The following is a 57671-nucleotide window of genomic DNA, read 5'->3' on the forward strand; positions in this document are numbered from 1 at the left end:
GGTCGCCCGCCGTCGCGGGGAACGTGCTGCTCAGCCTCTCGTCGGCTCAGCTCTTCTCGGCCAGCAGCGCCCGCAGCTCGCGGCGCTCGCGCTGCTTCTCCGGGTTCGGCAGCGGGACCGCGGCGATCAGGCGCTGCGTGTACGGGTCCTGCGGGTTGCGCAGGATCGCGTCGCGCGTGCCCTGCTCGACGATCCGGCCGCGCTGCATCACGACGATCCGGTCCGCCAGCAGGTCGACGACCGCCAGGTCGTGCGTGACGAACAGGCACGCGAACTTCAGCCGCTCCTGGAGCTCCTGGAGCAGCTCGAGGACGTGCGCCTGCACCGAGACGTCGAGCGCCGAGGTGGGCTCGTCGGCCACCAGCAGCTCGGGCGAGAGCGCGAGCGCCCGGGCGATGCCCACACGCTGCTTCTGCCCGCCCGAGAGCTCGTGCGGGTACCGGTTGCGGTACTCGCGCGGCAGCTCGACCTGGTCCAGCAGCTCCTCGATGCGGCGCTGCAGCTCGGCGCCCTTGGCGATCTTGGCCAGGAACAGCGGCTCACCGATCGACTCACCGATCGGCAGTCGCGGGTTCAGGCTCGAGGACGGGTCCTGGAACACCATGCCGACCTTGCGGCGCAGGCGGGCCACGACCTTGCGGTCCGCCGACGACACGTCGATGTCCCCGACCGTGAGCTTGCCCTCCGCGACGGGCAGGAGCCCGACGGCGGCCCGTCCGATCGTCGTCTTGCCCGAGCCGGACTCGCCGACGAGGCCCACGACCTCGCCCGGCCGCACGACGAGGTTGGCACCCTCGACCGCGCGGAACGCCGGGATCCGGCCCTGCTTGGGGTACTCGATCGCGACGTCCACCAGTTCGAGGATCGGCGCGATCGCGTCGTGCGCCGCGGCGCGTTCGACGCGCCGGGCGTCGTCGAGGCGGCGGGCGTTCTCCTCCTCGCGGCGCTTGAGCTCCTCGGGCGACACGTCCAGGACGAGGTCCTCGGCACCCGTCGCGCTCGCCAGCGCGGCCGTCAGGTCGATCTCCGAACCGCCGAGGTGCGGCACCGCGGCCAGCAGCTCCTGCGTGTACTGGTGCTGCGGGTTCGAGAAGATCTGCTCGGACGTGCCCATCTCGACGATGAGCCCGCGGCGCATGACCGCGATCCGGTCGGCGAGGTCGGCCACCACGCCCATGTCGTGCGTGATGAGGATGACGGCGGAGTCGAGCTGGTCACGCAGGTTGCGCATGAGGTCGAGGATCTCGGCCTGGACCGTGACGTCGAGCGCGGTCGTCGGCTCGTCCGCGATCAGCAGCGCCGGGTCGCACGAGAGCGACTGCGCGATCATCGCGCGCTGGCGCTGACCGCCCGAGAGCTGGTGCGGGTAGGACCGGAACGCCTTCTCCGGGTCCGGCAGCTCGACCATGGACAACAGCTCCAGGGCCCGCTCCTTGGCCTGCGCCGGCGAGATCGCGTTGTGCAGGCGCAGCGTCTCGATGATCTGCGACCCGACCGTGTAGGCCGGGTTCAGCGCCGTCATCGGCTCCTGGAAGATCATCGCCACGTCGTTGCCGCGGATGCGGCGCATGGTCTTTCCGCCGAGCTCGCGCAGCTCCTGGCCACGCAGCTTGATCGACCCGGAGATCCGCGCGTTGCGCGGCAGCAGGTCGAGGATCGCCATCGAGCTCACCGACTTGCCCGAACCGGACTCGCCGACGATCGCGAGGACCTCGCCCGCTGCGACCTGGTAGTTCAGCCTGATGGCGGCAGGGACCCACTTGCGGTCCACCGCGAAGTCGACCGACAGGTCCGTGACCTCGAGCACCGGCTCGCGGGTCGTCGTCTCCGGCGTGGTCATGAGTGTGCTCCTGGGATCATGTTCTCGTGCCGACGGACGACGAGACCTGGACGTACCGACCCCGCAGCGCGGTGCCGATCACGATCGGTGGCTGGCTGGTGGTCGCGGGCTTCACCGCGGCGCAGGCCTACGGCGGGGGCGTCGCCGCGCTCGGCCGCGCACTGCCGCTCGCCCTCGCGGCGTGCCTCACCCTCTGGCTGGTGTTCTACCGGCCCACGGTCGCGCTCGACGAGGCGGGCGTGCACGTGGTGAACCCGTTCACGACCAGCGACATCCCGTGGGCCGCGCTCGTCGAGATCCGCACGCGCTACGCATGCACGTTCGTGACACCGCACCGGGTGGTCGAGGCCTTCGCGGCGCCCGGCCCGGGCCGGCACGTCGCGGGCCGCGCATCGGTCGTCGACCTGCGTGCCGTGCGGGACAGCGCCTTCGACGGCATGCGGTCCGTGAGCATCGGCGAGATCGGCAGCTCGTCGTCCGCGATCGTGGCGACCGAGACCCGCCGCCGCTGGGAGCACCTCGTCGAGTCGGGCGAGCTCGAGCTCGGCGTCGCGGACGAGATGCCCGTCGCGCACGGGCTCGAGCTGGCGGCGATCGCCGCGGTCGTCGCGCTCGGCTCCCTCGGCATCGTGCTCCTGCTGCTCACCTGAGCCGCGAGCGCACCGCTCGACGCTCGGAGTCGACCCGGTCCTCACCGGTGCTCCTCGTTCGGGGTCTCGCCCAGCGGGCCGCCGGGTGCGTCGTCCTCCCAGCCGCTGCGGACCGCGCCCGGAGAGACGACCGCCGCGGCCAGCAGGGCACCTTCGACGTCGTCGTGCGGCGTCTCCGACATCCGGCGCAGGCGGATCTTGCGCTGGCGCGGGTCGAACGCGTCACGCAGGCCGTCGCCGACGAAGTTGATGCACAGGCAGATGAGGACGATGAACAGGCCCGGCCACCAGAACAGCCACGGCCGCGTCGAGAACGCCGCCTGGTTCTGGCTGATCAGCAGGCCGAGCGAGGTGTCCGGCGCCTTCACGCCCATGCCGAGGTAGGACAGCGACGTCTCCAGCAGGATCGCCGACGACATCAGCAGCGTGGTGTTCACGGTGATGACGCCGACCGCGTTCGGCAGGATGTGCTTGAAGATGATCCGCCGGTCCGAGGCGCCCGCGAGGCGCGCCGCGTCGACGAACTCGCGCTCGCGCAGGCTGAGGAAGTCGCCGCGCACGAGGCGCGCCATCCCGGTCCAGGTCGTCAGGCCGAGCAGGAACCCGAGCACGAGGATGCCGCTGTTCGTGTTGTACCCGATCACCGCGCCGATGAGCAGCACGGGGATGATGATGACCATGTCCGTGAGGCGCATGAGCACCGTCTCGACCCCGCCGCGGAAGTAGCCGGACAGCGAGCCGAACACGACGCCGACGACCGCGGAGATGATGCCGACGGTCAGCGTGATGAGCAGCGAGATCTGCGTGCCGCGCATCGTCATCGCGAAGTAGTCGCGTCCGACCGTGTCCTGGCCGAACGGGTGCTCACCCGCGGACAGCGGGAACAGGCTCAGCGTCGGCTTGCCGCCGTTCTGCAGCGGGGGCGTGTCGAGCCAGGAGTACTTCCACCAGCCGTGCCACGGCCCGATGCCCACGGACGTGACCGCGAGCAGCACGACGCAGCCGAGCACGACGAGCGAGACGATCGCGCCGGTGTGGCCGAGGAAGCGCTTGCGGACGAGCGCGGCCTGGCTCTTGCCCTTGAGGTCGGCGGCGACCTCGAGGGAGTCCAGCTCGTCGGTCAACCGCTGCCGCGTCTGGATGGTGTCGTTCGGCTGGTCGCTCATGCCTTCACCCTCACGCGCGGGTCGAGTGCGGAGTACGTCAGGTCCGCGATGAGGTTGAACGTCACGGCGGTGATGCCGACCACGAGGAACACGCCCATCACGGGGTTCGGGTCCTGGTGGGACAGCCCCTGGATGAACAGCTGACCCATGCCCTTGAACGAGAACACGTTCTCGGTGATGACGGCACCTCCGAGCAGGCCGCCGATGTCGAACGCGACGATCGTCGCGATCGGGATCAGCGCGTTGCGGAACGCGTGCCGCACGACGACCGTGCGCTCGGGCAGGCCCTTCGCGCGCGCGGTGCGGACGTAGTCCTGGCCCATCACCTCGAGCATCGACGCCCGCGAGTAGCGGGTGTACGACGCGAGCGAGATGAGGATGAGCGCCATCGTCGGGAGCAGCAGGTGCGCGTACTTGTCGATGCCCGTGATCCACAGGTCGCCGTCGAGGCCCGGCGTCTCGGAGCCGATCGTCGCGATCGGGCGGCCGCGCGTCGCCTTGAAGTACTCCGGCCAGGACTGCATGAACCGGTCGAGCAGCACGAGCCCGGCGACGAGGAACGACGTCAGCGCTGCGATCTTCATCGACTGGCCGCGGTCGTAGCCGCCCATCAGCCAGCCGACGAGGAGGCCCGCGCCGATCGCCGCGAGCCCGAGCAGCACGATGAGCCAGAACCCGGCGTCGTCGAGCTGCGGCACGAGCACGAGCTCCATCACCACCGCGAGCGCCACCATGATGAATGCCGAGTACAGCGCCTTGCGGTTGCGCAGCCCCGCGAGCAGCGCGGTCGCGCCCATCGCGATCCCGGCGCCGGTCACCGCGATCACGGCGGGACCCAGGCCCGGGTAGCTGAACCACTGCGACCAGCCGAGGTACCAGATGATGCCGGCCGTCACGACGGTGGCTGTGGCGAACACGACGAGTCGGCGGCGCATCGTCCCGCCGAGCAGGAGCGCCCAGATGAGGCCGGCGACGATGCCGATCCCCAGGGCTACCCCGACGCTCACGGTCGGATCGGCGAGGAAGTCGTTGAACCGGATCGCGCCGAACTGCTTGAGCAGGACGGCGACCCAGAAGACCGGCAGCGAGAAGAACAGGAACGTCATGAACGTGACGGAGTAGTCGAGCGCGGAGTACTGCCGCAGCGCGGTGACGATGCCGATCGTGATGCCGATGACGATCGCGAGGATCGTCGCGGAGGCGACGAGCTGCAGCGTGGAAGGGATCGCCGCAGAGAGCGCGTCGGTGACCTCCTGGCCCTGCAGCGTCTTGCCGAGGTCGCACTTGCCGGGGATCACGCACTTGAGCGCGCCGCCGAGCCACATGAAGTAGCGGACCGGAGCCGGCACGTCGAGGTTGAGCAGGTTGATGCGCGCCTGCATCAGCTGCTCCTTGTTCGGCCTGTTCGACTCGCGGTACTCCTGCAGCGGGTCGCCGGAGATGGCGACGAGCTGGTAGACGAGGAACGACGCACCGAGCAGGACCAGCAGCGACACGCCCAGGCGTCGCAGGACGAAGGAAGCCATGAACTCTCGCTTCTCGCATGAAGACCGCACGTCGGGGTGCGACGCCTGCGGTCTCGGCAGCGTCCCCGGAGGGACGCGGGGTGGTCAGGAACGCCGCACGTGGTGCGCGCGACGCGTCGGGCGGTCGAGGTCGGGATCGCCGACCTCGATAGGCACAGGACTCTAGCGCCGACGCGGAAGCGGGCAGCGTCGGAGCCGGACGCGACGGTGCCGGGACCCGAGGGTTCGGGTCCCGGCACCGTCGTCACCATGCCGGGGAGCTCAGGGGATCAGCCGTCGTTGACGGTCCAGTCCCACACGTTCCACCAGACACCCGACTGGCTCGGGTTGTAGTCCGCGATGCCACCGACACGGTCGCTGACCGCGTCGACGCCGACCGACTGGAACAGCGGCAGGCCGTAGGCGTCCGCGAACAGCAGCGGGTCGATCTGCTTCTGCAGGTTGACCTGCTCGTCGGGGTCGAGCGTCTTGACCAGCGTGTTGGCCAGCTCGTCGACCTGGGCGTTCGCGAAGCCGTTGTAGTTGCCACCGCCGGTGCTGCCGAAGATCTGCGGCACGCCGGAGACACCCACACCGGAGTTGATCCAGCCGAACACGACCGCGTCGTACGAGCCGTCGGAGAGGCGGCTGCCCCACTCGGCGTCACCCTGGTCGTCGACCTTGAAGCCGGCCGCGGTGGCCTGCGCCGCGATCAGCGTGTAGGCGTTCACGCGGTTCGGGTTGTTGACGTTGTACAGGAAGCGCACCGTCGGGTTCGGCACGCCGGCCTCGGCGAGCAGAGCCTTGGCACCCTCGATGTCCGGCTCGCCCGGGAACTGGTCCGACCCGTTGTTCGCGACCGAGTCGGCGTACGCCGCCTGGGCCGGGACGAACAGCTGCGAGTTCAGGATCGAGGCGTCCGCCTTCTGCGGGATGATGATCGCGTCGAGGATCGCCTGGCGCGGGATGACCTTGAGGAACGCCTGGCGCACCTTGAGGGCCTTGGCCTCGTCGCCACCGTACGTCGCCGGGTCGAACGGGCCGCCGTTGTTGAACGTCAGGTCGACGTGGTCGTAGGCGAGCTGGTCACCCTTGTGCACCGTGACACCGCTGAGGGCGTCGAGCGCGGTGAGCGTGTCGGCCGAGGACTGGGGCGAGATGACGTCGACCTCACCGTTCTGCAGCGCCTGCACGGCCGCCGTGGCGTCCGGGATGGTGCGCATCACGATGGAGTCGAGCTTCGCCGTGAGGTCGCCCGCGTACTTCTCGTTCGGGACGAGCGTGACCGACTGGTTCTCGACGACGTCCGAGATGATGTACGGGCCCGAGGACAGGTACAGCGACGGGTCCGACGGCAGGATCGTGGAGTCGAAGCCCGTGTTCCAGAAGTCGGCGACCTTCTGCAGGTCCGGGTCCGCCGCGGTGGCGGTCGGCGCGGTGTCGGCGAGCTTGGTGAACAGGTCGATCAGCGCCTGGCCGTCCGCGAGGCCGGCGCCCTTGGCGACGACGTGCGCGGGGACCTCGGCGGCCAGGGCGTACTCCCAGTCGGCCGCCGGCGAGGAGTACGTGACCGTCATCGAGCGGCCGTCGTCGCCGAACTCCGGGAAGTCCGTGAGCCCCAGCGTGCCCGTGTCGCCCGCGTAGTCGAAGTACGAGACGGAGCCGTCGGTCGAGTTGTAGTGACCCGAGTCGACCGCCCACGACAGGAGCAGGTCGTCCTCGTCGACGGGCTCGCCGTCGGACCAGACGACGCCCTCGTTGATCGTGTACTTGACCGTCAGCGGGTCCTCGGAGACGACCTCGTACGTGCCGAAGGACTCGTCCTTGGCCACGCCCGGGTTGCCGGCCGCGAAGCTGGAGCCGTCGACGTAGTTGAACCACGCACGCGTCGGGTACTGGGTGACCTTCGCGTTGATGTCGACGTTGCCGTTGCTCGTGTTCGAGTTGAACGAGAAGAACTGGTTCGTCTCAGCAACCGTGAGGGTGCCGCCCGTGGCGGCCTCCGTGGGCTCGGCCGTGGGAGCGGTCGTCTCGTCGGAGTCCTCCGGTGCGTTCGAGCACGCGGTGAGGATGAGTGCGGCGGACGCGACGAACGCGACACCGGCAATGGATCGCCTGATCTTCAATGTTCCTCCTGGGAAGGTGGTGGACCGTCGTCCGCCCCGTCCTGAGGACGGCGCAAGCAGACGGACCCGCCAGGGTTTGGAGCAACGCTAGTCAAGCAGAAGACGACAAATCGGACAGGTGGTGCCACGGACGGCGATCGTTACGTGATTGATACTGACTGGTACGTATCGGATCCTGAGAAATCAGCTTGGCGGATTGCCATATCCGCAGGCCAGAGGCGGCGCCGCGCGACCACCTCCTTGTCGGGAAGCGCCGGTCGCCACGGGTCGCAACGATTCGTGTCCGTTACCTGGAGGACTTACTGACTCGTAAGTAAGTCTGTGGCACCATGGTCCCCGAACGCCGCCGTTCGCCTGAGAGGACTTCTCCGTGACCGCTGCCCCGACCAAGGCGCTGCCCTACCTCGATCCCGCCCTGCCGGTCGCGGATCGCGTCGCCGACCTCGTCGGACGCATGACGCTCGCGGAGAAGGTCGGGCAGATGCTGCAGCTCGACGCGCGCGACGGTGTCGAGGGCCTCGTCGAGGACATGTTCGCCGGTTCCCTGCTGCACGCGAAGCCTGCTGCGGTCCTCGCGGCGCACGAGAGCACCGCGCGCACGCGGCTGCAGATCCCGCTCCTGGTGGCCGAGGACTGCATCCACGGGCACTCGTTCTGGGTCGGCGCGACGATCTTCCCCACGCAGCTCGGGATGGCGGCGTCCTGGGACCCGGACCTGCTCGAGCGCGCGGCCCGCGCGACCGCGGTCGAGGTCGCCGCGACCGGCGTGCACTGGACCTTCTCCCCCGTGCTGTGCATCGCGCGTGACCTGCGCTGGGGCCGGGTCGACGAGACGTTCGGCGAGGACCCGGTGCTCATCGGCGAGCTCGCGGCCGCGATGGTCCGTGGCTACCAGGGCGAGGGCCTGCACGACGAGACCGCGGTCCTCGCGACCGCCAAGCACTTCGCCGGCTACTCCGAGACGCAGGGCGGACGCGACGCCAGCGAGTCCGACATCTCACGGCGCAAGCTGCGCTCGTGGTTCCTGCCGCCGTTCGAGCGCGTCGCGCGCGAGGGCTGCCGCACCTTCATGCTCGGCTACCAGTCGATGGACGGCGTCCCCGTGACCGTCAACGACTGGTTGCTCACCGAGGTGCTGCGCGGCGAGTGGGGCTACACCGGCACGCTCGTCACCGACTGGGACAACGTCGGCCGGATGGTCTGGGAGCAGCGCACCCAGCCCGACCACACGCATGCCGCCGCAGCCGCGATCCGGGCGGGCAACGACATGGTGATGACGACGCCCGAGTTCTTCGAGGGTGCACAGAACGCCGTGCGCCGGGGCCTGGTCGAGGAGGCCGCGCTCGACGCCGCCGTGTCGCGCATCCTCACGCTCAAGATGGAGCTCGGCCTGTTCGAGAACCCGCGGCGCCCCGATGCCGCGCGGCAGGCCGCCGTGATCGGTTGCGACGAGCACACCGCGCTCAACCTCGAGGTCGCCCGCCGCTCGCTCGTGCTGCTGCGCAACGACGGCGTGCTGCCGCTCGCGGGTGGCTGCACCGCCGGACCCTCCCAGCGGGCGGTGGCGCCGGAGGCCGCGCAGTCGCGCCGCGTGCTCGTCGTCGGGCCCAACGCGCACGACGACCACACCCAGCTCGGTGACTGGGCCGGCGCGTCCGGGCAGGCCGACTGGCTGCCCGAGGGCCACCCGCGGCACATGACCGAGACCGTGCTCGACGGGCTGCGCGCGCGTGTGCCCGCCGGCTGGTCGGTCGTGCACGAGCCGGGTGCGCAGGTGCTCACGCTCGAGGCCGACCCGGAGGGCGCGTTCTTCCCCGACGGGCAGCCGCGTCCCCAGGTCGTCGTGCCCGCCGAGCCCGACGAGACGCAGATCGCCGCCGCCGTCGCCGCGGCACGCGACGCGGACTACGTCGTCGCCGTCGTGGGCGACCGCATCGAGCTCGTCGGCGAGGGCAAGTCGACCGCCACGCTCGAGCTCGTCGGCGGGCAGGTCGCCCTGCTCGACGCGCTCGCCGCGACCGGGACGCCGCTGGTCGTCGTCGTGATCGCCTCCAAGCCGCTCGTGCTGCCGGACTCGGCGCTGGGCGCCGCCGCGATCGTCTGGGCGGCCAACCCCGGCATGCGCGGCGGGCAGGCGATCACGGAGCTGCTGCTCGGGCTCGTCGAGCCGACCGGGCGCCTGCCGATCTCGTTCGCGCGGCACGCCGGTCAGCAGCCCACCTACTACAACCAGGTGCGCGGCCAGCACGGCTCGCGGTACGCGGACCTCACGCAGCGACCGACGTTCGCGTTCGGCGAGGGCCTGTCCTACACCACCGTCGAGTACGACGACCTGCGCATCCTCGAGCCGCGCGTCGAGACGGCCGACGTGCTGCGTGCCCGGGTCACCGTCCGCAACACCGGGTCACGGCCCGCGGTCGAGACCGTGCAGGCCTACATCCGCGACCTCGTCACGTCCGTGACCTGGGCGGACATCGAGCTCAAGGCCTACCGGCAGGTCACGCTCGCGCCCGGCGAGTCCCGTGTCGTCGAGATCGACCTGCCTGCGGCCGAGTGCTCGATCGTCGACGCCGTCGGGCGGCGCGTGGTCGAGGCCGGCGACTTCGAGCTGCGGGTCGGGCCGTCGTCCGTGCCGGAGTCGCAGCTCGTCGCGCCGTTCACCATCACCGCCTGACCGAGGCGCTGACGCCCTGGCAGGGGCCGGCTCAGCCCCGGTCCTGCCAGGTGCACAGGCATGCCCGGTTGCCCTCGGGGTCGGCCAGCACCCAGAAGCTCGGCGCCTGCTCGGCGTCGACCAGCGTGCCGCCCGCGGCCAGCGCCGCGTCGATGCGCGGCTGCACCTGGGTCGGATCGATCCACACGTCCGGGTGCCAGCGCTGCCGCGGCTCCTCGCTGCCCGACTCCTGGAACCAGACCGGCGGGAGCGCGCCGGCGGGGTCGCGGACCTCGTCGTCGGACCCGGGCTGGCCCTGGTACCCGAGCAACGCCCGCCAGAACGGCAGCACCGCCGCCCGGTCCGGCGTGTCGAGGGCCAGCTCCAGGCGCGAGACGGCACCGGGGTCGAGCTCGAGGCCCGACCCTGCCGCGAGCGCCGTCACCGTGCGCGCGAGCCGCACGTCCCGCTCCGTGAGGCCACCCGCGTCGTGGCTGGTCAGCGTGATGTCGACGTGCGGGTAGCGCAGGTCGACATCGGGATGGTGGCCCTGCTCCTCGGCGGCCGCGCCGACCGCGTCGACGAGCGCGAGGCCCGCCACGAACGACCCCGTGCGCACCCGTGTGCGCAGCGAGCCGCCCAGGTTCGCCCAACCCGTCAGGCCCTCGTTCTCGATCTGGTCTCCGGTGAGTGTCATCCCGCCATGCTCACCCCGACCACCCACACCCGCACGTCCGGGTGCGGGTGTGGGTGTCAGCTCACGCCGAGGAACTCCCGCAGCCGATCCACGCCCTCGAGCGTGACCGGCGCACGCTGCTCGTCGGACCGGGCGCTCCACGTCGCGCGGTCGAGGACGTAGCGGCGCGAGACGACGGACGCGTCGTCCCGGACGGCGACGTCGGTGCCGTTGTCGCGGTAGCCCAGGCGGCGGGTCACGCCGTTCGACGGGGCGTTGTCCGCGAACGCCGTCGTCGTGGCGCGCTCGGCGCCGAGGCCGTCGAAGATCAGGTGCAGCACCGCGAGGCGCATCGCCGTGCCGACGCCCTGCCCCTGGAACCGCCGGCCGAGCCACGAGCCCGTCTCGGCCGTCCGGGTCACGGCGAACCGCTCGGTGTACAGGCCCTGCACGCCCAGCAGCTCGCCGTCGCGCAGCACGCCGAGCTCGAGCCCGCACCTGGCCGAGCTCGCCTCCGCGCGCAGCTTCCACTGGTACTGCAGCACGCTGCGGCGCACCTCGTCGGGCGTCCCCCGCGTCCACGGCACCACGAAAGGCATCGCGTCGGGGTCGTGCACGCCCTGCGCAGCGAGGTCCGCGAGCGCCGCCAACAGCCCGTCGTCGAGGAAGCGTAGTTCGAGGTCGCCGCAGGTCACACGAACACCGGCCGGCGGCCACAGGTCGACGAGATGGCTGGTCATGGCGCGACCCTGGCGTACCCGTCGTCGTCCCGCAAGGACATACCGCCGGCGACGGACCCGTCAGGAATCGAGAAGCACGGGTGCCGCCGCGTTCCTACGATCAGGGGACGAGACAGAGGAGGGCCGACGATGGCCAGGACCACCCCGACCGGCGGCTTCACCGAGGACGAGCGCGCCGCGATGAAGGAGCGCGCCCAGGAGCTGCGCGCGACGAAGAAGGGCGCGGACGGCGAGGCCGACGTGCTCGCCAAGATCGCCGAGATGCCCGATGACGACCGTGCGCTCGCCGGGCGCATCCACGCGATCGTCCAGGCGCAGGCGCCGCACCTCGCCGCGCGGACCTGGTACGGCATGCCCGCCTACACCAAGGACGGCAAGGTCGTCGTGTTCTTCAAGGCGGCCTCGAAGTTCAAGTCGCGCTACGCGACGCTCGGCTTCGAGGAGGCGGCGGCGCTCGACGAGGGCGCGATGTGGCCCACGTCCTACGCGCTGACCACGCTCACTGCGGCCGACGAGGCCCGCATCGCGACCCTGATCGAGCAGGCGGCGTCCTGACGTCCGGGCAGCGGCGGTGCGCGTGTGCGCGTCCGCCGCTGCCCGGTGTCGCGGGACCTACTTCAGCACGTACCGGGTGTAGCTGATCTTCCAGTAGTCGATGATCCCGTAGTCGTAGTTCTCGGACGCGTTGCCGGCGATCCACTCCACCCAGCCGTCCAGCACGTAGGCGGCCGGGAAGCTGACGCCCGCGCAGCCGCTGTCGCCCATCGCGAAGCCCTCGGCGAGGTCGCCGTACTCGTCGAACAGGATCGCGGCGACCTGGTTGTCCGAGACCGGGCTGTCCAGGCAGCCGTACAGCGTGAGGCCCGAGTACTTGTTCTGGAACGACGCGTCGAGCTTCGCCGCGAACGCGGCGATGTCGCTCTCGTAGGGCGACGAGTAGAACCACGCGCTGCCGTCGACGTCGTACGGGTTGCCCGACAGGACGGCCGTCGCGGCGTCGGCCGCGTCGATCCTGTACGTCGACGCCGTCGCGGTGATCTTCTTGGCCGAGACGACGATGTCGCGGGTCGTGGTGCGCGCCGGGCCGTCGCCACCCTTCACGACGATCGTCGCGCGGTAGGTGCCGGCCGGGGCGGGCGTGCTGCCCACCAGCCCGGTCCACCGGTAGTTCCAGGACTGGGCGCGAGCGAGCGTGGCCGAGGCGACAGCCTTCGTCGAGCCCACCTTCGTGATCGTGATCTGCGCGGTCGCCGGAAGCGAGCTGGACACCGTGAGCTGCGCGGTGTCCACGTACCCGTCGCGAACCGGGTACAGGGTCGTCACCGACCAGGCGGCCGACGTCGGCTTCGCATCGGTCGCGAGAGCCTTGAGCTGCTTGTCGGCGACGGCGACGCCATCCAGGTACAGGCGCACCTTGTAGGTCCCCGGCGTGAGCGCGCGGCCGCTCGACGTGCGGCCGTCGAACTTGACCGACCACGACTTCGCCGAGGCGAGCTTCAGCGTCCGGACAGTTGCGCCCTTGGAGTCGACGACGTTGATCGCACCCGCCTGGGCGTACGTCGAGCTGGCCTTGAAGGTGACCGAGTCGCGGTAGCCGTCCGGGAACGGGTAGAAGCTCCACGCGCTGAACGTCAGCGTCTGGGTCAGCTTGCGCACCGTGACGCCTGCGGACCTGACGGGGCCCTCACCGCCGGGGCCGACCGCCCGGACGACCAGCGTGTACGTCCCCGCCGGCGCGGTCAGGGTGATCGACGTCCCCTTGATCGACTTCGTCGTGACCACGGTCGACGAGCGCTTGAGGGTGACGGAGTACGTGCTGACCGGACCGCCGTCGGCGGGTGCCTTCCAGCTCGCGGTGATCGTGGTCGGCTTCGGGTTCGTCACCTGCAGCGAGGACACCGCCTTCGGCGCGAGCTGGCTGCTGGTGACGGCGACCACCTGCGACGCGACCTGCCCGATCATGTTCGTCGCGACCGCGCGGTACCACCGCGTGACCTTCGGCGACGTGCTCACGGAGCCCGAGAAGGTCGTGCCGGTCGTCTCCGTGACGGTCCACGGTCCGCTCGACCCGTCGGCCACCTGCCACACGACCGTCGCCGCCGGACGGGCCTGCACGGCGACCGTCAGCTTGAACGCCCCGCCGGGTGCGACGGTCGCACCCACCGGCTGCGTCACGAACACCGGCGCGTACTGCACGCTCAGCACCGCCGGGGTGGTCGCGATCGTGCCGCCGAGCCCGTCGTCGAACACCGCGCGGTACGACGAGCCGTCGACCGTGGCCGTGACGTCCTCGACGAGGAGCGTCGCGTCCCCCTCGCTCTGCGACACCGGGGCCCACGAGCCGCCCTCCGGCTGGACGTCCCACCTCAGCACCGGGACGTCCGCGTCCGCCACGTCCAGCGCCTGCGCCTCGAAGGAGACGTCCGCGCCGGCCGTGACCGTCTGCGACGACGGCTCCGTCACGATCCGCACGGGCGGTTGGGGCGACTCCGCGGCGGCCGCGGGCAGTGCGCCGAGAACGACGACTACCGCGACGGCTCCAGCCACCGCGCCGGACCTCCACGACGACGAACTCACGGTCTCCCCCTTGAGGTGTGGGCGGTCGCCGGAAGGGCCCGCCGTGGGCTCTTCCTCGGCTCGTCCGCGCGCGGAGTTGAGGGACCTAGGTCCGGACCGCCCACCCGTGGGACATCACCGGACCTGGCGTTTCACCCACCACGGGAGCACCCGGACATCCCGAGGACCTACGAGCGCCCGGCGTAGCGATCGGTCGGCTCGCGGACGTGGTGATCGTCGCCGACGCGGGCATGATCTCGGACGCGAACAAGCGCGCGACAGCGAAGGCAACCCGACTCCGCTCGGGTGAGATGACATCCGTCCACACGACACAGCTCTGCCACTGGTCGGCACATGACGCGATGCGTGATGAGCGCTAGACGTTGAACCTGAACTCGACCACGTCGCCGTCTGCCATGACGTAGTCCTTGCCCTCGATGCGGGCCTTGCCGGCCGCGCGGGCGGCGGGCACCGAGCCGGCCTCGACGAGGTCGTCGAAGCTGATCACCTCGGCCTTGATGAAGCCCTTCTGGAAGTCCGTGTGGATCACGCCCGCGGCCTGCGGGGCGGTCCAGCCGCGGCGGATCGTCCAGGCGCGGGCCTCCTTGGGGCCGGCCGTCAGGTAGGACTGCAGGCCGAGCGTGTGGTAGCCGGCGCGGGCGAGCTGGTCGAGGCCCGCCTCGGTCTGGCCGTTGGCCTCGAGCATCTCCGCTGCCTCGTCGGGCTCGAGCTCGACGAGCTCGGACTCGAACTTGGCGTCCAGGAAGATCGCGTCCGCGGGCGCGACGAGCGCGCGCAGCTCGTCCTGCATCGCGGTGTCGGCCAGGCCCGCGTCGTCGGTGTTGAAGACGTAGATGAACGGCTTGGCGGTCATGAGCTGCAGCGCGCGGACGTGCTCGTCGTCGGCCAGGCCGGCGACGTACAGGGTCCGGCCGGTCTCGAGGACCGCGAGCGCGCGCTGGGCCGCGTCGAGGACCTCGGGCGGGGTCTTCTTGCCGCGGACCTCCTTCTCGAGGCGCGGGATCGCGTTCTCGAGGGTCTGCAGGTCGGCCAGCACCAGTTCGGTGCTGATGATCTCGATGTCGTCCTTCGGGTTGACCGCGCCCGAGACGTGCACGACGTCGGGGTCGGCGAACGTGCGCGTGACCTGGCAGATCGCGTCCGCCTCGCGGATGTTCGCGAGGAACTTGTTGCCGAGGCCCTCGCCGACGGACGCACCCTTGACGATGCCCGCGATGTCCACGAAGGACACCGTCGCGGGCAGGATCCGCTCGGAGCCGAACAGGTCGGCGAGCACCTGCAGCCGCGGGTCGGGCAGCGGGACCACACCGACGTTGGGCTCGATCGTCGCGAACGGGTAGTTCGCGGCGAGCACCTGCGCGCGGGTCAGTGCGTTGAAGAGGGTGGACTTGCCGACGTTGGGCAGGCCGACGATGCCGATGGTGAGTGCCACGACGGGCAAGTCTACGGGCGTGCCCGCGCGCGGCCGGCTACGAGAACGAGACCAGGCGGTGCAGCAGCAGCGGCGCGCGCCGGTCCAGCACACGTCCGCCCGTCCGCACGCCCACGACGAGCACGATCGCGCCCAGCACGAGCCCGACGAGCGCGGCCGCCACACCGAGCGCCGCCGGGCCGCCGCGCACCGCGAGCCATGCCAGCACGATCTCGGGCAACGCGAGCACGATCACGGCCATCCAGCCGACGGTCTGCGAGAGGAACGCCGCGAGCGAGGTCCCCTGCCTCGTCGCGAACGGGTTCTCCCCCGGCTGCTGCACGGGCATGACGACGAGCGCCGAGACCACGCTCGCGCCGCCGTACGCGGTGAGCAGGACGCCGAGGCTGGCGCCGAGCAGCGCGGGCAGGTCGTCGCTCGCGCCGACGACCGCGGCGGTCGACACGACGATCGCGGCGACGACGGGCACGCCGATCGTCGCGGAGGCGAGCACGCGCCCGAGCCGGTCGGTCACCCCGCGCAGGGGTGCCGCGACGTGCGTCCAGAACGCGGTCCCGTCGTAGCTGAGGTCCGCCGAGATCCCCCAGCCGACGAAGAACGCGGCGATCGGACCCGAGATCAGCACCAGCGCGGACCCGCGCCCGACGACCCACAGCAGCACGGGGGTCAGCGGCACCATCACGAGCGCCAGCGCGTAGCGCGGGTCGCGCACCCAGTAGGTCAGGCAGCGCGCGGTGACGGCCCCGAGCGGCGTGGCCGGCAGCCGGCCGAACCAACCGAGCCCCTTGCGCGGGCCCGCCGCCTCCTGGTGCGGCGGGTTGACCAGCACGTGCGCGGTCGCCCGGCCCCACACCCACCACGCGAGCACGAGCCCGGCCGCGGCGATCACGAGGCGCACGACGACGAGACCCCACCGACCCGCCGCGGCGTCGCCGGCTGCCGCCCACGGTGCACCGGCCGGCGTCCAGGCGAGCACCTGCGCGGGGCGGTCGAACGTGTGCTCGTCGACCGACACGACCGCGGCACCGGACAGCGACCCGAGCGCCGGCCCGATCGACGCGAGCAGCAGCACGACGAGCACGGCGAGCAGCTCGCGCACCCGTCGGCGCGCGACCAGCGGCGCGGCGACGGTCGAGATCGCGCGGCCGCCGACGACCGCGAGCGCGAGGCCGGCGGCCGCACCGAGGAGCGCCACCGGGACGGTCAGCGGGTCGCGCCACCAGGTCAACCCGATCGCGAGCGACGTGACGGTGCTCATCGCGCCCGGGATCCCGACGAGCCCGGCGATCGCGAGCCCGGTCAGGAGGCTGCGCCGCGGGATCGCGAACGTCACGAAGCGCGCGGGGTCGAGCGTCGCGTCGACACCGAACGCGACGAGCGGCACGAACCACCAGCCCAGGACGAGCACCGACCCGACGACCACGGTGACGGTCTGCCGCAGCGCGGTGTCCTGCGTGCTGAGGGCGGCCAGGCCCGCCACGACGAGCCCGAGGACGAGCAGCCCGTAGACCAGTCCGAGCACGAGCCCGACGACCTGCCACGCGCTGCGGCGCAGCCCGTTGCCCAGCAGCGCGAGCTTCAGTCGGACGAGGTGCGCAACCACGCGAAGCCCTCCGCCGCGACCCGCCCGCCGACCAGCTCGACGAAGCGGTCCTCGAGACTGCCGTCGCCGCGCACCTGCTCGACCGGCCCGGCGGCGAGCACCTGGCCGCGCGCAACGACCGCGACGTGGTCGCACATGCGCTGCACCAGGTCCATGACGTGCGAGGACACGACGACAGTGCCCCCGCCGCGCACGTAGGACGCGAGGATGTCGCGGATGTTCGCGGCCGAGACCGGGTCGACGGCCTCGAACGGCTCGTCGAGCACGAGCAGGTTCGGCGCGTGCACGAGCGCGCACGCGAGCGCGACCTTCTTCGTCATGCCCGCCGAGTAGTCGACGACGAGCGTGCGCGCGTCGTCGACGAGGTCGAACGCCGTCAGCAGCTCGCGCGAGCGCCCGGCGACGGTGTCCCGGTCGAGCCCGTGCAGCAGGCCGGCGTAGGTGATGAGCTGCTCGCCCGTCAGCCGGTCGAACAGCTTGACGCCGTCGGGCAGCACGCCGAGCGTGCGCTTGACGGCGACAGGGTCGGCCCACAGGTCGCGGCCGTGCACGAGCACCTGACCCGCGTCGGGCTGCAGCAGGCCCGTGGACATCGAGATCGTCGTCGTCTTGCCCGCGCCGTTCGGCCCGACGAGACCGTAGAACGAGCCCGCCGGCACCGTCAGGTCGATGCCCGCGACCGCGATCTTGGGCCCGAACCGGCGCCACAGACCGCGCAGCGCGAGCGCCGGCGTCGGGGTGGCGGGCGTGACGTCGTCGGGCACCTGGACAGCATAGGGACCGCCGTCCGGGGCGCGGGGCGGCGGCCTTGTCAGTGGCTCGTGGGACGGTGCGGGCATGGGTGGACAGGTGCTGGCGGGGCTGGTCGTGGGAGTGCTGCTCGGCGTCGTGCTGGGCTTCGCGGTGGCGTGGGCGGTCGCGACGAGGCGCGCGGACGCCTCGGTGCGTGCCGCGCAGGTCGAGGCTGCTCGGGCCGGCGCGCGGCTGGACGCGGAGCGGGCCTCGTCCGCCGAGCGGGTCGCGGCCGCGCAGTCGGACGACCAGCGCATCGCCGAACAGTTCCGCGCCCTGGCGGCGGACGCGCTCACCCAGAGCTCGGAGCAGTTCCTCGCGCTCGCGTCGCAGCGACTCGCGGCCGACCGGCAGTCGCAGGTCGGCGAGCTCGCGCAGCGCGAGCAGGCCGTGCGCGAGCTGGTCGAGCCGCTCGGCCGCACGCTCGACGAGGTGCGCACGCAGCTCACCACCGCGCAGCGCGAGCGGGCCGCAGCCGAGGCCGCGTTGCGCTCGGAGGTCGACTCGATGCGCACCGCGACGCAGGCCGTGCGAGCCGAGACCGCACAGCTCGTCACCGCGCTGCGTTCCTCGCAGGTGCGGGGCCGCTGGGGCGAGCTCCAGCTGCGGCGCGTGGTCGAGGCGGCCGGCATGCTCGCGCAGGTCGACTTCGTCGAACAGGAGCAGGTGCGTACCGACGACGGCCTGCAGCGGCCGGACCTCGTCGTGCGCCTCGCGGGCGGCAAGCAGGTCGTGGTCGACGCCAAGGTGGCGTTCCTCGGCTTCCTCGAGGCCGCGCAGACCTCCGACGAGACGGTGCGCACCGAGCGACTGGCCGCGCACACCCGGCACGTGCGCGCGCACGTCGACGCGCTCGCGGCGAAGCGCTACTGGGAGCAGTTCACCCCGGCCCCCGAGTTCGTCGTGATGTTCGTTCCCGCCGAGTCCTTCCTGCAGGCCGCGCTCGAGCAGGACGCCGGCCTGATCGAGTACGCGGCGGCGCGCAACGTCATCCTCGCGACGCCGACGACGCTGCTCGCGCTCCTGCGCACCGTGGCCTACGCCTGGCGGCAGGACGCGCTCGCGTCGAACGCGCAGTCGGTGCTCGACCTCGGCAAGCAGCTCCACGGCCGGCTCGCGACGATGGGCGGTCACCTCGCGCGGCTCGGTCGCTCGCTCGGGTCCGCCGCGGACGCCTACAACTCCACGGTCTCCTCGCTCGAGACGCGCGTGCTGGTCACGGCACGCCGGTTCGCGGCGCTGGAGGTGGTCGACGAGGCGCTGCCGACGCCCGCACCGGTCAACCCGCAGCTGTCCGCGGTGACGGCACCCGAGCTGGTGGCCTCGGTCGAGGAGCAGATCGTCACGCTCGACGGGTTCGACTCGCGCGCCCGGCGTGACGAGGAGTCGTTCGCGGCCGAGGCGGTCACGAACGAGCCGGTCGAGCGCGCGGATGGCCGAGCCGGCGCCTGACCTGCAGCGGCGCGACCGGGCGCGGCGTGCGGATCAGGTGGGGGTGACCTGCAGCGACGTGCGGCCGTCACGGCGCGGACGGGGAACGGGCGTGCCGGCCGCCTTGAGGTCGGCACGCAGCTCGCGCGGCAGCGAGAACATCAGGTCCTCGGTGGCCGTGCGGACCTCCTCGACCTCGCCGAAGCCGTGGGCCGCGAGCGTGTCGAGCACGTCTCGGACCAGGATCTCCGGCACCGAGGCCCCTGACGTCACGCCGACCGTCGTCGCGCCGACGAGCCAGGCAGGGTCGATCTCGGCCGCCTTGTCGATGCGGTACGACGAGCCTGCACCGGCCTCGAGCGCGACCTCGACGAGCCGCACGGAGTTCGACGAGTTCGCGGAGCCGACCGTGATGACCACGTCGCACTGCGCCGCGATCTTCTTCACCGCGACCTGGCGGTTCTGCGTCGCGTAGCAGATGTCGTCCGACGGCGGGTCCTGCAGCGCGGGGAACCGCTCGCGCAGGCGGCGCACGGTCTCCATCGTCTCGTCGACCGAGAGCGTGGTCTGCGAGATCCACACGATGCGCTCGGGGTCCCGCACGACGACGTCGTCGACCGCGGCCGGCGAGTTGACCACCTGGATGCGCTCGGGCGCCTCGCCCTGCGTGCCCTCGACCTCCTCGTGCCCCTCGTGGCCGATGAGCAGGATGTCGTAGTCCTCGGCCGCGAACCGCACGGCCTCCTTGTGCACCTTGGTCACCAAGGGGCACGTGGCGTCGATCGTCTGCAGGTTGCGAGCGGCGGCGGACGCGTGCACGGCCGGCGAGACGCCGTGCGCGGAGAACACGACGCGCGCACCCTCGGGCACCTCGTCGGTCTCGTGCACGAACACGGCGCCGCGCGCCGCGAGCGTCTCGACGACGTACTTGTTGTGCACGATCTCCTTGCGCACGTACACGGGCGCGCCGTAGTGCTCGAGGGCCTTCTCGACGGCGACGACCGCGCGGTCCACGCCGGCGCAGTAGCCCCGGGGAGCGGCGAGCAGCACGCGCTTGGGGCGCGTGGCGATGTCGTCGGCGTTCGTGGGAGTCACGTGGTGAGTCTAGTTCGGCCCCGCGTCGAGGGTCCCCGGGGCTGCGGTGCCCGGTGAGGCGGAGCTTGCGGATCCCCCGACCCCGGGCTTCCGCAGCGGGATGTAGGTGGCATGCGGCAGGCTGGGCGGGTGGGCGTTCCCGACGAGGCAGTGGCCGCGAGCAGCGGCCGGCTCCCGCTGCCGCTGAAGGCGGCCGACACCAGCCCGGACCGGCCGTGGCCGGTGCGCCACCTGGCACCCAAGATCGCCGACTACGTGCAGAAGATGCCGCCGGTGTGGGTCGAGGGCCAGGTGCTGGACCTCAAGCGCTGGAACAGCACCGTCTTCCTGACCCTGCGGGACACGGACGCGGACATGTCGCTGTCCGTGACCACCAGCGCGGGCGCGATCGCGCGGCTCGGCGGCAAGGTCGACGACGGTGCGCACCTCGTCGTGCACGTGCGGCCGTCGTTCCACCTCAAGCGCGGCGCGCTGTCGTTCGCGGCCGACGACGTGCGCCTCGTCGGGCTCGGCGAGCTGCTGGCGCGCATCGAGCAGCTCAAGGGCGTGCTCGCGGCCGAGGGCCTGTTCGACGAGCGCCGCAAGAAACCGCTGCCGTTCCTGCCCGCCGTGGTCGGCCTCGTGTGCGCGCAGCAGGGCGACGCGGAGCACGACGTGGTCTCGAACGCGCGCGCCCGCTGGCCCGCGGTGAACTTCGAGATCCGTCGCGTCACGGTGCAGGGCCCGCGCGCGGTGCCCGAGGTCGCGGCCGCGATCGCGGAGCTCGACGCCGACCCACGCGTCGAGGTGGTCGTCGTGGCGCGTGGCGGCGGGTCGTTCGAGGACCTGCTGCCGTTCAGCAACGAGACCCTCGTGAGGGCCGCGGCTGCCTGCCGCACACCGCTGGTCAGCGCGATCGGCCATCACCTCGACTCGCCCCTGCTCGACCTGGTCGCGGACCTGCGCGCCTCGACGCCCACGGATGCCGCCAAGCGCATCGTGCCCGACGTCGCGGAGGAGCGCGCCCGGCTCACGCAGGCGCGGTTGCGCGCCCGGGCCGCGCTCGGGCAGCGGCTCGCGCGCGAGCAGGCGCAGCTCGACCACCTGCGATCGCGCCCGGTGCTCGCTCGGCCGCAGTCGCTCGTCGAGCAGCACGAGACGCGGGTGCTCGCGCTGCGCGAGGGCGCACGCCGCGCGTTGCACCACGCGCTCGCCCAGGGCGTCACCGAGGTGCGCGGCCTCGCGGCGCAGGTGCGTGCGCTGTCTCCCGCCGCAACGCTCGACCGCGGGTACGCGGTCGTGCAGCGCGGCGACGGTCACGTCGTGCGCGCGCCCGACGAGGTGTCGCCCGACGAGCCGCTGCGCCTGCGCGTCGCGCGCGGCGAGATCGCCGCCCGCGTGACCCCGCCGTGAGGGTGGGTGCTGGTTGACTGTGCCCGTGACGAGCAGGAGCGGTGCGCGCAAGGGCGGTTCGAGCGACGACGGTACGGCGACGCCGGGGGGCGACGGGGTGGACGAGGGTACGGACGCCGTCGGCGGGCTGAACTACGAGCAGGCGCGCGACGAGCTCGTCGCCGTCGTGTCCCGGCTCGAGACGGGCGCCGAGACGCTCGAGGAGTCGCTGGCGCTGTGGGAGCGTGGCGAGGCGCTGGCGGCCCGCTGCCAGGAGTGGCTGGACGGGGCACGCGAGCGGCTCGCGGCGGCCCGCGGCGAGACGACGACCTCATCGGCAACGGTGACGGAGGTGGAGGGTTCATGAGCGGCGGCGGGACGGCCCTGGTGATCGGCGAGGCGCTGATCGACGCGGTCGAGCGCGCCGACGGCTCGCGCGAGCGTCACCCGGGCGGCAGCCCGGCCAACGTGGCGATCGGCCTCGGCCGGCTCGGACGCGACGTGGCCCTGGCGACGTGGCTCGGCGACGACGCGGACGGCGACGCGATCCGGGCGCACCTGCGCTCGTCGGACGTGCGCGTCCTGCGGGGCGACCGCAGCGCGACCCGGACGCCGACCGCGACGGCCCACCTGGACGCCCAGGGCGTCGCGACGTACGACTTCGACCTGGAGTGGGACCTCGCGGGCGCCTGGGACGACGAGCCGGTCGCGCCGCTCGTCGTGCACACGGGCTCGATCGCGACGGTGCTCGAGCCGGGCGCGCAACGCGTGCGCGCGGAGCTGGAGCGCCGACGCGACACCGCGACGATCACCTACGACCCGAACCTGCGGCCGGCCCTCATGGGCAGCCCGGCCCACGCGCTGCCCTACGTCACCGCTCTTGTCTCGCTCGCGGACGTCGTGAAGGTGTCCGACGAGGATCTCGCGTGGCTCCACCCCGGCACCCCACCCGGCGAGGTCGCGGCCGACTGGGCCCAGCGCGGGCCGGCGCTCGTCGTCGTGACCCACGGCGGCGAGGGGGCGTTCGCGGTCAGCGCGTCGGGTGCGCGGCTGTTCGTCGCGGCGCCGCGGGTGACGGTCGTCGACACCGTCGGGGCGGGCGACTCGTTCATGGGCGGGCTGGTGGACGGTCTGTGGACCGCGGGCCTGCTGGGCGCCGACCGTCGCCAGGCGCTGCGCGACGCCGACGCCACGACGATCGAGTCGGTGCTGACGCGCTGCGCGCGCATCGCGGCGATCACCGTCTCGCGCGCGGGCGCGAACCCGCCGCGCGCCGACGAGCTCGACTGAGCCCGACCCGGCACCACTGGCGTGTCCAACTACTTCACGGCGGTCGTCCGCACGGACCTGGTCACGCGGGTCGAGGCCTGGCTGCGCGAACGGGGATCGAGTCCGTCCGAGGAGCACGTCGAGCGGATCGGGCCGGACACGACGCTCGTCGTCGTGAGCGCGGGCATCTCCGACTGCCTGGCACCGGGCAGGTTCTTCCGCGGGACCGCGATGTCCCCGGAGCACGGCGCGATCGCCTACGGCCCCCGCGGCTGGGCCGCGCTTCCCGACGAGGCGCGGCGAGATCCGCACGGCGTCGCGGGCACGTTCGTGCTCGTCGAGTGGGACGCGGCGCAGGTCGTCGTGAGACGCGACCTCACCGGGTCGGTGGGGTTGGCGTGGACCAGCGGGGACGGGATCACCGCGGCGAGCGACTCCCTGCTGCTGCTCGTCGACCTGCGCAGGTGGCTGGGCCTGCCCGTCACGCAGAACACCGAGCACCTGCTCGCGCGCGCGTTCCCGAACAACAAGGGCGCGCAGCAACCGTGCGAGGAGACCTTCGTCCAGGAGGTCTCCTACGCGGCGGCCGGCCGGGGCCTGCGCATCCCGCTGGACACCCTGCGTGGCGAGCAGGACGGGGCCCGCCTGACCGATCGCCTCCTCGACGCCGAGGTCGACGAGGTGGCGACGTTGCGCGCCGCCGCGGCGTTCGTCGTGCGGACGATGACGGCGCTCGTCCGCGCGCCGCACGTGGACGTGCGGTTGTCGTTCTCGGGTGGGTACGACTCACGGGTGCTGCTCGGCGGTGCGCTGCGCGGCGGTGTGCTCGCCGAGCTACCTGTCGCCGTCGTCGACCGAGATGCCGGGCACGCACCCGACGTGGTGGCGGCACGAGGGGTCGCCGACCGCTACGGACTCGTGCTCGGTGACGGCACACGCAGATCGAAGGGCGACGAGCTGCGACCCGACGCGCTCGGCACCTTGGCCTCCACGACGCTCGGCTTCTACGACACGGTCTTCCTGGAGCCTGTCGTGCAGCGCGGAGCGGTCGGGCTCAACGGCATCGGCGCGGGACTCCTCAAGGGCGGCTGGGGCTGGCGGTCGATCTCCGAGCTGCTGCCGGACGCCGAGAAGTTCGTCGCCGAGCGGGCCGCACTGCGCGCGCAGTCGGCCAAGGGCGTGCGCGCGGCGGGCGGCGAGCCGGGCTGGGCCGATGCGAGCGAGCTGCTCTACGCAGCGTTCCGCAACGGCATCCACGGCGCGGGCGTCTCGATCGCCGTCACGATGACGACGCTGCGGCCGCTGGACCAGGTCGCACTGGCGCGGCTGGGTCACGCGCGGGTGGACGGTCGGTCGCCGCGTGAGCGCCGCGAAGCCGCGCTGCTGTACGGGGCGCAGCCCTCCCGGATGACGGGGCTGCTGGCGCTCATGGACCCCGAGCTGGCCACGTTGCCGTACGAGACACCCCAGAAGGCCCTCTCGCCCGGGCTGGTCGCCGAGCGACTGGCCGCCGCCGGCGGACCGCTCACCCCCAGCGAGATCGACCAGCCCGTCGCGCTGCTCGGGAGCCCGAGCGACGTCCCGGCGGGGCCGTCCCAGCTCGGCCTGGGCGCCGCCCGGCACGTCGGCTTCCACGGCCCGTTCCAGGGACCCGAGCTCCTGGACCTCGCGCGGCGCGGCGCCGAGTCGGTCGAGGACGCGCAGGCCCGGCTGGTCTACGAAGGTCTGCTGCGCAAGGCGGACCAGCACGTCGTGCGTCGAGGCGTGGAGCCCCGGTACGCGGGGCCCTCCCTCGGCAAGCTGCTCGCGCTCGCGATGATCGCCGGGCCGTGACGCGCTAACCGGCCTTGCGGCCCTCGTCGCGCTGGTGCACCCGCGCCAGCGAGGCCTTGCGGTCCGCCTCGTTCTGCTCGTCGATCGCGCGTGCCGTGTCCGCGTCGAACGTGAGGTTCTCACCGGTCTCCGGGTCGAACACCATCATCTTCGTCGGGTCGAACGCGAGCGTCGCGGTGTCCCCGTCACGCACCCGGGACTCGGTGTCGAGCGCGACGACGAGCTGCGTGCGCATGCCCTCGCCGTCGAGGTCGCGGTCGAGCTCCTCGAGCTTGTCCGCGACCGCGTGGCTCGTCTCGAACGGGATGTAGGCGTACAGGTCGGAGCCCAGCCACTCCGTGACGTCCACGTCGGCGTCGAACGTCACCGCGGAGGCCTTCTTGCTCTCCTCGAGCAGCGCGGCGTCCGCGAAGTGCTCGGGGCGCAGCCCGACGATCACGACGCGGCGCGAGCCGATCCGGGTGCGCAGGTCCGCGGACAGCGTGACGTCCGCGATCGGCAGGTGCATCGTGCCCCCGTCGATCTCGCCCGGCAGGAAGTTCATCGGCGGGGACCCGATGAACCCGGCGACGAACAGGTTGACCGGCTGCTCGTAGAGCCCGCGCGGGGACGCGACCTGCTGCAGCTCGCCCTTGCGCAGCACCGCCACGCGGTCGCCGAGCGTCATGGCCTCCGTCTGGTCGTGCGTCACGTAGACGGTGGTCGTGCCGAGCCGGCGCTGCATGCGCGCGATCTCGGTGCGCATCTGGCCGCGCAGCTTGGCGTCGAGGTTGGACAACGGCTCGTCGAACAGGAACGCGTTCGCGTCCCGCACGATCGCGCGGCCCATCGCGACGCGCTGCCGCTGGCCGCCCGAGAGGTTCGCCGGCTTGCGCTGCAGGTGGTCCTGCAGCTCGAGGGTGGCCGCGGCGCGCTCGACCTTCTCGCGGATCTCGTCGTCCGTGAACTTGCCCTTGGTGAGCCGGAGCGGGAACGCGATGTTCTCGAACACGGTCAGGTGCGGGTAGAGCGCGTAGTTCTGGAAGACCATCGCGAGGTGGCGGTCACGCGGCGCCTTGTCGTTGACGACGACGTCACCGATGCGCAGCTCGCCGGACGTGATGTCCTCCAGCCCGACGATCATGCGCAGCAGCGTCGACTTCCCGCAGCCGGACGGCCCGACGAGGATGACGAACTCGCCGTCGGCGATGTCCAGGCTCACGCCCTTGACGGCGAGGAACCCGTCGCCGTAGCGCTTGACGATGTCCTTGAGGGTGATGGCAGCCATCGAAGTCTCCTTGGTCAGCCCTTGACGGCGCCCTGGGTCAGGCCGGACACGATCTGGCGCTGGAAGAGCAGCACCAGGATGACGACGGGGATGGTCACGACGACGGCCGCCGCCGAGATCGCGCCGGTCGGTTCCTCGAACTGCGAGGCGCCGGTGAAGAACGCGAGAGCGGCCGGCACGGGGCGGGCCGCGGACGTGGACGTCAGCGAGATGCCGTACACGAAGTCGTTCCAGGCGATGAAGAACGCGATGAGCGCGGTGGTGAACACGCCCGGAGCGGCGATCGGCACGATGGCCTTGCGGAACGCCTGCCACGGCGTCGCGCCGTCCACCTGCGCGGCCTGCTCGAGCTCCCACGGGATCTGCCGGAAGAACGCCGCCAGGGTCCAGATCGAGATCGGCAGCGTGAGCGACAGGTACGGGATGATCAGGCCGAGCCAGGTGTCGTACAGGCCGATCGAGCGCCACAGGTTGAACAGCGGCGTCACGATCGAGACCACCGGGAAGATCGAGACGCCGAGCGCGGTCGTCAGGATGAGCTTCTTGCCGCGGAAGTTGAGCCGCGCGATCGCGTACGCCGCGAACGTCGCGAGCACCACGGCGATCGCCGTCGCGATCAGCGAGATGCCGATCGAGTTGCGCAGCGCGGGCAGGAACAGGTCCTTCGCGGAGCCGGTGAAGATCTGCTCGTAGTTCGTCGTCGTCCAGGTCTTCGGCCAGAACGTGCCGAGGTTGAGCTGGCTGGGCAGCTTGAAGGACGTCGCGAGGATCGAGACCACCGGCAGCAGCGCCCAGACCATCACGACGACCGTGATGACGGCCCACGCCACCTTGGCCCGCGTCGAGAGCGTGCGCATCTACTTCTCCCCCCTCGCGCTGGCCAGATCGACCTTGAACAGCTTGATCGCGACGAAGCAGATGAGGATCACGCACAGGAACAGGAGCACCGAGATCGCCGAACCCATGCCGATCTCGAGGCGTCCGATGGACGTACGGTAGGCCACCAGCGAGAGCACGTCGGTGCCGTTCGCGCCGTTCGTCATGATGAACACGTTGTCGAAGATGCGGAAGGCATCGAGCGCTCTGAACAGGACCGCGACCATGATCGCCGCGCGCATGTTCGGCAGGACGACGCGCTGCATGCGCTGCCACCACGTCGCGCCGTCGACCTGCGCCGCCTCCTCGAGCTCGGTGGGCACCTGGGCGAGCCCCGCGAGCAGCAGCAGCGAGATGAACGGCGTCGTCTTCCAGATCTCGGACATGCAGATGACGAACAGGCTCGTGCCCTGGTGGGCGAACCAGTTCAGGTCGGGATCGACTCCGGGCACCCAGTCGAACCAGTGGTTGACGAACCCCGAGTTGATGTCGAACGCGTAGAACCACGCGAACGCCGAGACCACGGTGATGATGCCGTAGGGCACGAGGATCACCGTGCGCAGCATGGTGCGCACGGACTTGATCGCGCGGTGCATGACGAGCGCGAGCGCGAAGCCCAGGACCAGCTCGACGAGCACCGTCACCACGGTGATCAGGGTCGTGACCCCGAACGCGCCCCACCACACCGGGTCGGTGAGCACGACCGCGTAGTTCTGTCCGCCGACGAACTCCCGGTCCGCGGGCGCCGTCAGCCGGTAGGAGTACAACGAGTCGAAGAACGCCTGCAGGATCGGGTAGACGGTCACGGCGATCATCACGACGAATGCGGGCCCGGCGAGCAGCCAGCCGAGCCTCGCCTCGTCACGTGCGCGCTCGGAACGCTCGGGCTTGCGCGCCCGGCGCGCCCGCCCGTCCGTCACGACGGTGTCGGCGGTGGTCACAGCAGCGCCTCCCCTCGGAGCACCGAGGTGATGAAGTCGGTCGACTCCTGCGGGGTCGTGTCCGGGTTCACCGAGATCGGCGGGTGCCACGTCTCCTGGAGACCGATCGAGACCTCGTTGTAGTAGGGCGTCTGCGGCCGCGGCGCCGCCTGCTCGAGAGACTCGCGGATCACGTCCGCCATCGGGAACGCCTTGGCGACCTGAGGGTCGTCGTACGCGGCGACCGACGCGGGCGGGTTGCCGTTCGTCGCGAAGTAGTACGACTGGTTCTCCGGCGCGACGATGCACTGCGCCGCCTCGAACGAGAAGTCGGTGTGGTTGCTGAACGCGCCCACGCCCAGGCTGATGCCGCCGTACGGGGGCCGGGAGTCGGTGCCCTCGGTCACCTGCGGGTACAGCGCCCATCCGATGTCGTCGATCAACGACTGGTCGAGCGTGCCGTCCGCGACCGCCGCGTTCGTGGCCGACCAGACGAACGGCCAGTTGACCATGAACGAGCCGCGGTCCCCCTGGAAGACGGTCATCGTCGCGTTCTCGTCGGCCGTGGGCAGGCCCGGACCACCCAGCCCGTCGCGCCCGATGGTGCCGACGATGTCCGCCGCCGCGCGTCCGGCGTCGGTGTCGAGGCCGAGCGTGATCTCGTCCGCCGGGGCCTCCGGGTTCTCGAGGATGTGCCCACCGGCCGACTCGACGAGCGCGTTGATCCACACCGTCAACGACTCGGCCTTGGCGCCCTGCACCCCGAGGAACTTGTCCTGGTCACGGGCCGCGTCCATGATCTGCTGCCACGTCACCGGCGTCGTGGACGGGTCCAGGCCGGCCTTCTCCGCGACCGACTTGCGGTACCAGAGCAGCTGCGTGTTCGCCCAGAACGGGATCGCGACGAGCTTGCCCTTCCAGGTCGCTCCGTCGATCGCGCCCTGCACGACGCCGTCGCTCGCCTTGGCCGCGACGTCGTCGGGGATCGGTGCGAGGAAGCCGGGTTCGGCCAGCTCGGGGATGAAGGGCGGGTCGAGGCTCATGATGTCGATCGACGAGTCGTGGGCGGCCAGGCGGCGCGCGAGCTGCTCGCGCTGCGAGGCGGCGTCGCGCGGGAGGACCTCGGTCGTGATCGTGTACCTGCCCGCCGCGGCATCGGTGCAGCGCCTGGCGATCTCGACCTGGCCGCCGTTGTCCGGGTTGATGTACCAGATCAGCGTCGGTGGGCCGGACTCGCCCGCGCAGGCAGCCAGCGGCAGGACGAGAGCGACCGCGGCGGTGATCGCCAGGTTGCGGCTACGTCGTCGCACGTGGACCCCCATGTCCGTCTTGCGCCGGTGTGTCCTGGTCCTTGGTTACACCCCTGCGGGGACGTGCGCACCCCGAGACGGAACTTCGGCGCCGTCCGCCCTTCGATCCCCCGGTGCCGAGGACGCTCCCGGCTGCCACGATGGGCGTCGTGACGACCCCCCTCACTCCCGCGCAGGCCTGGGCCGCGCTCAAGGCCGGCAACGACCGCTTCGTCCGCGGCGAGATGGAGCATCCGTCCCAGGACGTCGGGCGTCGCGCCGAGGTCGAGGACAGTCAGCACCCGTTCGCGGTGCTGTTCGGCTGTTCCGACTCGCGGGTCGCGGCCGAGATCATCTTCGACCGCGGGCTCGGCGACCTGTTCGTCGTGCGCACCGCCGGGCACGTACTCGACACGACCGTGATCGGATCGATCGAGTACGGCGTCGAGCTGCTCAGCGCCCCGCTCGTCGTCGTGCTCGGCCACGACTCGTGCGGTGCGGTCGCTGCCGCGACCGCCGCGCTCAGCGACGGCAGCGTCCCGCCAGGCTTCGTGCGCGCCGTCGTCGACCGCGTGATCCCGAGCATCGTCGGGCTCGTCGCGCACGGCGAGCCCCTCTCGAGCGTCGATGCCGCGACCCTCGGGCACGAGCACGTCAAGCACACCGTCCGCATGCTGCAGGGCTACTCCGTCTCGCTCGCCGAGGCCGTGACGCAGGGCCGCTGCGCGATCGTCGGGCTCGAGTACGCGCTCGTCGACGGCCGCGTGCGGATCGCGGAGGTCGTCGGCGACATCGGCGAGTGACGCCGGTGTGGCGACGCTCACGGCCTCCCGTCCGCGTGGGTGCGGCAGGATGAGCGCATGACTTCTGCACCCCTCGACGACGGCGTCGAGTACCGGATCGAGCACGACACGATGGGTGAGGTCCGGGTCCCGGCCGCCGCCCTGTACCGCGCCCAGACGCAGCGCGCCGTCGAGAACTTCCCGATCTCCGGCAGCACCCTGGAGCGCGGGCACATCGAGGCCCTGGCCCGCATCAAGAAGGCCGCGGCCCGCGCCAACGCCGAGCTCGGCGTGCTGCCGCAGGACGTGGCCGACGCGATCGTCGCGGCCGCCGACGACGTCGCGAGCGGCGCGTACGACGCGCACTTCCCGGTGGACGTCTACCAGACCGGCTCGGGCACGTCGTCGAACATGAACACCAACGAGGTCGTCGCGACGCTCGCCACGCGCCGCCTGGGCCGCGACGTGCACCCGAACGACCACGTCAACGCCTCGCAGTCGTCCAACGACGTGTTCCCGACGAGCGTGCACGTCGCGGCCACCGCCGGCGTCGTGCGTGACCTCGTGCCCGCGCTCGAGCACCTCGCCGGCGCGCTGCAGGACAAGTCCGACGCCTGGGCCGGCGTCGTGAAGTCGGGCCGCACGCACCTGATGGACGCGACGCCCGTGACCCTCGGCCAGGAGTTCGGCGGCTACGCCGCCGCCGTGCGCTACGGCGTCGAGCGTCTGCAGGCAGCGCTGCCCCGCGCCGCGGAGGTCCCGCTCGGCGGCACCGCGGTGGGCACCGGCATCAACACCCCCGCAGGCTTCCCGCAGCGTGTGATCACGCTGCTGCGCGAGGACACCGGCCTGCCGCTGACCGAGGCGCGCGACCACTTCGAGGCGCAGTCCTCGCGTGACGGGCTCGTCGAGCTCTCCGGTGCGCTGCGCACCATCGCGGTCAGCCTGACCAAGATCTGCAACGACCTGCGCTGGATGGGCTCCGGCCCCAACACGGGGCTCGGCGAGATCGCCATCCCCGACCTGCAGCCCGGTTCGTCGATCATGCCCGGCAAGGTCAACCCCGTGGTCCCCGAGGCCGTGCTCATGGTCGCGGCGCGCGTCGTCGGCAACGACGCCACGGTCGCCTGGGCCGGGGCCTCCGGCTCGTTCGAGCTCAACGTCCAGATCCCTGTGATCGCGTCGGCGCTGCTCGAGTCGATCCGTCTGCTCGCGAACGCCAGCCGGGTGCTGGCCGACCGCACCGTCGTCGGGCTCGTCGCCAACGAGGCACGCGCCCGGGCGTTTGCGGAGTCGTCGCCGTCGATCGTCACGCCCCTGAACCGCGTGATCGGCTACGAGGCCGCCGCGAAGATCGCCAAGCACGCCGTCAAGGCGGGCATCACGATCCGCCAGGCCGTGATCGACCTCGGCTACGTCGAGCGCGGCGAGCTCACCGAGGCCACCCTCGACGAGGCCCTCGACGTCCTCACCATGACCCGCCCACCCCAACCCTGACCCTCCTCCCCCGGCCCCGCCAGCCCCCCCGACCTGAATGCAGAGATGAATACAGGTCTCGCCGGCCCCACCCGCCGAGTCCTGCACCCATAGCTGCACCCACCAGCGCCGGCACGAGCCGGTCGGCGCAGGTGGGTCGGCGCGGGTGGGTCGGCGCGAGTCGGTCGGCGCGGGTCGGTCGGCGCGAGTCGGTCGGCGCGGGTGGGTGGGGGGCGAGCTACTCGGGCGTGAGTGCAGGGATCGATGCAGGTCTCGCCGGCCCCACCCGCCCGTTCCTGCACCCACAGCTGCACCCACCAGCGCCTATCAGTCGGCGCCGGCGCGCGGGGCTGGGCCCGGACGGGCGAGTTGCCGGCGACTCGGGCGTGAGTGCAGGGATCGATGCAGGTCTCACCGGCCCCACCCGCCGGGTCCTGCACCCATAGCTGCACCCACCAGCGCCGGCGCGAGCCGGTCGGCGCGGGTGGGTCCGCGCGGGTCGGTCGGCGCGAGTCGGTCGGCGCGGGTCGGTCGGCGCGGGTGGGTCGGCGCGGGTCGGTCGGCGCGGGTGGGTGGGGGGCGGGCTACTCGGGCGTGAGTGCAGGGATCGATGCAGGTCTCACCGGCCCCACCCGCCGGGTCCTGCACCCATCGCTGCACCCACCAGCGTCGGCGCGGATCGGTCGGCGCGGGTACGGGTGATTCGAGCGGGCGACCGTCGGGACGGGGTGGGCGCGGCGCGGGCTACTCGTGTGTGGGTGAAGCGATCGGTGCAGGGTTCGGCGGGTGGGGCCCGTCAGCCCTGCATCCATGACTGCACTCATCGGGGATGGCGCAGCGACGGGTGCGGGGCGGGGTGCGGTGCCGGGACGGCGCCGGTGTGCTGGGCGATGCCGGGGCGATCGGGTGGCGGGTGCAGGCGTCGGTGCAGCAGTGAATGCAGGGTTCGGCGGGTGGGGCCCGTCAGTCCTGCATTCATGGCTGCACTCATCGGGGATGGCGCAGCGACGGGTGCGGGGCGGGGCGCGGTGCCGGGGCGGGGTGCGGTGCCGGGACGGCGCCGGGGTGCCGGGACGGCGCCGGGGTGCTGGGCGATGCCGGGGCGGTGGCGGGTGCAGGCGTCGGTGCAGCAGTGAATGCAGGGTTTGGCGGGTGGGGCCCGTCAGTCCTGCATCCATCGCTGCACTCATCGGGGATGGCGCAGCGAGGGGTGCGGGCGGGGTGCGGCGTCGGGGTGGCGGGTGCTGGCCTCGGTGCAGCTATGAGTGCGGATGTCGGCGGGTCGGGCGGCCGGGTGCTGCACCCATTGGTGCATCCGTCGGGGCCCAGACGGGGGACGGTGTGGGTGAGGGGCGGCGTGGGCCGCCCCTCACGGGTCAGTGGCCGGCACTCAGGTGCCAGTGGCCGGCGCTCACGGTCAGTGGCCGGCACTCACGGGTCAGTGGCCGGCGGTGGTGGTGGCCACTGCCGTCGGGTCGGGGGCGCCGTGGTGGTGGGGGCGGACCGAGGACATGACGAGCGCCGAGACCAGGCCGAGCGCCAGCACACCGACGGTGAGCAGGAGGGTCTGGCCGACGGCGGTGGACAGGCCGGCGTGGATGGCGTCGGCCGCGGCGGTCTGGACCTGGGCCCAGACGTCGTCGGGGACACCGTCCGGCTTCGGGAACGCCTCGGCACCGCCGCCCGCGAGCGCGGACGGGTCGATGTGCGAGAAGGCCTCGAGGAACGGGGTCCGCGCCGCCTCGGGCAGCGACTGCGCGGCGGTGGCTGCCTCTGCCGGGATCTCGATGCCGAGACGCGACGTGAACAGCGCAACCACGGCCGCCGAGCCGATGACCCCACCGATCTGCCGGTTGGTGTTGAACGCACCCGCCCCGGCGCCGGCGTTGCGGTGGTCCAGACCGGACGTCGCGAGGTTTGCCAGCGGCGAGAACAGGCAGCCGGTGCCGATGCCGAAGAAGCACATCGTGAGGACGAGCTTCCAGACGGCCACGTCCGGTGCCACCAGCTCGGCCAGCGCCCACACGACGAGGACGAGGATGCCGAAGCCCGTCGCGACGATCCACTTGCCGGGCACCTTGTCGGACAGGCGGCCCGCGAACGGCGCGACGATGCCGGACAGGAGCGAGCCGCCCAGCCCGACGAGCGCGGACTGCAGCGGGGTCATGCCGAGAGCGACCTGCAGGAAGATCGTGAACGGGAAGAAGATGCCGGTCATCGCGAACGTCACGGACCAGCCGGCGACGTTGGAGAGCGTGAAGTTGCGGTAGTGGAACAGCCGCAGCGGCATGAGCGCGTCGTCACCCAGGTGGCGCTGCCAGAAGCCGAACGCGACGAGCAGCGCGACGCCGGCGGCCATCACGCCCCACACGGTGATCGGGCCGCGGATGGTCCCCCAGTCGTAGGTCGACCCCTCCTGCAGACCGAACACGAACAGGAACATGCCGACGACGGAGAGCCCGACGCCCACGAGGTCGAACGTGCGGTCCGAGGTGGGCAGCCGGGGCAGGTTCCGCAGCGCGAACACGAGCGCGACGATGCCGACCGGGATGTTGACGAAGAAGATCCACTCCCAGCCGATCGGCACGAGCAGGCCGCCGAGCACCGGGCCCGTGATCGTCGCGACACCCGCGACGGCACCCCACACGCCCATCGCCGCGCCACGCTTCATCGGCGGGAACACGCGCGTGATCATCGACATGGTCTGCGGCGTCATGAGCGCACCGCCGACGCCCTGGACAGCACGGGCGATGATGAGGAGCTCGACGGTGCCGGCCAGGCCGCAGGCGAGCGAGGCCAGCGTGAACAGCACCAGGCCGGAGACGAACACGGGCCGTGGCCCGAACTTGTCACCGAGCCGGCCGGTGACCAGGAGGAGCACCGCGAACGTGAGCAGGTAGGCGCTGTTGACCCAGCCGACCGCGGTGACGTCGGCGTCGAGCTCCTCCATCAGCTTCGGGACCGCGACGTTCACGATCGTCGTGTCGAGCATGATCATGAAGAAGCCGAGGCACAGCGGCGGGAGGATGCTCCACGGGCTGCGGCCGTGCAGGTCGACGAGCGACTCCGGCTGGGGGTGGGACATGGTCGTTCCTTCGTGTTCGGGGCCGGCGCTGGAGACACCGGGACGGGCGGTCACGGCTGGTCGGCCGCGACGGGGTTCAGGACGGGTTCGGTGGCAGGACGAGGTCAGGACCGCACGGAGCGGTCGGGGATCCGGGGGCCGCAGGCGGCCTTGCGCGCCTCGACGTACGCGAGCGGGAACGGCTCGGTCCAGTCGAGCGGGTCGGCCTGGTCCTCCAGGTCGGTGACGAGGCCGTCGAGCCACGCGACCTCGGCCACGGCGAGCGCGAGCTCGTGCTCGACGTCCAGCATGTACCGGCGCGGCAGGCCGAGCGCGCGGGCCTCGTCGTACCGTGCCTGCAGCTGCGCGAGGGTGGCCGCCACGCGGTCCCGACGGCGGCGCAGCTCGAGCGCGACGACCTCCGCGGGCAGCTCGTTGGCCTCGGCGAGACCGACGGGGAACAGCGGGTAGGTGGGGTGGTCGTCACCGAGCAGGCTGCGCAGGCGGGTGCCGAACGCGGCACGCCCCTCGGGCGTGACCTGGTAGGTGGTGCGCTCCGGCCGACCGCCCTCACGGTCCACGCCGAGCGCCTCGACCAGGCCGTCACGTTCGAGCCGCTCGACGGCGTGGTAGACCGCACCGGGGTTGACCCGCACGAGGCGGGCGTCCCCGCGCTGCACGAGCGTCTGGTGCAGCTGGTAGGGGTGCATGGGCTGCTCGTGCAGCAGCGCGAGCAGCAGCACCGCGACCGCCGAGAGATCCCCCGTAGCCATGTCCGGATCCTCCCCCTACCTCTGACATCCGTCGCTCGATGTTCCGTTCGAGTTATTCCGGCTGGAATATACCCCCCGGAACCCGCATGGGGTCAACCTCGCGCATCGTGATCGTTTCGAGATGTGGAATCGCTCCCACAAACCCAGGAGGCGCTCCTACGATCGTCCGACCAGTCCGGAGACCCGGACCGTCGACGGCGACGAGGAGGGCCCGGGTGAGCTGGAACGCGCGGCTCCTGCTGCACCGCGCCCGCGCCCAGCAGACGCTGCTGGCGACGGTCCTCGCGGTCGCACTCGTCGCGACGACCCTGCTCGGCGCGTTCACGCTCCTCGTCGTGACGAGCCAGGAGCGGCTCCTCGGCGTCGCGCTCGATCGCACGGCGCCCGACGAACGCGAGATCGACGCGGTCCTGCGTCCGGTGAACACCGCCAACGGCCCCTCGCTCGTCGAGCACGGCGAGCAGTTCCTCGACGAGGTGCTCGACGGCATCCCGGCGACCCGCGAGCGCTGGCTCGCCTCCGCCATGTACGCGGCGCAGGACACCTCCGACCGGCAGGCGCCGTACGTCTACCTCGCGTCCCAGCCGGCCGTGCGCGACGACGCCACGCTGGTCGGCGGCGACTTCCCGACGACGGGCGTCGACGACGCGGGACGCATCCCCGTCGCCGTGCCGCAGGTCGCGGCGGACGCGTACGACTGGGCCGTGGGCGACGAGGTCGCCGTGCTCGACAGCTCGAACCGCACGCCACGCACGTTCGTCGTGACCGGGACCTTCCGGCTCGACGACCCCGGACCCGAGTGGGACCGCGACGTGCTGGAAGGCGCCCTGCACGAGCCCGACTACCCCGTGCTCGGCTCGGCCGGGATGCTGACGACGCAGGCCTGGGGCCCGTTCGTGGTCGCCGACGACACCGTGTTCACGGACGGCACGTCGAGCCTGGGCCTCGCCCACCTGCTCGCGCACCCCGACCTCGCCGACCAGGACGCGGCCGCGCTCGACGGCCTGCGCGCACGCGCGAACGACGGCAAGCAGCGGCTCGCGGCGCTGACGGCGGACGACTTCGCGACGACCTATGTCTCCACCGCGCTCCACCGGACGATCGACGGCGCGGTGCGCAGCCTGCGCATCACACAGGTGGTCATCACGGTCGTCGCGCTCCTGCTCGTCGTGCTCGCGGTCACGGTGCTGCTGCTCGCCGCCCGGCTGCTCGCGGAGCGACGCGCGGCCGAGCAGAGCCTGATGTCCTCGCGCGGCGCGTCCGGCCGCCAGCTCCTGCGGCTCGCCACGCTCGAGGCGTTCGCGGTCGCGCTGGTCGCGGCGACGCTCGCACCGTGGCTCGCCGTCGGCCTCTACCGGCTCGTGACCCGGTACGGCCCGCTGCGCGCCGGCGGCCTGCACGTCGATCCCGGGCTCCCGGTACCGCTGTGGGTCGTGTGCGCGCTCTCGGCGTTCGGGCTCGCGGCCGTGCTGCTCGCGCCGCTGCTGCGCCGACGCACGTCGGACGCCGAACAGGGGCTCGTACGGCAGGACCGGCGAGGGGCACTCGCGCGCACGGGGGCCGACCTCGCGCTCGTCGTGCTCGCGGGGATCGCGCTGTGGCAGCTCGCGTCCTACCGCACCCCCGTCGGGGACAGCGCCTCGGTCGACCCCGTGCTCGTGCTCGCGCCCGCGCTCGTGCTGCTCGCGGGCGCGGTGCTCGCGCTGCGGCTCCTGCCGGTCGTCACCGGCGTCGGAGAACGGCTCGCCACGCGCAGCCGTTCGCTCGTCGCGCCGCTGGCCGCGTGGGAGCTCGGACGGCGTCCCGCGCGCGCCACGGCGTCCGTGCTGCTGGTCACGCTCGCCGTGGGCGCCGGGACGTTCTCGCTGTCCTTCCTCACCACGTGGCGCGTCTCGCAGCACGACCAGGCCGACCTCGCGACGGGCGCCGACGCGCGCGTCGTGGCGACCGTGTCCCCGCTCGAGGCGGCGCAGCGGATCGCCGCGGTCCCCGGCATCGAGACCGTCACCCCGGTGACGTTCCAGGACGTCACGATCGGCGTGCCGAGCGGTGCGCGCGACGAGACCAGGGGCGGGACCACGGCGACGCTGCTGGCCGTCGCCGCGACCGACGTCCTGCGCGGCCGCGTCCCCGGAAGCTGGGAGGACCTCACGCGCAGCCTGCGACCGACCTCGCCCGCGGGCGGGGTGGCGCTGCCCGGTGCGCCCCGCGCGCTCGTGGTCGACCTGGGCTCCACGACGAGCGCGCCCGTGGCCGGCACCGTCACGACGTCCCTCGTCGTGCAGGACGAGTCAGGCGCCCGCACGACGATCGCGCTGCCGACCACGGACCTGGGCGCCACCAGCACCGACGTGGTCGTACCGCTGCCCGCGGCGGTGGCCGGTCTGCGGCTCGTCGCCGTCAGCGCGCGGGTCGTCCCGGACCCGACCGCCGACGCGCCCGTCGGCGACGTCACGGTCGCGGTCACGGTCGGGAACCCGCGCGTCGCCGCGGGTCCTGCGCCGGTCGACGAGCAGGTCCTCACGCTCGACGACCTCGACGACGTCCGGTCCGTCGCACTCGGCTCCGACGAGTGGCTCGCGGCCGGCGACGCGACGCGCAACGTCACGGACGACGCGATCCGTCTCTCGGGCGACGTCTCCGGCGGGATGTTCTACGGCCTCCCCCTGACGTTCGCCGCCGCGACGTTCGCCGCGCCCGGCGAGGACGACGAACCGCTCGTGAGCGCGCTCGTCACCCCGGACCTGCTCACGACGCTCAGCGCGGACATCGGCGACCGGCTCCGCGTCGTCGTCGACGGCAGCCCGCTCGACGTCGTCGTCACCGGCACGGTGCCGTACCTGCCCGGCGTGCCCACGGGCGCCGGGATGCTCACCGACGCGGACCTGCTCGGCCGACAGGCCATCACCTCGGGCGAGAGCCTGCCGCCGGTCGACGAGTGGTGGCTCGTCGTCCCCGACGATCGACAGGGCGAGGTCGCGAGCGCGCTCGAGGGCGTCGGCACGACGCTGACCCGGATGGATGCCCGCACCCAGGCCACCGACGGCCCGTTGCGGGTCGGTGTGCAGGCCGCGCTCTGGATCGTCGTCGCGGCGGCACTGGCCCTCGCGGTCGCGGGGCTCGGCATGGGCGCGACCGTCTCCGTGCGGATGCGCCGCCTCGAGCTCGCGCGGCTGCAGGCGCTCGGCGCGGCGCGGGCCGGGCTCGTGCGTTCGGTGCTGGTCGAGCACGCGATCGTCGCGGTCATCGGGCTGGCGGTCGGCATCGCGCTCGGCGCGCTGCTGGGCCGCGTCGTCGCGCCGCTCGTCACGCTCTCCCCCACCGGGTCCACGCCGGTGCCCGGGGTCGTCGTGCACGAGGGCTGGTCCGCGCAGGTCGCGCTCGTCGGCGCGCTCGTCGTCGGCGGCGCGCTCGTCGTCGGGATCACGACGAACCTGCTGCTCAAGCGCGCGTCGGGTGAGCTGCTGCGACTGGGGGACGAGCGATGACCGCGCCGCGCGAGACCGCCGCCCCGCCGCGCCCGGGCTCCTCGACCGGGGTCGCGACCCGGGCCGCGACCGCCGGGGCGCTGCTCGTCGCGCGCCGCCGCGCCCGTGCGGACGCCGGCCTGCTCGCGCTGGGCGCGACGGTCCTGGCCGTGAGCGTCGCGTTGTCGGTCGTCATCCCGCGCACCGTCGCCCGCACGGCCGACGACGCGGTGCAGCAGGGCGTCGCGGCGATCGGGACGTCGGCGGACCTCGTCGCGCGGATCGGGACGAACACCGCGCCGGGCTTCGAGTCGTCCGACGTCGGCTCGCGCAACCCGAACGACGCCGCCGAGCTGCGGCGCACCGTGAGCAAGGTGCACGACGCACTGCCCCCCGAGCTCGCGGCGGTCGTCGGGCCCGGCACGGCCACGGTCGCGACGAACGTCGTCAACGCGATCGCCGGGACCACGCCGATCGCGACGCGGCTCGTGTACGTCGGCGTGCCCGACGAGGGCCGGCAGGACGGGCTCGTCGAGTGGGTCGACGGACGCGCACCCGACGCGGCGGACCTCGAGCCCGACGACCCGGCGTCCGAGGGCGTCGCGCCGCGCCAGATCGAGGTCGGCATGCAGGCCGACGCCGCCGAGCTGCTCGGCGTCCAGGTCGGCGACGAGGTGCGCGGCCGCCTCACGACCCGCAACAGGGTGGACGTCGTGGTCACCGGCCTGTACACCGTGGCCGACGAGCACGACGTCGCCTGGGTCGGCCTCGAGGACCTCGTCGGACCGCAGCCCGCCGCGGACCCGACGCAGCAGGAAGGCCGTGCGGCGCTGCTGGTCACGCCGCGCTCCCTTCCCGACGTGAACCTCAACGCGACCGACTCGACGCTCCTGACACAGGTGCGCTACCCGACCGACCCCGACGCGATCGACACGTCGAACCGCGCCGCGGTGCGCGCGGCGATCACGCGCGTGCAGGCGGACCCGACGACGCTGCGCCAGTCCGACGGGCGCCACGTGACGGTGACGACGGCGCTCGGCACCGCGCTCGACGAGATCGGCGGGCGGCTCGCGGCGGCCCGCGCGCAGCAGTCGGTCGTCGTGCTCGGCATCGCGGGGGTCGCCGCGCTCGTCCTGGTGCTCGCCGCGCGGCTGCTCGTGACGCGGCGCGAGACGTACCTGCTCGCCGAACGCGCGCGGGGGGCCTCGCTCGCGTCGGTCGCGGTCCGCGCGCTCGTCGAGTCGGTCCCGCTGGCGCTGCTCGCAGGCGGGCTCGGGCTGCTGGCCGCGGGGCTCGTCCTGCCCGGACCGACCCTGTGGTCGGTCGCGGCGGGACTTGTCGCCGTCGCCGCGGCGGCGCCCGCCGTGGTCGCGGTGCTCGCGGTGCGCCGCGCCTGGTCGGGTCGGCGGCAGCCCGCCAACCGGTCGGACCGCGCGCGGGTCGCGAGCCGGCGTCGCGCCCGCCGCTGGGTCGCCGAGCTCGCGCTGATCGCGCTGGCTGTCGCGGCCGTCGTGTCCGTGCGGCGGCGCGGGCTGCTCACGACCGGCAGCGGCGGCGTCGACCCGCTGCTGGCGGCGGCGCCCCTGCTCGTCGCGGCGGCCGCGACGATCGTCGTCGTGCACGCCCTGCCGCCGCTGCTGCGCGCCGCCGCGAACGCCGCGGGCCGGACGCGCGGCGTGGTCCCGCTCGTCGCGACCGCTCGCGCGAGCACGGTCGCCGGGACGGTCGTACCGCTCATGGCGCTCACGACGGCCGTCGGCCTGCTCGTGTTCTCCGGCACCACGACCGTCACGGTCCAGGCCGGCCAGGCGACCGCGGCCCTCGAGCGGATCGGTGCGGACGTGCGCGTCGAGGGTGAGCTCACCGAGCAGGACGTCACCGCGCTGCGCGCCGCGGACGGCGTGACGTCGGTCGCCGCGCTCGCGGTGCTGGGCTCGCGCAGCCTCGGCAGCAGCACGGGCGTCACCGTGGACGTGGTCCTCGCGGACGCCGACGAGCTCGCGACGATCGGCGCCACGCACGACCACCCGATCCCCGGGCTGACCGACCTGGTGGCCACGGACGGGACCGTCCCCGCCCTGGTCAGCGCGTCGGTCGAACCGACGACGCGGCTCGTGCGGCCGACGTTGCGCGCCGCGGACGGGCGGCTCGAGCTGTCCGTCGTCGGCCTCCTCGGGGCCGAGCCGTACGTCACGACGACCGGCCCGGCGGCCACGGGGCGCCTGCTCGTCGACCGCGCGACGTTCGACGCGGCGCAGGGCACCTCGACGGCGCCCTCGACGATCCTCGTCGACGGTCCCGGCGCCTCCGCGGCCGTCGTGGCGCTGGCCCTGACCGAACGGCCGGACGTGACCGTGACGACGCGTGCCGACTGGCTGCGTGACTGGTCCTCCACCCCGCTCAACGACGGCCTGGTCACGCTGCTGCGGGCCACGGCCGCGATCCTCGCCGCGTACGCGGCGCTCGCACTCGTGCTGCTCGTCGTCGCGACGTCCGGCGACCGCGGCCGCACGCTGTCCGCGCTGCGCACGCTCGGGCTCGACGGCCGCACCGCGCGCGCCCTGACGTTCGCCGAGGTCGCTCCGCTCGCGGGCGCCGCGCTCGTCGCCGGGACGGTGATCGGTGTCGGGATCCCGTGGCTCCTGTCGGGTGCGCTCGGGCTCGACGTCGCGACCGGTGGCCTGCGTCCGCCGGCGACGAGCGTCGGCTGGTGGCCGCTGGTCGCGGCGGTCGCGGCGGTCGTCGTCGCGCTCGTCGTGGCGGTGCTCGTCGAGTCCGCGGTGCGCCGTCGGGACCGGCTGGGCGAGGTCCTGCGGGTGGGCGAACGATGAACGGTCGCGCGGTACGACGAGGCAGACGGCACGGTCCGACGAGGGAGGCGGCATGACGACGACGCTCGGCGCGCTCGAGGAGCGGGCCCGCACGCGCAACGGCGAGTTCGGTGAGGACGCGCTGATCGTGTGCGACTCGCTCGTGCGCATCTACCAGTCCGAGGGCATCGAGGTGCAGGCGCTGCAGGGCCTGGACCTGCTCGTCGAGCGCGGCGAGCTGGTCGCGATCGTCGGGGCCTCGGGGTCCGGCAAGTCGACGCTCCTGTCGGTGCTGTCCGGCCTCGACGCACCGACCGCAGGCCGCGTGCGCGTCGGGCCGTGGGACCTCATGGCGATGTCGCCGCGGCAGCGCGTCGACTACCGGCGCCGGATGGTCGGCTTCGTCTGGCAGCAGACCGCGCGCAACCTCGTGCCGTACCTGACGTCGGCGGAGAACGTGACGCTGCCGCTCGCGCTCGCGGGCGTCGGGCGCGCCGAGCGGACCCGGCGCGCCAAGGACCTGCTCGACGTGCTCGGCGTCGGCTACTGCGCCGACCGTCGGCCCGGCGCGATGTCCGGTGGTGAGCAGCAGCGCGTGGCGATCGCGGTCGGGCTCGCCAACGAGCCGCAGGTGCTGTTCGCCGACGAGCCGACGGGTGAGCTCGACACCGCGACCTCGCACGACGTGCTCGAAGGCCTGCGCACCGCCAACCGCGAGCTCGGCACCACGGTCGTGGTCGTCACGCACGACTCGGGCGTCTCCGAGCACGTGCAGCGCACCGTCGCGATCCGCGACGGCCGCACGTCCTCGGAGGTCGTGCGGCGCACGCACACCCGCGAGGACGGTTCCGAGCACGTCGTCGCCGAGGAGTTCGCGGTGCTCGACCGCGCGGGGCGGGTCCAGCTGCCGCGCGAGTACCGCGACGCGCTCGCGCTCGTCGGACGCGTGCGGCTCGCGCTCGAGGAGTCGCACGTGTCCGTGTGGCCGTCCGGCCGTCCGGAGCCCGCCCCGGACCCCGGACCTGACACGAAGCACGGTCGACACCGGGAGCAGCCATGAGCACCACCGTCGGAACCCGCGCGGCCGTCCTCGTCGAGGGCGTCACCCGCACCTACGGCTCGGGCGCGACCGCGGTGCACGCCGTGCGCGACGTCTCGTTCTCGATCGCGCCGGGCGAGCTCGTCGCGCTCGTCGGACGCTCCGGGTCCGGCAAGACGACCCTGCTGAACTGCATCGGCGGGCTCGACCGGCCCGACACGGGACGCGTGCTGGTCGACGGCCGCGAGGTCTCCTCGCTCGACGAGGCCGGTCTGGTCGAGCTGCGGCGCGACGTCGTCTCGTTCGTCTTCCAGACGTTCGGCCTGGTACCGGTGCTCTCGGCGGCGGAGAACGTCGGCGTCCCGCTGCGGCTGCGACGCGTACCCGCCGCGGACCGCGAGGCGCGGGTGCAGCTCCTGCTCGACCTCGTCGGGCTCGGCGACCACACGCAGCAGCGCCCGGGCGAGATGTCCGGCGGGCAGCAGCAGCGGGTCGCGATCGCACGCGCGCTCGCGAACTCGCCGCGTCTGCTCGTCGCCGACGAGCCGACCGGTCAGCTCGACACCGAGACCGGTACGGCCGTCATGGCGCTGCTGCGCGCGGTCGTGGAGGCCGAGGGCATGACCGCGATCGTCTCGACGCACGACCCGCTGATGGTCGCGCTGGCCGACCGCGTGCTGCACCTCGCCGACGGACGCCTCGTCGAGGCGTGAGCCGGCTCAGGTCCACTGCTTGAGCGGCAGGCCTTCCTTGTCCTTGAAGGAGCCCACGGCCAGCATGATCAGGTCGATCAGCGTCCAGACGCCGAGGCCGCCGAGCGTGAAGATCATGGCGATCGCGGTGCCGATCTTGCCCACGTAGAAGCGGTGCGCGCCGAGCGTGCCGAGGAAGAAGCACAGCAGGAAGGCCGGCAGGATCGTCCGGGAGCTCACGTCGTTGCCGTGCCACGGCTGCGCCTGCGGGACCGACTGCGGGACCGGGTCGGGATACGTCATCGTCATCCTCCAGAGGTGGGCGCCCGGACCGGACGGCCCGACGACACGCGCCGACAGTAGTGGTGCGAGGCGGCGCGTGTCGTCGGTCCGAGCGGGTGAGTCTCAGGCCTCGATACCCTCGAGCAGCTCGGTGACCAGCGCGGCGACCGGCGAGCGCTCCGAACGGGTGAGCGTCACGTGCGCGAACAGCGGGTGGCCCTTGAGCGCCTCGATCACCGCCGCGACGCCGTCGTGCCTGCCGACCCGCAGGTTGTCGCGCTGCGCGACGTCGTGCGTGAGCACCACGCGCGACGACTGGCCGATCCGGGACAGGACCGTGAGCAGGACGTTGCGCTCGAGCGACTGCGCCTCGTCGACGATCACGAACGCGTCGTGCAGCGACCGGCCGCGGATGTGCGTGAGCGGCAGGACCTCGAGCAGGTCGCGGTCCATGATCTCCTCGACGACCTCGCGGCTGACGAGCGCGCCGAGCGTGTCGAACACCGCCTGCGCCCAGGGGTTCATCTTCTCGGCCTCGGAACCCGGCAGGTAGCCGAGCTCCTGCCCGCCGACGGCGTACAGCGGCCGGAACACCATGACCTTGCGGTGCTGACGACGCTCGAGCACCGCCTCGAGCCCCGCGCACAGCGCGAGCGCGGACTTGCCGGTCCCGGCCCGCCCGCCCAGCGACACGATCCCGATCTCCTCGTCGAGGAGCAGGTCGATCGCGATGCGCTGCTCGGCGCTGCGGCCGTGCAGGCCGAACACGTCCTGGTCGCCGCGCACCAGCCGGACGTGCTTGTCGGCCGTGACCCGGCCGAGCGCCGAGCCGCGCGGGCTGTGCAGCACCAGGCCCGTGTGGCACGGCAGGTCGCTCGGGTTGCGGCTGGGACCGCCCGCGAGGTCCGACGACGACGGCATGACGTCGGCGAGCGGGACCGACTCGTGCTCCCAGAGCTGGCCCATCTGGTTCTCGGCGAGGTCGAGCGCGTCCATCCCGGTCCAGCCGGACTCGACCGCGAGCTCGTGGCGGTACTCCTCGGCGCGCAGCCCGACCGCCGACGCCTTGACCCGCATCGGCAGGTCCTTGCTCACGACCGTGACGTCCTGGCCCTCGGCCGACAGGTTCGCCGCGACGGCCAGGATGCGCGTGTCGTTGTCGCCGAGCCGGAAGCCCGCGGGCAGCACGTCCGGTTCGGTGTGGTTGAGCTCGACGCGCAGCGTGCCGCCGATCTCGTTGAGCGGGATCGGCGCGTCGAGCCGGCCGTGCTGGATGCGCAGGTCGTCGAGCATCCGCAGCGCGGACCGGGCGAAGTAGCCCAGCTCGGCGTGGTGGCGCTTGGCCTCCAGCTCGGTGACGACGACCACCGGGAGCACGACGTCGTGCTCGGCGAACCGGTAGATCGCGCGGGGGTCGGAGAGCAGGACCGACGTGTCGAGCACGTGCGTGCGGCGGCCGTCCTCAGGTTCGAGCGGGCCCGTTCCCGACGACCCCGACGACATCCCCGACGACGGTGCGGTGCCCTGCTGCTGAGCGCTCCTGACCACGGCGTGCTCCCTCCGGCGCTGGTGTCGCGCCGCTAGAGGCGCCTCGCGCCGGCGCCCCGCGCGAGCGGGACCACGTGCCGGCGATCGGCGACGGGTCGAGGTCGGCCGGGCCCTGACGAGCAGGGCCGGGACCGGCCCTCCTCCCGGAGCGGATGCTCCATGGGCTGGCCTCCCGGGGACGGCGGGGTGCCGTCCTCACCCGGACGCTAACCCCGCGCCAGGGTGTGACGTGCGCAACACGGTCGGCGTGCCGCACGACTAAACGCAAAGTTCACCTGAGCGCCCCGATCTCGTCGTCGGGGGGTCGCTCAGCGGCCGAGGCGACGCTCGCGCGCGGCGTACGCACGCACGGCGCGCAGGAAGTCGACCCGGCGGAAGTCCGGCCAGTACGCCTCGCAGAAGTAGAACTCCGAGTGCGCCGACTGCCACAGCAGGAACCCGCCGAGCCGCTGCTCGCCCGACGTGCGGATGACCAGGTCCGGGTCGGGCTGGCCCTTGGTGTACAGGTGCGCGGCGATGTGCTCGACGTCGAACGACTCCGCCAGCTCGTCGAGGCTGATGCCCTTCTCGGCGCCGTGACGCAGGTAGGAGCGCACGGCGTCGGCGATCTCGCGCCGCCCGCCATAGCCGACCGCGACGTTGACGTGCAGCCCGGCGACGTCGCGCGTGGCCTCCTGCGCGTCGCGCAGCGCCTGCGCGGTGCGCTCCGGCAGGAGCTCGAGCGAGCCCATCGCCTGCAGCCGCCAGCGCCGGGTCGCCGCGAGCGCGCGCACGGCGTCCTCGATGATGCCGAGCAGGTCCGCCAGCTCCGCGGGCGGCCGGTTGAGGTTGTCGGTCGAGAGCATCCAGAGGGTGACGACCTCGACGCCGACGTCCTCGCTCCACCCGAGCAGCTCGGCGATCTTGTCGGCCCCCGCCTGGTGGCCGGTCGCCGCGGACTTGCCCGACGAGCGCGCCCACCGCCGGTTGCCGTCGAGGATGACCCCCACGTGCCGCGGGACCCGATCGGGGGGCAGCGAGGCGGCCAGGCGCCGCTCGTACAACCCGTACAGCGGGTGGGGCAGGCGCACGCGCGCTCCTTCGGGACACGGACGAGGGCGGCTCCACCGTACCGTCGCGCGACGCGTGCGAGGCGCGCGGGACACGGCTTGCCGCCGCGACCGGCGGCGTTCGACATCCAACCTACGCTCGCGTAACCTACGCTTTCGTAGGTTGCCGCGTCCGACGAGAGCGAGTCCCCCGCATGAGTGCCGCGTCGAGCGCACCAGGCGCCATCGAGAAGGCCGCCGACGCGGTCAAGCCGCACCTGCGCGGGTGGATCCACGCCGGGGTCGCGCCGTTCGTGCTGGTCGCGTCGATCGTGCTCGTCGTGCTGTCCCCGACGCCGGCCGCGAAGTGGTCGACCGCGATCTTCGGCGTCACCGCGGTCATGCTGTTCGGCACGAGCGCGGTCTACCACCGCGGGCACTGGTCGCCGCGCGTCGCGGCCGTCCTGCGCCGGCTCGACCACACCAACATCTTCCTCATCATCGCGGGCACCTACACGCCGCTCGCGGTGCTGCTGCTGCCCACCGAGACGGCCCGCAACCTCCTGATCGTGGTGTGGTCCGGCGCCATCGTCGGACTGCTCGCGCGCATCTTCTGGCTCGGGGCGCCGCGCTGGGTCTACGTGCCGATCTACGTCGCGCTCGGCTGGGTCGCGCTCGCGTTCCTGCCGCAGTTCTGGCGCTCGGGCGGGCCGGCGATCGTCTGGCTCGTCGCCGCCGGCGGGCTCGCGTACACGCTCGGCGCGGTGGTCTACGGCACCAAGTGGCCGAACCCGAGCCCCCGCTGGTTCGGCTTCCACGAGATCTTCCACGTGCTCACCGTCGTCGGCTACACGTGCCACTACATCGCCGTCTCGATCGCGAGCTACTCGCTGCGCTAGGGACTCCGCCCCTCAGGACCGGGGGGCGACCGTGTAGCGGCGGTTGACGAGGGACGGGTTCGCCGCGCGGACCGCGTCCAGGTCGTCCGGGTCGAGGTCGACCGTGCGGATCGCGGGTCGTTCGTCCATCTCGAGCCCGACGACACCGTCCGGCCCGACGACGAGCGAACGACCGATCACACCCTTGCCCGCCATGCCGACGCCGAGCACGACCGCCGTGTTCTCGATCGCGCGGGCCACGGCGAGCGCGCGCCAGTGCATCGCCTTGAGCTCGCCGTCGGCCCAGGCCGCCGGTACGACGATCACCTGCGCCTCCGCGTCGACGAGGCGGCGTGCGGACTCGGGGAACCGCAGGTCGTAGCAGGTGATCACGCCGAACCGCACACCGGCGACGGTCAGCACGAGCGGCGGGGCGTCGGGCGGCCCGGCCTGCAGGCGGTCGGACTCGCGGGTACCGAACGCGTCGTACAGGTGCACCTTGCGGTACGTCCCGACGAGCGTGCCCGTGCCGTCCACGGCGACGACGGCGTTCACCGCGCGGTCATCCGCCGCGCCCGGCTCGGCGTCCGCCGGGATCGTCGTACCGGCCAGCACCGCGACGCCCGTGCGCGCCGCGCGCTCGCGCAGCAGCCCGACGAACGGCCCGCCCAACGGCTCGGCGTGCTCGCGGCCGACACCGCGCGGGTCGAAGCCCGAGGCGTACTCCGGCAGCACCAGCAGGTCGGCGCGGACCCGGTGCGCGGCCTCGAACGCGTCGGCCACGGCGGTCCGGTTGGCGCCGTGGTCGTCGGACGCCGCGACCTGCGCGATCGTCACACGGACCGCGGGTCGCGTGGGCGGCGCGGGCCGGTCGTTCAACGGTCCCCCGTCGGCGCGGGGCCTGCGTCAGGGCCCTCGTCGGGCTCGGTCGGCTCGTCCTGCACCACGGCGTCCGACGCGACCAGCGCGGCCGCCGCGGCGTCGTCGGCCTCCTGCTGGCGCGCGCGCCGGTCGACGCGACGCAGCTGGCGGGTCAGCGACAGGAACAGGAACACGGCGGCGATCGCGAGCGCGAACGTGAAGACGAAGCCGAGGAAGCCGGGCGAGCCACCGCCGGCGGGCACGCTCGTCGTGCCCGGCGAGGGCGTGACCGCGAGCAGCAGGCCGATCACCGCACACCCGCGAACAGGTCGTCCTCGGGCAGGGTCGTCGGGACGCGCGACTCCGCGAGCTCGAACTCCTCGGTGGGCCACTGCGCCGCCTCGACGCTGCGCGGGATCGCGAAGAAGAACCCGTCGGGGTCGATCTGCGTCGCGTGCGCGCGCAGCGCGTCGTCGCGCGCGGGGAAGTACTGCTCGCAGCGGATGGTCGTCGTGACCTGCCGCTCGGGGATCTCGCGCGCGACGCGCGACTCGATCCAGTCGCCGAACGGCGACTCCCGGCCCGCCTCGACGAGCGCCTCGTGCAGCGCCCGCAGGCGCGCGAGCGAGAAGCCGTGGTTGTAGTAGAGCTTGAGCGGCGTCCAGGGCTCGCCCAGACCCGGGTAGCGCTGCGGGTCGCCGGCTGCCGCGAACGCCTCGACCGAGACCCGGTGGCACATCACGTGGTCGGGGTGCGGGTAGCCGCCGCTCGGGTCGTACGTCGTGATCACGTGCGGGCGGAACGCGCGCACGGCCTCGACGAGCGGCGCGGTCGCCTCCTCGAGCGGGACGAGCGCGAAGCAGCCGTCGGGCAGCGGCGGCAGCGGGTCGCCCTCCGGCAGACCCGAGTCGACGAACCCGAGCCACTGCTGCCGGACGCCGAGCGCGGCGGCCGCGGCGGCCATCTCGGCGCGCCGGATCTCGCCCATGTGCTCCGGGTCGAGCGGACCGTACTGCGGGTTGAGCACGTCGCCGCGCTCTCCACCCGTGCACGTCACGACGAGCACCTCGACGCCCTCGGCCACGTAGCGGGCGGTGGTCGCGGCACCCTTGCTCGACTCGTCGTCGGGGTGCGCGTGCACCGCCATGAGGCGCAACGGCTCGTCGGTCGCGTGGTTCTGCTGCTCGGGCACGCGACAATGATCGCCTAACCGAGCCTCGCCGACGAAACGACCAGGAGCCTGCCGTGACCACCGCCACCCCGCCCGCGGCCACCCCGCCGGCCGGACGCTACGGGCCCGAGCGCTCCCGCCGGTCGCCCGCGCTGATCGCGGCGATCGCGGTGGCGGTCGTCGTCGGACTCGTCGTGGTGACGTGGCTCGCGATCGGCGCGGCGCGCGACCCGGTGCAGTGGAAGGACGTCGGGTTCGTCGTGCACGACGCGGGTTCGGTCGAGGTGACGTTCGAGGTCACCAAGGCGAGCGACGCGACCGCGACGTGCCGCGTGCAGGCGCTCTCGCAGTCCTACGCCGAGGTCGGCGTGGTGGACGTCGAGGTCGGTCCCGGCGCACGCTCGCAGCGCGTCACGACCACGGTCCCGACCGCCGAGCTGGCGGTCACCGGAACCGTCGAGTCCTGCACCGTCTGACCGCTCGGCGACCGCTCGCGGCCACCCGAACGGGGCCGACGGGCGTGCTGTTGCTATCCTGGGCGTTTCGCACGCCGCCCCGGCCGTCGCCTGACGCCCGGACCCGACGGTCGACGCGACCGGAACGGAACGGCGACACCCCCGTCCTGACATCCTCCGTGGCATGCCGCCACGACCTGGTGCGGGACCACCTGAGCATGGAAGGAGCGATCGTGACCGACACGACTGCGGGCACCTGGCTGACGCAGGAGGCCTACGACCGCCTCAGCGCGGAACTCGAGGACCTCAAGGGCTCCCGACGCGACGAGATCACGCGCCGCATCGCCGCCGCGCGTGACGAGGGCGACCTCAAGGAGAACGGCGGCTACCACGCCGCCCGCGAGGAGCAGGCCAAGAACGAGGCCCGCGTCCGCGAGCTCGAGGCCAAGCTGCGCAACGTGCAGATCGGCACCCCGGCCGACGACGGCGTGGTCGAGCCCGGCATGCTCGTGACCGCGCTCATCGCGGGCGACGAGGAGCAGTTCCTGTTCGGCTCGCGCGAGATGGCCGGCACCACCGACCTGTCGGTGTTCTCCCCCACGTCTCCGCTGGGTGCCGCGATCAACGGCCGCTCGGTCGGCGACACGACGAGCTACACCGCTCCCAACGGGCGCGAGATCGAGGCCAAGATCCTCGCCGCGACCCCCTACGCGGGCTGAGACCGGCGAACGCCCGGACCGGCTGCGGTCCGGGCGTCCGGCGTGCCCGTCGACGGGCGGGAAGCGCAGGCGGTGAGCCGGCAGCTCAGTCGGTGAGCCGGTAACCGGCGACCCGCAGCGCGTGCTGGACCGCCGCGCAGTGGTCGGGGCCCTTCGTCTCGACCTGCACCTCGATCGCGACCTCGTCGACCGCGAGCTCGCCCTGCGTGCGCACGTGCGAGACGTGCATGACGTTGGCGCCGGTCGCGGCGAGGTCGCGCAGCAGCCCCGCGAGCGCACCGGGACTGTCCGCGATGCGCAGGTGCAGCCACAGGAAGCGGCCCGCCGACGCGAGGCCGTGCCGCACGACGCGCAGCAGCACCTGCGGGTCGATGTTGCCGCCGGACAGGATCGCGACCACGGGCCCCTCGAAGTCGCCCGGGGCCGCCATGAGTGCCGCCACGGCGGCCGCGCCGGACGGCTCGACGAGCAGCTTGGCGCGCTCGGCGACCAGCAGCAGGGCGCGCGAGAGGTCCTCCTCGGAGACCGTGCGGACCTCGGCGTGGGCGTGCGCGAGCACCTCGAACGGCACCTCGCCGGGCAGCCCGATCGCGATGCCGTCGGCCATCGTGCGCAGCTCGGGTGCCTTGACCGGGTGGCCCGCCGCGAGAGAGGCCGGGTAGGCCGCGGCCTTCGCGGCCTGCACCCCGACGACCCGCACCTGCGGGCGCAGCTCCGCGAGCGTCGCGACGATGCCGGCCGCCAGCCCGCCGCCGCCGACGGGGACGATCACGGTCGCCACGTCGGGCACCTGCTCGACGATCTCGAGCGCGATCGTGCCCTGTCCCGCGACGACGTCCGGGTGGTCGAACGGGTGGATCAGCGCGGCGCCCGTGCGCTGCGCGTACGCGCGGGCGTGCACGAGCGCCTCGTCGACGCTGCTCCCGACGAGCTCGACGTGTGCGCCGTACTCACGCGTCGCCGCGATCTTGGGCAGCGCGGCGTCCACCGGCATGAACACGACGGCCTCGATGCCCAGCAGTCGCGCGGCGAGCGCGACCCCCTGCGCATGGTTGCCCGCACTGGCCGCCACGACCCCGTGCGCGCGTTCGTCGTCGGACAGGCGTGCCATGCGCACGTACGCACCGCGGATCTTGAACGAGCCCGCGCGCTGCAGGTTCTCGCACTTGAGCAGCACCGGGACGCCGGCGATCTCGGACAGCGCCCGGCTCGACTCGACGGGTGTGCGCGACGCCACGCCCGCGAGCAGGTCCGCGGCCGCCAGCACGTCGGCCAGGGTCGTCGTCACCGCTGCCCCGATGTCTCGTCGCCGGCGTCGGACAGGTCGACCGCCGCACCCTCGTCGGCCCCCGTGGCAGGCTCCTCGCCCAGGTCGCGGTCGTCGAAACCGGCTGCGCCCTCGGAGTCGAGCTCCGCCATCCGCGCGATCTCACGGTCCAGGATCGGATGCCCTCGCTCGCGCACGGTCACGTGGTCGTCCCGGCCGAGCTGCGGGAACTTGTCGTGCCCGTGCAGGTACAGGACCACGGTGTTGGCCACCGCCACCACCGGCACCGCGAACAGCGCACCGAGGATGCCGGCCATGAACGAGCCCGCCGCGACCGCGAGCAGCACCGCGACCGGGTGCAGCGAGACGGCGTGGCCCATGAGGAACGGCTGCAGCACGTGGCCCTCGATCTGCTGCACCAGCAGCACCACCGCGAGCATCAGCAGCGCGACGAACGGCCCCTGCGCCACGAGCGCGACGAGCACCGCGATGGCGCCGGTCAGCACCGCACCGACCACCGGGATGAACGACCCGACGAAGACGAGGATCGCGAGCGGGAACGCGAGCGGCACCTGCAGGATCGCGGCGCCGATGCCGATGCCCGTCGCATCGACCGCCGCGACCAGGATCTGGGTGCGCGTGTACGCGCCGAGCGTGACGAGCCCGCGCCGACCCGCCTGGTGGATGTGCTCGCGGCTGCCGCGCGGCGCAAGCCCGACGAGCCAGGACCAGATGCCGCGGCCGTCGAGCAGGAAGAAGAACGTGCAGAACAGCGCGATGACGGCACCCGCGAGCACGTGGCCCAGCGTGACGGTGGCCGCGACCGCGCCCGAGACGATCGACTCGCGGTTCTCGGTCGCGGCCGTGCGGGCCTGCTCGATCCATGCCTCCATGTCGACGGTCGACACATGGAACGGACCGTCCGCGAGCCAGACGAGCACCTTGTCGATGCCCTCCTGCGCCTGGTCCCACAGGTCCGCGATGCCGACGACGACGGAGTGCCCGGCGACCGCCAGCAGGCCGACGACGAACAGCACGAGCCCGACCACGGCCACCGCCGACGCCGCCGCCCGCGGCAGCCGCAGTCGGTGCTGCAGGAACCCGACCAGCGGGTGCAGCAGGACCGTGACCAGCAGCGCGACCGCGATCGGCACGACGACGAGCTTGAGGTAGATCACTCCCGACACGAGCACGAGCCCACCGATCGCGATCAGGATCAGCCGCCACGACCACTCGGCCGCGCGCTGGACCGACATCGGCACCGCGTCGGCGGCCCGGCCCGGCGGCACGGCGGCCACCTCGACGTCGTCGTGCCCCAGGGGAGTCGTCATCGCCCCAGGCTACGGTCCCGACGCTCGTCGGACGGGGAACATGCTCGCGCCGTCGCCGGTTGTGCTGACCGGTGGACCCGGCGCCGTGAGGGCGGCCCCGCAGGTCCCCAGGAGGAGTGGTCATGGGCTGGCTGTTCGGATCTGCGCTGCGCTCGACGATGGTCGAGCCCGAGCGCGCACTGGCCGGTCGCGACGGGTACGCGTTCGAGGTCCCCGCGACGCACACCGTGCTCGGCACGCCGCTGCAGGGCCCGTGGCCCGCCGGGACCGCCACGCTCTCGCTCGGGCTCGGTTGCTTCTGGGGGGCCGAGCGCGAGCTGTGGCAGATCCCCGGCGTCGTCACGACGGCCGTCGGCTACCAGGGCGGGCACACACCGTTCCCGACGTACGAGGAGGTCTGCACCGGCATGACCGGGCACACCGAGGCGGTTCTCGTCGCGTACGACCCCGCGGTCCTCACGCACGACGAGCTGCTGCGCCGGTTCTGGGAGGCGCACGACCCGACCCAGGGCTTCCGGCAGGGCAACGACGTCGGCACGCAGTACCGCTCGGCGATCTACCCGACGACGCCCGAGCAGGCCGAGGCCGTCGAGCGCACCCGCGCCACGTTCGCCCCGCGCCTGGCCGCCGCCGGCTACGGCGCGATCACCACCGAGGTCCGCCCGGCCGCCGAGGCGGGGCCCTTCTACTACGCCGAGCCGTACCACCAGCAGTACCTCGACAAGAACCCGCACGGCTACTGCCCGGTCCACTCGACAGGCGTCGCCTGCCCTCTCCCCTCCTGACGCCGGCGCGATCTTTCGAGGAATCGGCCACGATTCGTGGCCACATCCTCGAACGATCGCGGCTGCGGGGGTGGGGGTGGTGCTCAGGGGTGCAGGCGGCCCGTCTCGTGGGCCCACATGGCGATCTCCACGCGGTTGCGGGCGGCGAGCTTCGTCATCAGGGCCGTCAGGTGGGTCTTCACCGTGCCCAGGCTGATGTGCAGCTCGTCGGCGATCTCCGCGTTCGTCAGGCCGCGCGCGACGGTGAGCAGCACCTGCTCCTCGCGGCCCGTGAGGGGCTCGATCGGCTGGGCGGGCGCGCTCGTCGGGCGCCCGGCGAACGCGGCCAGCAGGCGGACGGTGACCTGGGGCGCGATGAGCGCCTCACCGTCCGCGGCGGCACGCACCGCCTGCGCGAGCAGGGCGGGGCCTGCGTCCTTGAGCAGGAAGCCTCGCGCACCCGCGCGCAGCGCGCCGTGCACGTACTCGTCGAGGTCGAAGGTCGTGATGACGACGACGGCGATCGGGTCGGCGACGCCGGGGCCCGCCAGGAGTCGGGTCGCCTCGAGGCCGTCCAGCACCGGCATCCGGATGTCGAGCAGGCACACGTCGGGACGCAGCGAGCGGGCCAGCTCGACCGCCTGCGCGCCGTCGGCGGCCTCGGCGACGACCTCGATCCCGGGCTGCGCGTCGAGGATCATCCGCAGCCCGGTGCGGACCAGCTCCTGGTCGTCGGCGACCAGCACCCGGATGCTCACGACAAGGTCCGCGGGAGCACGACGTCGACGCGCCACCCCCGGTCGGCACCGGGGCCCGCCGTCATGGTGCCGCCGAGCAGCGCCGCCCGCTCGGTCATCCCGAGCAGCCCGTACCCGGCGCCCACGCGACCCGGCGTGACGGGGTCGCCGTCGTCGCTCACCGACGCATGCACCTCGCGCTCGTCGGCCGCGACGCGCACGCGCACCTGGCGCACATGGCGGCCGTGGCGGGCCGCGTTCGTGAGCGACTCCTGCACGCAGCGGTAGACCGCCGCGTCGAGCGCGGCGCCCAGGTCGTCGAGCTCGCCCGTGCGCTCGATGCTGACCGCGAGCGGGACGCCCGCCGCGAGCCGTTCGAGGTCCCCCACACCGCCCTGCGGCACGAGGTCCGCGTCTCCCTGCCGCAACGCCCCGACGAGCGAGCGCATCTCGGTCAGGGTGCGCGAACCCTCCGCCTCGATCACCGCGAGCGCGTCGCGCGCCGCCGCGGGGTCGACGTCCGCGAGGACCTGCCCGGCCTGCGCACGGATCACCATCGCCGAGACGTGGTGCGCGACCGTGTCGTGCAGCTCACGTGCGAGCTGCTCACGCTCGCGAAGCCGCACCTGGTCCAGCTCACGCGAGCGTGAGACGCGGGTCTGGCGCACGGCGAGCCCGAGCAGACCCGCGAACACGACGATGCCGAACCCGGCGATCGCGTCGGGCAACGGACCCGGGTCGCGCACGACCCCGAAGGCTGCGGCGAGCATCACGACCGCCGAGCCGAGCACGATCTCGCGGCCCGACCCCCAGCGCACCAGCGCGTACACGAGGATCAGCACGTAGCCCATCGAGGCGAGCCCGACCGAGGTGTCCACCCCCGAGACGTACGCGACGAGGTCGACCAGCACGACGACGCCGAAGGCGACCAGCACCGCGAGCAGCGGGCGGGTGCGCCGCCACAGCAGCGTCGACGTGAGCGCGACGGCCTCGACCAGCACCACCGGGCGCCACGGCAGCTCGGGCCGCAGGAACGTCTCGAGGATCGCGAGCCCGACGAACAGCGCGACCAGCGCCCAGTCGCGCCACACCCGCACGGGTGCGCCGACCGGACGTGGGACGGCCCACAGTCGGCGTGCGGCGGAGGCGATCACGAGGTCAGCGTAGAGAACCCGGCGCGGCCGCGGATCGGCCGGAAGGACGAGCCCGCACCCGGCCGGGCGGCCGAGCCGACTGCGGCCCGACGGCCGATGTGACCAGGGGCGACGTCTCGCGACGATCGAGAGCCGGCACCCGCCGGTGACCGGCCCGTCCGGGCCCGACCCTGGAGGATCCGCATGCTGTCGCACGCCTTGTACCGGCTGGGGCTCACGAGCGCCCGGCGTCCCTGGCTCGTCATCGGCACCTGGGTGCTGCTCGCCGTGCTCGTCGTGGGCGCGTCCCAGGCCGTGGGCGAGAAGCTGCGCGACTCGTTCCGCGTGCCCGGGCTCGACTCCGAGCGGGCCAACGAGCTGCTCGCCCAGGCCGGCTCCGGTCAGGCCGGGCTCACCGCGCAGATCGTCGTGACACCGACCGACTCCGACGCGACGCTCGCGTCGCCCGAGGCACGCGACGCGCTCGCCGCGCTCGAGGCGGACGTCGCCGCGCTGCCGCAGGTGCTCGGTGTCAGCGACCCGGCGGGTGCGCTCGTCGCCGGGTCGGCGACGCCCGCCGACGGCGTCTCCGCCGACGGTCGCATCGCGCTGGTCCGCGTGCAGTACCCGACGAGCGAGGCGCTGACCGCCGCCGACCTCACCCGGCTCAAGGACGTGCTCGCGCAGGTCGACGGGCACGGACCGCTGCGCGTCGAGGCCGGCGGCGACCTGTACTTCGCGTTCGAGAGCCCACCCGCGGGCGCGGGTGAGCTCATCGGCCTGATCGCGGCGCTGGTCATCCTGCTCGTCGCGTTCCGCTCGCTCGTGGCGGCCGCACTGCCGATCGGGGTCGCGCTCGTCGGCCTGGCGGTCGGGGTCGGCGCGATGCCGCTGATCGCGCACGCCATCGAGATCCCGTCCTACGCGCCGACGCTCGGGGCGATGGTCGGCCTCGGCGTCGGGATCGACTACGCGCTGTTCGTCGTCTCCCGGCACCGCGGCAACCTGCGACGCGCCCTGCCCGTGCCGGAGGCGGTCGCGCGCTCGCTCGCCGCCGCGGGTCAGCCGGTGGTGTTCGCGGGCGGCGTCGTCGTGGTCTCGATCCTCGGCCTGGCCGTCGCGCGGGTGCCGTTCATGACGGCGGGCGGCATCGCGATCGCGGTCGTCGTGCTGGTCATGGTCGCCGCGTCCGTGACGCTGCTGCCCGCGCTGCTCGGGCTGGCCGGTCACCGCGTCGACGGTCGGCACCCCGAGCGCACCGAGGCGCGCGCCGCCGCGGAGGGCGCCGGCTGGCGCCGGTGGTCGACGCACGTCACGCGGCACCCCGTGCCCTACCTCGTCGGGGTCGTCGTGCTGCTGATGGCGATGGCTGCGCCGGTGCTCGGGCTGCGCGTCGGGATCCCCGACGACGGTGCGCTGCCGCCGAGCTTCACGCAGCGCCAGGCGTACGACCTGGTCGCGCAGGGGTTCGGTCCCGGCGCCAACGGTCCGCTGGTGCTCGCGATCGAGACGGCCGGCGACCCGGACGCCGCGGCCCGCGTGGCCGACGCGGTCGCGCAGGATCCCGGCATCGCCGCGGTGCGCGAGCCCGTGGCCTCCGGGGACGTCACGACGGTCGTCGTCGTGCCCAGCACCGGGCCGCAGGACGAGGCCACGCGCGAGACGATCACCCGTCTGCGCGCCGACGTGCTGCCGGCCGCGCTCGAGGGCAGCGCCGCGAGCGCCCACATCGGCGGTCAGACGGCGAGCTTCGCGGACGTGGGTCAGCGGGTCAACGACCGCCTGCCGCTGCTCATCGCGACCGTGCTCGCGATGTCCTTCCTGCTTCTGATGCTCGTGTTCCGCTCGGTGCTCGTGCCGCTGAAGGCCGTGGTCCTCAACGTGCTGAGCATCGCCGCGTCGTACGGCGTCATGGTGATGGTGTTCCAGTGGGGCTGGGGTGCGGATCTCATCGGGCTGGAGGCGACCGTGCCGATCGTGTCCTTCATCCCGATGTTCATGTTCGCGATCCTGTTCGGGCTGTCCATGGACTACGAGGTGTTCCTGCTCTCGCGGATCCGGGAGAGCTACCTCGCCACGGGCGACAACGACCGCGCCGTGGTGGACGGGATCGCGCGCACCGGGCGGGTCATCACCTCGGCGGCGCTGATCATGGGCTCGGTGTTCCTCGCCTTCGTGCTCGGCGCGGACGCCGCCACCAAGATGTTCGGCGTCGGGCTCGCGACCGCGATCCTGCTCGACGCGACGCTCGTGCGGATGGTGCTCGTGCCCGCGACGATGACG

46 protein-coding genes (1 of these 46 running past the window's edge) are annotated in these 57671 nt (G+C 72.9%); 19 read left to right on the plus strand and 27 right to left on the minus strand.

Annotated features, from left to right (window positions below; genetic code table 11):
- Positions 1-46 precede the first annotated feature (46 nt).
- Positions 47-1840 (minus strand): ABC transporter ATP-binding protein, encoded by a 1794-nt coding sequence (locus CCO02nite_RS07695; protein ID WP_146842559.1) that lies wholly within the window; start codon positions 1838-1840, stop codon positions 47-49.
- Positions 1841-1866: 26 nt separating this feature from the next.
- Here CCO02nite_RS07695 and CCO02nite_RS07700 point away from each other — a divergent pair, with 26 nt between their 5' ends.
- Entirely contained in the window at positions 1867-2490 is a 624-nt protein-coding gene (locus CCO02nite_RS07700) for a PH domain-containing protein (protein ID WP_186812619.1), read from the plus strand.
- 41 nt (positions 2491-2531) lie between these two features.
- On the opposite strand, the gene CCO02nite_RS07705 is transcribed toward CCO02nite_RS07700, so the two are convergent.
- The 3 genes from CCO02nite_RS07705 to CCO02nite_RS07715 form a co-directional block, all read right to left on the minus strand.
- Positions 2532-3656, minus strand: coding sequence for an ABC transporter permease (locus CCO02nite_RS07705; RefSeq protein ID WP_146842561.1), 1125 nt, complete (start codon positions 3654-3656; stop codon positions 2532-2534).
- Entirely contained in the window at positions 3653-5182 is a 1530-nt protein-coding gene (locus CCO02nite_RS07710; RefSeq protein ID WP_146842562.1) for an ABC transporter permease, read from the minus strand. The genes CCO02nite_RS07705 and CCO02nite_RS07710 overlap by 4 nt, the downstream gene beginning before the upstream one ends.
- A 269-nt stretch (positions 5183-5451) precedes the next feature.
- Positions 5452-7287: an ABC transporter family substrate-binding protein gene (locus tag CCO02nite_RS07715; RefSeq protein ID WP_146842563.1), complete on the minus strand. Its 1836-nt coding sequence runs from the start codon at positions 7285-7287 to the stop codon at positions 5452-5454.
- A gap of 370 nt (positions 7288-7657) precedes the next feature.
- On the opposite strand from CCO02nite_RS07715, the gene CCO02nite_RS07720 reads away from it, so the two are divergent.
- Entirely contained in the window at positions 7658-9961 is a 2304-nt protein-coding gene (locus tag CCO02nite_RS07720; protein ID WP_246117420.1) for an exo-beta-d-1,3/1,6-glucosidase, read from the plus strand.
- Between the two features lie 31 nt (positions 9962-9992).
- On the opposite strand, the gene CCO02nite_RS07725 is transcribed toward CCO02nite_RS07720, so the two are convergent.
- Together CCO02nite_RS07725 and CCO02nite_RS07730 are read right to left on the minus strand one after the other, a co-directional pair.
- Positions 9993-10637 (minus strand): 4a-hydroxytetrahydrobiopterin dehydratase, encoded by a 645-nt coding sequence (locus tag CCO02nite_RS07725; protein ID WP_146842564.1) that lies wholly within the window; start codon positions 10635-10637, stop codon positions 9993-9995.
- Between the two features lie 56 nt (positions 10638-10693).
- The gene (locus CCO02nite_RS07730; protein ID WP_146842565.1) at positions 10694-11356 is read right to left on the minus strand and encodes a GNAT family N-acetyltransferase; all 663 of its coding nucleotides are present in this window, start codon (positions 11354-11356) and stop codon (positions 10694-10696) included.
- 129 nt (positions 11357-11485) lie between these two features.
- Between CCO02nite_RS07730 and CCO02nite_RS07735 the strand changes: the two genes are divergently transcribed.
- On the plus strand, positions 11486-11911 hold the full coding sequence (locus CCO02nite_RS07735) for an iron chaperone (protein WP_146842566.1): 426 nt from the start codon (positions 11486-11488) through the stop codon (positions 11909-11911).
- A 57-nt stretch (positions 11912-11968) separates the two neighbouring features.
- Here the strand turns inward: CCO02nite_RS07735 and CCO02nite_RS07740 are convergent, their stop codons facing one another.
- From CCO02nite_RS07740 to CCO02nite_RS07755, 4 genes are all read right to left on the minus strand, one after another.
- Positions 11969-13903, minus strand: coding sequence for a fibronectin type III domain-containing protein (locus CCO02nite_RS07740; protein WP_146842567.1), 1935 nt, complete (start codon positions 13901-13903; stop codon positions 11969-11971).
- Between the two features lie 385 nt (positions 13904-14288).
- Positions 14289-15365 (minus strand): redox-regulated ATPase YchF, encoded by a 1077-nt coding sequence (ychF, locus tag CCO02nite_RS07745; RefSeq protein WP_146842568.1) that lies wholly within the window; start codon positions 15363-15365, stop codon positions 14289-14291.
- 37 nt (positions 15366-15402) lie between these two features.
- On the minus strand, positions 15403-16968 hold the full coding sequence (locus CCO02nite_RS07750; protein WP_146842569.1) for a hypothetical protein: 1566 nt from the start codon (positions 16966-16968) through the stop codon (positions 15403-15405).
- Entirely contained in the window at positions 16944-17807 is an 864-nt protein-coding gene (locus CCO02nite_RS07755) for an ABC transporter ATP-binding protein (protein ID WP_146842570.1), read from the minus strand. Before CCO02nite_RS07755 ends, CCO02nite_RS07750 begins: the two co-directional genes overlap by 25 nt.
- Here CCO02nite_RS07755 and CCO02nite_RS07760 point away from each other — a divergent pair.
- Entirely contained in the window at positions 17806-19212 is a 1407-nt protein-coding gene (locus CCO02nite_RS07760) for a DNA recombination protein RmuC (RefSeq protein WP_146842571.1), read from the plus strand. The two genes, CCO02nite_RS07755 and CCO02nite_RS07760, sit on opposite strands and share 2 nt — an antisense overlap.
- A 33-nt stretch (positions 19213-19245) precedes the next feature.
- Here the strand turns inward: CCO02nite_RS07760 and CCO02nite_RS07765 are convergent, their stop codons facing one another.
- Positions 19246-20286, minus strand: a complete 1041-nt coding sequence (locus tag CCO02nite_RS07765; protein ID WP_246117421.1) for a 4-hydroxy-3-methylbut-2-enyl diphosphate reductase — start codon at positions 20284-20286, stop codon at positions 19246-19248.
- A 111-nt stretch (positions 20287-20397) separates the two neighbouring features.
- Between CCO02nite_RS07765 and xseA the strand changes: the two genes are divergently transcribed.
- From xseA to CCO02nite_RS07785, 4 genes are all read left to right on the plus strand, one after another.
- Positions 20398-21678 carry an exodeoxyribonuclease VII large subunit gene (gene xseA / locus CCO02nite_RS07770; RefSeq protein WP_146842572.1) on the plus strand — a complete coding sequence of 427 codons (1281 nt, stop codon included), beginning with the start codon at positions 20398-20400 and terminating at the stop codon, positions 21676-21678.
- Positions 21679-21775: 97 nt separating this feature from the next.
- A complete protein-coding gene (locus CCO02nite_RS07775; RefSeq protein WP_146842717.1) occupies positions 21776-22024 on the plus strand; it encodes an exodeoxyribonuclease VII small subunit in 249 nt (82 codons plus the stop codon).
- Positions 22021-22947, plus strand: coding sequence for a carbohydrate kinase family protein (locus CCO02nite_RS07780; protein ID WP_146842573.1), 927 nt, complete (start codon positions 22021-22023; stop codon positions 22945-22947). The genes CCO02nite_RS07775 and CCO02nite_RS07780 overlap by 4 nt, the downstream gene beginning before the upstream one ends.
- 21 nt (positions 22948-22968) lie before the next feature.
- Positions 22969-24759, plus strand: coding sequence for a hypothetical protein (locus tag CCO02nite_RS07785; protein WP_146842574.1), 1791 nt, complete (start codon positions 22969-22971; stop codon positions 24757-24759).
- Positions 24760-24763: 4 nt separating this feature from the next.
- Here the strand turns inward: CCO02nite_RS07785 and CCO02nite_RS07790 are convergent, their stop codons facing one another.
- Genes CCO02nite_RS07790 through CCO02nite_RS07805 form a run of 4 tightly spaced genes read right to left on the minus strand, consistent with a single transcriptional unit; the run spans position 24764 to position 29132 of the window.
- Complete coding sequence (locus CCO02nite_RS07790) at positions 24764-26026, minus strand: ABC transporter ATP-binding protein (RefSeq protein WP_146842575.1); 1263 nt, start codon at positions 26024-26026, stop codon at positions 24764-24766.
- Positions 26027-26040: 14 nt separating this feature from the next.
- Positions 26041-26883 (minus strand): carbohydrate ABC transporter permease, encoded by an 843-nt coding sequence (locus CCO02nite_RS07795; RefSeq protein ID WP_146842576.1) that lies wholly within the window; start codon positions 26881-26883, stop codon positions 26041-26043.
- Positions 26884-27822, minus strand: a complete 939-nt coding sequence (locus tag CCO02nite_RS07800; protein ID WP_371862498.1) for a carbohydrate ABC transporter permease — start codon at positions 27820-27822, stop codon at positions 26884-26886.
- Positions 27823-27839: 17 nt separating this feature from the next.
- The gene (locus CCO02nite_RS07805) at positions 27840-29132 is read right to left on the minus strand and encodes an extracellular solute-binding protein (RefSeq protein WP_246117423.1); all 1293 of its coding nucleotides are present in this window, start codon (positions 29130-29132) and stop codon (positions 27840-27842) included.
- Between the two features lie 140 nt (positions 29133-29272).
- Between CCO02nite_RS07805 and CCO02nite_RS07810 the strand changes: the two genes are divergently transcribed.
- Both CCO02nite_RS07810 and CCO02nite_RS07815 read left to right on the plus strand, forming a co-directional pair.
- Positions 29273-29914: a carbonic anhydrase gene (locus CCO02nite_RS07810; RefSeq protein WP_146842718.1), complete on the plus strand. Its 642-nt coding sequence runs from the start codon at positions 29273-29275 to the stop codon at positions 29912-29914.
- Between the two features lie 57 nt (positions 29915-29971).
- Positions 29972-31390: a class II fumarate hydratase gene (locus tag CCO02nite_RS07815; RefSeq protein ID WP_146842579.1), complete on the plus strand. Its 1419-nt coding sequence runs from the start codon at positions 29972-29974 to the stop codon at positions 31388-31390.
- A gap of 1417 nt (positions 31391-32807) precedes the next feature.
- On the opposite strand, the gene CCO02nite_RS07820 is transcribed toward CCO02nite_RS07815, so the two are convergent.
- Positions 32808-34454 carry a DHA2 family efflux MFS transporter permease subunit gene (locus tag CCO02nite_RS07820; protein WP_146842580.1) on the minus strand — a complete coding sequence of 549 codons (1647 nt, stop codon included), beginning with the start codon at positions 34452-34454 and terminating at the stop codon, positions 32808-32810.
- A 104-nt stretch (positions 34455-34558) separates the two neighbouring features.
- Positions 34559-35206 carry a PadR family transcriptional regulator gene (locus CCO02nite_RS07825; RefSeq protein ID WP_146842581.1) on the minus strand — a complete coding sequence of 216 codons (648 nt, stop codon included), beginning with the start codon at positions 35204-35206 and terminating at the stop codon, positions 34559-34561.
- Positions 35207-35421: 215 nt separating this feature from the next.
- On the opposite strand from CCO02nite_RS07825, the gene CCO02nite_RS07830 reads away from it, so the two are divergent.
- From CCO02nite_RS07830 to CCO02nite_RS07845, 4 genes are read left to right on the plus strand one after another with little or no spacing between them, the layout of a single operon-like run.
- Entirely contained in the window at positions 35422-38694 is a 3273-nt protein-coding gene (locus tag CCO02nite_RS07830; protein ID WP_146842582.1) for an FtsX-like permease family protein, read from the plus strand.
- Positions 38691-41504: an FtsX-like permease family protein gene (locus CCO02nite_RS07835; protein ID WP_146842583.1), complete on the plus strand. Its 2814-nt coding sequence runs from the start codon at positions 38691-38693 to the stop codon at positions 41502-41504. The genes CCO02nite_RS07830 and CCO02nite_RS07835 overlap by 4 nt, the downstream gene beginning before the upstream one ends.
- A gap of 52 nt (positions 41505-41556) precedes the next feature.
- Positions 41557-42543, plus strand: a complete 987-nt coding sequence (locus CCO02nite_RS07840) for an ABC transporter ATP-binding protein (protein ID WP_146842584.1) — start codon at positions 41557-41559, stop codon at positions 42541-42543.
- A complete protein-coding gene (locus CCO02nite_RS07845) occupies positions 42540-43235 on the plus strand; it encodes an ABC transporter ATP-binding protein (protein ID WP_146842585.1) in 696 nt (231 codons plus the stop codon). The genes CCO02nite_RS07840 and CCO02nite_RS07845 overlap by 4 nt, the downstream gene beginning before the upstream one ends.
- Positions 43236-43241: 6 nt before the next feature.
- On the opposite strand, the gene CCO02nite_RS07850 is transcribed toward CCO02nite_RS07845, so the two are convergent.
- The 3 genes from CCO02nite_RS07850 to CCO02nite_RS07860 all read right to left on the minus strand — a co-directional run bounded on the left by CCO02nite_RS07850 (position 43242) and on the right by CCO02nite_RS07860 (position 46114).
- A complete protein-coding gene (locus CCO02nite_RS07850) occupies positions 43242-43517 on the minus strand; it encodes a TM2 domain-containing protein (protein ID WP_146842586.1) in 276 nt (91 codons plus the stop codon).
- Positions 43518-43619: 102 nt separating this feature from the next.
- Positions 43620-44999 (minus strand): RNA 5'-3' helicase PhoH2, encoded by a 1380-nt coding sequence (phoH2, locus tag CCO02nite_RS07855; RefSeq protein ID WP_146842719.1) that lies wholly within the window; start codon positions 44997-44999, stop codon positions 43620-43622.
- Positions 45000-45352: 353 nt separating this feature from the next.
- The gene (locus CCO02nite_RS07860; RefSeq protein WP_146842587.1) at positions 45353-46114 is read right to left on the minus strand and encodes an isoprenyl transferase; all 762 of its coding nucleotides are present in this window, start codon (positions 46112-46114) and stop codon (positions 45353-45355) included.
- Between the two features lie 173 nt (positions 46115-46287).
- Between CCO02nite_RS07860 and trhA the strand changes: the two genes are divergently transcribed.
- The gene (trhA, locus tag CCO02nite_RS07865; protein ID WP_146842588.1) at positions 46288-46971 is read left to right on the plus strand and encodes a PAQR family membrane homeostasis protein TrhA; all 684 of its coding nucleotides are present in this window, start codon (positions 46288-46290) and stop codon (positions 46969-46971) included.
- A gap of 12 nt (positions 46972-46983) precedes the next feature.
- Here the strand turns inward: trhA and CCO02nite_RS07870 are convergent, their stop codons facing one another.
- The 3 genes from CCO02nite_RS07870 to mca are packed head-to-tail and all read right to left on the minus strand — an operon-like array spanning position 46984 to position 48958.
- A complete protein-coding gene (locus CCO02nite_RS07870) occupies positions 46984-47829 on the minus strand; it encodes a carbon-nitrogen hydrolase family protein (protein ID WP_146842589.1) in 846 nt (281 codons plus the stop codon).
- A complete protein-coding gene (locus CCO02nite_RS07875; RefSeq protein ID WP_146842590.1) occupies positions 47826-48122 on the minus strand; it encodes a hypothetical protein in 297 nt (98 codons plus the stop codon). The genes CCO02nite_RS07870 and CCO02nite_RS07875 overlap by 4 nt, the downstream gene beginning before the upstream one ends.
- A complete protein-coding gene (gene mca / locus CCO02nite_RS07880) occupies positions 48119-48958 on the minus strand; it encodes a mycothiol conjugate amidase Mca (protein WP_146842720.1) in 840 nt (279 codons plus the stop codon). Before mca ends, CCO02nite_RS07875 begins: the two co-directional genes overlap by 4 nt.
- Positions 48959-49056: 98 nt before the next feature.
- On the opposite strand from mca, the gene CCO02nite_RS07885 reads away from it, so the two are divergent.
- Complete coding sequence (locus CCO02nite_RS07885; protein ID WP_146842591.1) at positions 49057-49458, plus strand: DUF4307 domain-containing protein; 402 nt, start codon at positions 49057-49059, stop codon at positions 49456-49458.
- Positions 49459-49670: 212 nt separating this feature from the next.
- Positions 49671-50156, plus strand: a complete 486-nt coding sequence (gene greA / locus CCO02nite_RS07890) for a transcription elongation factor GreA (protein WP_186812620.1) — start codon at positions 49671-49673, stop codon at positions 50154-50156.
- 85 nt (positions 50157-50241) lie between these two features.
- Here greA and ilvA read toward each other — a convergent pair whose 3' ends face one another.
- Both ilvA and CCO02nite_RS07900 read right to left on the minus strand, forming a co-directional pair.
- Positions 50242-51444, minus strand: coding sequence for a threonine ammonia-lyase (ilvA, locus tag CCO02nite_RS07895; protein WP_146842593.1), 1203 nt, complete (start codon positions 51442-51444; stop codon positions 50242-50244).
- A complete protein-coding gene (locus CCO02nite_RS07900; protein ID WP_146842594.1) occupies positions 51441-52754 on the minus strand; it encodes an AI-2E family transporter in 1314 nt (437 codons plus the stop codon). The genes ilvA and CCO02nite_RS07900 overlap by 4 nt, the downstream gene beginning before the upstream one ends.
- Before the next feature lie 122 nt (positions 52755-52876).
- Between CCO02nite_RS07900 and msrA the strand changes: the two genes are divergently transcribed.
- Positions 52877-53539: a peptide-methionine (S)-S-oxide reductase MsrA gene (gene msrA, locus CCO02nite_RS07905; protein ID WP_186812621.1), complete on the plus strand. Its 663-nt coding sequence runs from the start codon at positions 52877-52879 to the stop codon at positions 53537-53539.
- Between the two features lie 83 nt (positions 53540-53622).
- On the opposite strand, the gene CCO02nite_RS07910 is transcribed toward msrA, so the two are convergent.
- Together CCO02nite_RS07910 and CCO02nite_RS07915 are read right to left on the minus strand one after the other, a co-directional pair.
- Positions 53623-54276 (minus strand): response regulator, encoded by a 654-nt coding sequence (locus CCO02nite_RS07910; protein ID WP_146842595.1) that lies wholly within the window; start codon positions 54274-54276, stop codon positions 53623-53625.
- Positions 54273-55409 carry a sensor histidine kinase gene (locus CCO02nite_RS07915; RefSeq protein ID WP_146842596.1) on the minus strand — a complete coding sequence of 379 codons (1137 nt, stop codon included), beginning with the start codon at positions 55407-55409 and terminating at the stop codon, positions 54273-54275. The genes CCO02nite_RS07910 and CCO02nite_RS07915 overlap by 4 nt, the downstream gene beginning before the upstream one ends.
- Positions 55410-55592: 183 nt before the next feature.
- Here CCO02nite_RS07915 and CCO02nite_RS07920 point away from each other — a divergent pair, with 183 nt between their 5' ends.
- Positions 55593-57671 carry the 5' portion of an MMPL family transporter gene (locus tag CCO02nite_RS07920; protein ID WP_186812622.1) on the plus strand. It continues 141 nt past the right edge of the window, so 2079 of the gene's 2220 nt are visible here — the first part of the coding sequence; its start codon is at positions 55593-55595; the stop codon falls past the right edge of the window.

Origin of the sequence: Cellulomonas composti (assembly GCF_007990245.1) — a bacterium.
In the GTDB taxonomy this organism is placed as follows: Bacteria; Actinomycetota; Actinomycetes; order Actinomycetales; family Cellulomonadaceae; genus Cellulomonas; species Cellulomonas composti.

Coding starts and splice junctions, on each gene's coding strand:
- CCO02nite_RS07695 (WP_146842559.1), bottom strand. CDS start 1,840: ATGACCACGCCGGAGACGACGACCCGCGAGCCGGTGCTCGAGGTCACG.
- CCO02nite_RS07705 (WP_146842561.1), bottom strand. CDS start 3,656: ATGAGCGACCAGCCGAACGACACCATCCAGACGCGGCAGCGGTTGACC.
- CCO02nite_RS07710 (WP_146842562.1), bottom strand. CDS start 5,182: ATGGCTTCCTTCGTCCTGCGACGCCTGGGCGTGTCGCTGCTGGTCCTG.
- CCO02nite_RS07725 (WP_146842564.1), bottom strand. CDS start 10,637: ATGACACTCACCGGAGACCAGATCGAGAACGAGGGCCTGACGGGTTGG.
- CCO02nite_RS07730 (WP_146842565.1), bottom strand. CDS start 11,356: ATGACCAGCCATCTCGTCGACCTGTGGCCGCCGGCCGGTGTTCGTGTG.
- CCO02nite_RS07735 (WP_146842566.1), top strand. CDS start 11,486: ATGGCCAGGACCACCCCGACCGGCGGCTTCACCGAGGACGAGCGCGCC.
- CCO02nite_RS07760 (WP_146842571.1), top strand. CDS start 17,806: ATGGGTGGACAGGTGCTGGCGGGGCTGGTCGTGGGAGTGCTGCTCGGC.
- CCO02nite_RS07755 (WP_146842570.1), bottom strand. CDS start 17,807: ATGCCCGCACCGTCCCACGAGCCACTGACAAGGCCGCCGCCCCGCGCC.
- xseA (WP_146842572.1), top strand. CDS start 20,398: ATGCGGCAGGCTGGGCGGGTGGGCGTTCCCGACGAGGCAGTGGCCGCG.
- CCO02nite_RS07780 (WP_146842573.1), top strand. CDS start 22,021: ATGAGCGGCGGCGGGACGGCCCTGGTGATCGGCGAGGCGCTGATCGAC.
- CCO02nite_RS07790 (WP_146842575.1), bottom strand. CDS start 26,026: ATGGCTGCCATCACCCTCAAGGACATCGTCAAGCGCTACGGCGACGGG.
- CCO02nite_RS07795 (WP_146842576.1), bottom strand. CDS start 26,883: ATGCGCACGCTCTCGACGCGGGCCAAGGTGGCGTGGGCCGTCATCACG.
- CCO02nite_RS07810 (WP_146842718.1), top strand. CDS start 29,273: ATGGGCGTCGTGACGACCCCCCTCACTCCCGCGCAGGCCTGGGCCGCG.
- CCO02nite_RS07815 (WP_146842579.1), top strand. CDS start 29,972: ATGACTTCTGCACCCCTCGACGACGGCGTCGAGTACCGGATCGAGCAC.
- CCO02nite_RS07820 (WP_146842580.1), bottom strand. CDS start 34,454: ATGTCCCACCCCCAGCCGGAGTCGCTCGTCGACCTGCACGGCCGCAGC.
- CCO02nite_RS07825 (WP_146842581.1), bottom strand. CDS start 35,206: ATGGCTACGGGGGATCTCTCGGCGGTCGCGGTGCTGCTGCTCGCGCTG.
- CCO02nite_RS07835 (WP_146842583.1), top strand. CDS start 38,691: ATGACCGCGCCGCGCGAGACCGCCGCCCCGCCGCGCCCGGGCTCCTCG.
- CCO02nite_RS07840 (WP_146842584.1), top strand. CDS start 41,557: ATGACGACGACGCTCGGCGCGCTCGAGGAGCGGGCCCGCACGCGCAAC.
- CCO02nite_RS07845 (WP_146842585.1), top strand. CDS start 42,540: ATGAGCACCACCGTCGGAACCCGCGCGGCCGTCCTCGTCGAGGGCGTC.
- CCO02nite_RS07850 (WP_146842586.1), bottom strand. CDS start 43,517: ATGACGTATCCCGACCCGGTCCCGCAGTCGGTCCCGCAGGCGCAGCCG.
- phoH2 (WP_146842719.1), bottom strand. CDS start 44,999: ATGTCGTCGGGGTCGTCGGGAACGGGCCCGCTCGAACCTGAGGACGGC.
- trhA (WP_146842588.1), top strand. CDS start 46,288: ATGAGTGCCGCGTCGAGCGCACCAGGCGCCATCGAGAAGGCCGCCGAC.
- mca (WP_146842720.1), bottom strand. CDS start 48,958: ATGGCGGTGCACGCGCACCCCGACGACGAGTCGAGCAAGGGTGCCGCG.
- CCO02nite_RS07900 (WP_146842594.1), bottom strand. CDS start 52,754: ATGACGACTCCCCTGGGGCACGACGACGTCGAGGTGGCCGCCGTGCCG.
- msrA (WP_186812621.1), top strand. CDS start 52,877: ATGGGCTGGCTGTTCGGATCTGCGCTGCGCTCGACGATGGTCGAGCCC.